Origin of the sequence: uncultured Aggregatibacter sp., from assembly GCF_901873365.1 — a bacterium.
Classification (GTDB): domain Bacteria; phylum Pseudomonadota; class Gammaproteobacteria; order Enterobacterales; family Pasteurellaceae; genus Aggregatibacter.
On record NZ_CABFLM010000049.1, the window covers coordinates 57,672 to 111,189 of the forward strand.

The following is a 53,518-nucleotide window of genomic DNA, read 5'->3' on the forward strand; positions in this document are numbered from 1 at the left end:
GTAACATTACAAATGTTACATATTCCATTCAATAAATGGGTGAAATTTGTAATGCCGATGATTGGTTGCTTATTGGTCATCGGGGCAATCTTACTGGTTGTTCAAGTCTCCTTATATAGCGTTTAACATCAATTTTAATAAAGGCCACCTATGTCACAGTTTTTCATAGGTGGCCTTGTTATAATGCGCTCGCTGTTTCTTTTCTAAAAAAGGATTTTTTTATGTTGAAGAAATTATTCGATAACATTGATACGCGCATTTTAAAAGCTTTACAACGCAACGGACGCTTACAAAATAATGAACTTGCCAATGAAATCGGGCTATCAAATTCAGCTTGTTTACGCCGAGTCAATCATCTTGAAGAAAATGGCGTAATTGATAGTTATGTGGCGTTATTAAACCCCAAGAAAGTCAATTGTCATTTAATCGTTTATGTTCAAGGCACTTTTTTTGAAGAAGATTCGGAACTCAAAGAGCGGTTCATTTTTGAGATAAAATTAATTCCGCAAGTTTTGGAATGCCACTTAATGGCAGGGAGTTACGATTTTTTACTCAAAATGTGCGTTGCCGATTTAGATCAATTCAATAGCATCAAAAATACCTATCTCACTAAAAATATTGGCATCAAAACCCTCAAATCTGAAGTCGCCTTAAAAACGGTAAAATCCACCACCGAGTTGCCATTATAAATATCAATTAATGCTCATAAAAAAACGGATTTCGATATCACACCGAAATCCGTTAATTTTTCCGTTTTACTTCATGCCATTATTTCTGACGCATTGCCGGGAATAAAATCACATCGCGGATGGATGGGGCGTTGGCGTAAAGCATGGCGAGACGGTCGATGCCTAAGCCTTCGCCGGCTGTTGGTGGTAAACCGTGTTCAAGGGCGACAACGAAATCTTCGTCTTTAAACATCGCTTCGTCATCACCGGCTTCTTTGGCCGCCACTTGCGCATCAAAGCGTTCATTTTGATCTTCCGCATCGTTTAGCTCGGAGAAACCGTTACCGATTTCGCGTCCGCCGATAAAGAGTTCAAAGCGATCGGTGACTTCCGGATTTTCATCATTACGACGTGCTAACGGAGAAATCTCTGCCGGGTGTGCCATTAAGAAAGTTGGTTGAATTAAATGATGCTCTGCCACTTCTTCAAAAATGGCGTTGACAATGCTGCCTAAGCCCCAAGATTTTTGTACTTCGATACCTAAACGTGCGGCAACTGCTTTCGCGCGATCAATATCGTATAAATCTTCTTTTACGATACCTTTGTCTGCACCATATTTAATGGTAGCGTCGTGTAAGGTAATACGCTCGAATGGTTTGCCGAAGTCGAATTCGTATTCGCCGTATTTCACGATGGTTGTGCCTAAAATGTCGATGGCAAGTTTGCGTAACAATTCTTCGGTGTTATCCATTAAATCGTGGTAGTCGGCATAGGCTTGGTAGTATTCAAGCATGGTGAATTCCGGATTGTGACGAACGGAAACGCCTTCGTTACGGAAGTTACGGTTTAATTCAAATACACGTTCAAAGCCACCGACGACCAAGCGTTTTAAGTAAAGCTCAGGGGCAATACGCAAGTACATATCTACGTCTAATGCATTATGGTGTGTTACGAAAGGACGTGCTGAAGCGCCGCCTGGGATGACTTGTAACATCGGAGTTTCTACTTCCATAAAGCCTTTGGAAATAAAGTAGTCACGAATGCCTGCAACCACTTTTGAACGAATGATAAAAGTGCGGCGGGATTCTTCGTTAGAAATTAAATCCAAGTAACGTTGACGATAACGTACTTCTTGGTCAGTTAAGCCATGGAATTTATCCGGTAACGGACGCAATGCTTTGGTCAGCAATTGTACTTCGGTAGCTTTAACGGTGAGTTCGTTGGTTTTGGTTTTGAATAATGATCCTTTTACGCCCACGATATCGCCTAAATCCCAGTGACCGACATCATCGGCATACACGCCCTCAGGTAGATTGTCGCGTGCGACATAAAGCTGGATTTTGCCGCTCATATCTTGGATGGTGATAAATGTGGCTTTCCCCATAGCACGACGGGTCATGATACGACCGGCAACCGCAACTTCAACGTGCTGTTCTTTTAATGCTTCGCCTTCTTCCGCATCATATTTATCATGTAAATCTTGAGCGAGTGCGTCACGACGGAATTGGTTTGGGAACGCATTACCTTTTGCGCGCAGGGCGGCTAATTTTTCACGACGTACTAACATTTCGCCGTTTAAATCTAATTCTTTGACTTCTTGTTCTGACATTTTTATTTACCTTTAATTTAAAAAACGTGTTTAAAAACGACCGCACTTTTAGAGTCCGGCCTTGAGACTGGCTTCAATAAACCGATCCAAATCACCGTCTAATACGGCTTGTGTATTGCGGTTTTCTACACCGGTACGTAAATCTTTAATACGAGAATCATCTAACACATAAGAACGAATTTGGCTGCCCCAGCCGATGTCGGATTTGTTGTCTTCCATGGCTTGTTTGTCGGCATTTTTCTTTTGTAATTCCAGCTCGTACAACTTCGCTTTCAGTTGCTTCATTGCCTGATCTTTGTTCTTGTGTTGGGAACGATCGTTCTGACATTGCACCACAATGCCGCTTGGCATATGCGTAATTCGCACCGCACTTTCGGTTTTGTTCACGTGCTGGCCACCTGCACCGGAGGCACGATACACATCGATACGCAAATCGGCAGGATTGATTTCGATATCAATATCATCGTCAATTTCAGGATAGACGAAAACTGCACTGAATGAGGTATGACGACGGTTATTGGAGTCAAACGGGCTTTTACGCACCAAACGGTGAATACCGGTTTCTGTGCGTAGCCAGCCGAAAGCATATTCGCCGCTAACACGAATGGTAGCAGATTTAACACCGGCCACATCGCCATCGGAGACTTCCATTAATTCGGTTTTGAATCCTTTGCTTTCCGCCCAGCGCAAATACATGCGAAGTAACATTTCTGTCCAGTCTTGCGCTTCGGTACCGCCGGAGCCGGCTTGTAAATCCACATAGCAATCACAGGCATCGTGTTCGCCGCTGAACATGCGGCGAAATTCCAGTTTGGCGAGTTGTTGTTCCAGTTCGTCTAATTCGGCAACGGCTTCGTTGAAAGTGTCTTCGTCTTCCGCTTCTACGGCCAGTTCCAACAAGCCGTCCACATCTTCCAAACCTTGCTCTAAGTTTTTAATGGTGTTGACCACCTGTTCTAAAGAAACGCGCTCCTTGCCGAGAGCTTGCGCTTTATCTGCGTCGTTCCATACATCAGGCTGTTCCAATTCGGCGTTGACTTCTTCTAAACGCTCGGTTTTGGCGTCGAAGTCAAAGATACCCCCGAAGCGCCGAAGTGCGGTCGGTTAAATCGGTGATTTTATTTTTGATCGGATTGATTTCAAACATGATGATTAACTGTGTTTAAAGACTAAATTAAGTGCAGGATTATAAGGGATTTTCCATAGATTTGGTAGGGCGAAAGGGGATTCATCATGAAAATTGAATCGGGCTTTTGCATAAGCTGCCAATTACTTTTATAATTTGCACTTCTTTTCACTATTTCACAATTTAGGAACAAAAAATGAAAAAAATAATAACCGCACTTTCCCTTTTGGCAATGTCTGCCGGCGCTATGGCGGATGATGCTGCGCTAAAAAATAAGCTAGAAAAATTGGGGGTAAAAGACATTGAAATTCAATCCTCTCCGATTAAAGGATTACGCACTGTGATTAGTGATCAAGGTGTTTTTTATGCTGAAGAAGGCGGAGATTATTTACTGCAAGGTAATATTTACAAGTTGAGTGATAAAGGCATTAGCAATATTTCCAACAATGTATTAATGGACAAATTAAATGCCTTAACAAGTGAAATGATTGTCTATCCGGCGAAAAATGAAAAACACGTTGTCACCGTTTTCATGGACATCACTTGCCATTACTGCCATTTATTGCATCAACAAATCAAAGAATATAACGATTTAGGCATTACCATTCGCTATCTTGCCTTCCCACGCGGTGGCACAGACAGCAAAACTGCCAGCCAAATGGAAGCGATTTTCACTGCGAAAGATCCGGCATTTGCGCTAAATGAAGCAGAAAACGGCAATTTACCAAAAGAATTGAAAACACCGAATATTGTCAAAAAACACTATAATCTTGGCATTCAATTTGGCGTGAATGGCACACCGACCATTGTTACCTCAAAAGGGGAAATTATCGGCGGCTATTTAAAACCACGTGAATTATTAGCCGAGTTAGAAGGTTAACTTAGGTTTCCTTGTGCAAAAACGTATCTTACGCCGCGATGTGCCGGCTGGCGATAAACTCTGTGACGATCCCTTGTTGGATCGTCTTTATCGTTCGCGCCACATTAAAAACGCCAACCAATTAGACCGCACTTTAAATGCCATGCACCATCCGAACCTTATGTCGGGCATGGATAGCGCGGTAACCTTTCTTCTTGAAGCTTATCAAAAACAACAGAAAATCGTTATTGTAGGCGATTTCGATGCCGATGGCGCAACCAGTACCGCATTGGCGGTGCTTGCGCTACGTCAGTTGGGCTTTGCCAATGTCACCTATTTAGTGCCGAACCGCTTCGAGCAAGGTTACGGATTAAGTGTTGCCGTGGCACAAGAGGCCTTGGCTTTAGGCGTTGAGTTGTTAATGACCGTAGATAACGGTGTTTCTTCTCATGAGGGCGTGGCATTTTTAAAGGCGCAGGGGGTGAAAGTGATCGTGACCGATCACCACTTGCCACCGGAAACGCTGCCGAATGCCGACGCCATTGTGAATCCGAATTTGGCGCATTGCGGTTTCCCGTCGAAAAATTTGGCCGGTGTGGGCGTTACTTTTTATCTTATGCTTGCCTTGCGGGCAAAATTCCGCGAAGTTGGTCTATTTGATGCCAAAAATCAGCCGAATTTTACGGAATTGTTAGATTTGGTGGCGTTAGGCACTGTATCCGATGTGGTGCCATTGGATCAAAATAACCGCATTTTAGTCTATCAAGGCATTGCCCGCATTCGCGCTGAACGTTGTCGTTGTGGCATTCGTGCCTTAGCGGAAGTGGCGAAGCGGGATGTGACCCGTTTTGTGGCGGCGGATTTAGGGTTTTCCATTGGCCCACGTTTAAATGCGGCGGGACGGCTGGATAATATGTCCGTGGGCGTAGAGCTTTTGTTAGCCGAAAACATGGAAACGGCTCGCGCGTTGGCATTAGAGCTGGATGGGTTAAATCAAGCGCGCAAAGAAATTGAGCAAGGTATGAAGTTAGAAGCTTTAACGATCTGCCAAAATTTGTTTGCAAATGCCACCGCACTTGAAACAGAAATCCCCTACGCTATCGTGTTATATCAATCGGATTGGCACCAAGGCGTGCTAGGGATTCTCGCCTCACGCATTAAAGAACAGTTTCATCGTCCGGTGATTGCGTTTGCTCAAGAGCAAGCAGGCATGTTGAAAGGGTCTGCACGTTCTATTCCTGGTTTGCATATTCGCGATGTGTTGGAGCGGGTTTATTCACAGCATCCGGATTTGATCCTGAAGTTTGGCGGGCATGCCATGGCGGCAGGATTGAGTATTCAAGAAAGCCGCTTTGACGATTTTCGTCAGATTTTTAATCAGACGGTCAGCGAATTATTGGCGGAAGACCAATTACAAGGCACCATTTGGACTGACGGCGAATTAAATGCGAACTTGTTAAACTTGGCGACGGCAGAAACCTTGCGTCAAGGCGGGCCTTGGGGACAGGCATTCCCCGAACCTTTGTTCGACGGCGAATTTAAAATTCTGCAACAACGCTTAGTGGGCGAAAAACACTTAAAAATGATGGTGGAACCCAAACTGGGCGGACCTTTGTTAGATGCTATCGCCTTTAACGTGGATACACGCTATTATCCTGATTTATCTGTAAAAAAGGCAAGATTCGTCTATAAACTTGACATTAATGAGTTTCGTGGCAATCGCGATGTTCAGCTGTTGGTGGATTATATTGAACCCTTGGAAAGTTAGGCTCATGATGTCAAGGCTTAGATTACTCATCGTTTTATTCTTTATCAGCGGATTTGCCGTTGCGCAAGAAAGCGTGTCTCATCTGCCTGCGCTAGATGAAGCCAGCCGCCTGTTTGAAGAAGGCAAAGACTATTTTTCTTACCAAGAACCGATCACGCTGCCACCTCGAAAAGATCATCGCATTCCGATTCAATTCTTTTTTGATTACGATTGTCGTGTTTGCTCTTCTGCCCAAGACATTCTTGAACTTTATAGTCAAATTAACCGCGATCGCGTGGTATTAACCGAATATCCAGTAGCAACCGCGAAAACGCGTTTTTCTGCAACGGTTTTTTATAGTTTGCAAGCGTTAAATGCCGATAACTTGTCTTCCGCCTTGCTGTTTGAAACCGCTGAAAAAAGCCAATATACGAAACTCTCTCAAATAGACAATCTGTTGGCGTGGCTTGGGCGACAAGGCATTGAGCGCAACCGTTTTTTACAAACCTATACTTCGGAACAGATTAAACAACAGGTAGATGAGGCAATACGTTTAACCGAAGATTACGGCGTGTTTACCTTTCCTTATGTCATTATTGACGGCAAATATGTGTTGACCGCGAGTACCTTATATAATGACGATTATGCCCTCGCGGTATTAGATTTTTTAATTAACAAAAAACAATAGCAAACCAGTACAAAGGATAGTTATGAAAATCGGGATTGTTGGCGCGATGGCGCAAGAAGTAGAAATTTTAGTCAATTTAATGACGGATAAGATCGTCACAAAATTAGCTTCCGGCACGATTTATGAAGGCAACATTCAAGGAAAACAGGTTGCCTTATTGCAATCCGGTATCGGCAAAGTTGCCGCCGCCATGGGAACAACGGCGTTATTGCAATTAGCCAAACCGGATCTTGTAATTAACACCGGTTCTGCCGGTGGCGTGGCGGAAGGTTTAAACATTGGTGATGTGATTGTTTCCACTGAAACGCAATATCACGATGCGGATGTGACGGCTTTCGGTTATGCCAAAGGGCAATTACCGGCGTGTCCGGTCACGTTTGTGTCTGATACGAAACTTGTTGAGCTGGCAGAGCGCGTTGCCACACGATTAGGACAACACGTGAAACGCGGGTTAATTTGTTCCGGCGACAGTTTTATTCAAGGCGGTGAACGCTTGGCACAAATTAAACAAGATTTCCCGAAGGTGATTGCCGTGGAAATGGAAGCCACCGCGATTGCGCAGGTGTGCCATGCGTTTAACGTACCTTTTGTGGTCGTTCGTGCGATTTCTGATGCGGGGGATGGCAAAGCGAATATGTCCTTTGAAGAATTCCTTCCGTTGGCGGCGAAACAATCTTCTGACATGATCGTTGCCATGTTGGCTGAATTGAATTAATCCCTTCTCTCCGCGTACGGTGTATCGTACGCGGACGACATCTTCTAACCTATCTCTCTCATTTTTCATCTATTTTTCTAAAAAAACGCTTGATTCTGGAGTTGCTCTATATTTTATCATGAGCCAAACTTAACGATAAAAGGAGACATCAAATGAAATTTCTAAAAACAAGCGTAATTTGTACCGCACTTTTCGCGGCATCACTTGCTAACGCGCATAACGTTTGGTTAGAGCCCGTTAAAGACGCCAATGCTACAGGGCAATATGTGGTGAAATTTGGTCACGAACAGACAGAAGCTTACCCTGAACAAAAATTGAAAGCGGTTAAGTTGCTGGATAATAAAGGCAATGTTACTAACGCAACCTATCAATTTAAAGAAGGTGAAGCTTATCTTAATGCGGAGAAAGCCTCACAAGTGTTTATTCGTTTTGATAACGGTGTTTGGTCTAAATTGCCAAGTGGCAAATATGTAGAGAAAACCAAACAACAAGAACCGACAGCCGAACTTTCTGTGAATCCGGTGAAATTCGGTAAAGCCGTATTACAGTGGGACGAACAAGCGATGAAAGCGCACGGTATGGAATATGAATTGGTGCCTCAAGCACAACCCAAAGCCGGAAAACCATTGTCGATTTTAGTGTTACACAAAGGCAAACCGGTGAAAGACATTAAAGTGGGACTAGGCGAAGATGCGCCGTTCAATTTAACCAACGACAAAGGTATCGCTGAATTTACCCCACAAGCCGGTTACAACAAAGTTTGGGCTGAATTTGAGGAAAACGTCAAAGGTAATCCGGATTACGATAGCCGTTCTATTGAATACATGTTGACCTTTGATGCTGAGTAATCGCATGAAAAAAACGTTGCGTATTCTGACCGCACTTTTTCCCTTGTTGTTTACCCCTCATGCTTTCGCGCACGCGCTTTATGTGTTCGCCCAGTATGATGGGCAAACCGTGACGGGAAAATCCTATTATTCCGATATGACCCCTGCTGCGGAAACCTATGTGGAAGTTTTACGTCATGGGGAAAATCAGCCATTGATGACGGGGAAAACCGATAAGCGTGGTTATTTTCACTTTCCGTTAGTGGTTGAACCGAAAGTCGCCTTAAAAGTGGTGGTTGAAGGGGAAGAAGGACATCGGGCGGCGGTAGTGGCAGATCGCATCACCGCAACGCCAAATACGCCAACGCAAGCGAGCGATGAAAGCTTGTTGTTACTGCGTGGTGATATTGCGCAGTTACGCGACAAAATTTACCTGCACGATATTTTAGGTGGCATTGGCTACATCATTGGCATTGCGGGCATTGCCGCTTGGTTAAGTGCCCGCAAATTAAGAAAAGGGCGTTAATAATGCATTTGTCAGAAGGCGTATTACATACGCCGGTATTGTTAGCGGGCGTTGCTTTAGCGGTAGTTGGTGTTGCTGTCGGATTACGTCATTTAGAAAGTGAACGTTTGCCTTTAACGGCGTTGTTTGCGGCGGCATTTTTTGTTGCCGGCACCATTCACGTGCCTGTGGGCATCGGTAGCGTTCACTTGATTTTAAATGGTATGGCAGGTTTATTTCTTGGCTGGGCAGTCTTCCCGGCTTTTCTTATTGCCTTATTGTTACAAGTGCTGTTCTTCTCTTTTGGCGGTTTTGCTGTATTAGGCGTGAATTTATGTGTCATGGCGTTGCCGGCGGTCGCGGCGCATTATGTGTTGCGTGGTTATTTAAAGCCGGACATGAGACCTATGGCAAAACTGTTTGCCGGCTTGGGCGCAGGCATTATTGGTGTCGGTGGCGCTGGTGCATTAGCCTCTCTTGTTTTAGCGTTAGACGGCGGCAAACATTATCAGGATCTAATTGCCTTATTGCTGTTGTCACATTTACCGGTATTCGTATTAGACGGCATTATCAGCTACGGCGTGATTTCTCTCCTCAGCAAAATGTACCCGAGTGCATTACAGTCTATTGGCACGTCACTGAACGTTGACGATACCAAACGGTGCGTACAATGAGCCCCGTTTTTCAGTGTTTTTTTCCACCGCACTTTTTTGCACCTCACTTGCGCCTGATTTACCTATTCCTTTGGGGCTTGGTGATCAGTGCCTTATCTCAACCTTCTTTGTTGCTATGGTTAAACGGCATCGCCTTAATTTTATTGGTGATCTTGATTTATCGTTGTCGTGATCCTTATTTTCCTTATCTAAAACGCTGGCTGGTCTTCAATGGCTTTACTTTATTACTTTGGGCAACCTTAAGTTGGCGTATCGGCACGGGAGGTATTGAACTTAATCCCGACGGCATGGAAACAGCCTTGTTAATTAGCTTACGCATGAACCTCTTGCTGTTTTCTTTATGGCTACTGTTATGGAAAATGAATGATGCAGTGTTGGTACAAGCCATTGGTAAATTACCCTTGCCACCCAAATTAATTTGGCTGTTTGTATTGACGGTGCGCTATATTGCCCTGTTAGGCGAATTACGACAGAAAATGGATTTGGCGATGCGTGCGCGAGGGTATCATGCCGGTTTGAATCGCCGAACGTTGTATGTCACCGCACAACGGATTGCGCTTTTACTGGTGCATGCGTTACTCAAAGCCGAGACTGCGCAAATTGCGCTCAAATGTCGCGGCTTTCGCTTCGGTGAAAAGACAAATTTAAGTGGGGAAAAATGACGGTTTTACAAGTCAACGGATTGCAAATTAAACGAGGTGAACGGCAGATTATCGACAATCTGTCTTTTCAAATTGAAGAAGGCCAACGCTTTTTTGTGCAGGGCGAAATCGGTACAGGGAAAACCACCTTATTGCTGGCTTTGTTAGGCTTTGTGCCTGTTGCTCGCGGCGAGATTCGTCTATTCGGGCAATTGTGTCGAGAAGAAAAAGATTTTGCGCCTTTTCGTGGCGCCGTAGGGTTTTGTTTTCAACACGCTGATGATCAACTGTTTGGCCCCACCGTGCTGGACGATGTTGCCTTCGGACCGTTAAATCAAGGCTTGTCACGCCAGCAAGCGTATGCTGTTGCTTGGCAGCAACTGGAACGCTTAGGTATTGCCCATTTACAGGATCGCACCGTGCATACCTTGTCCGGCGGGGAAAAGAATTTTACTGCGTTGGCAGGCGTGTTAGCGATGCAACCGAAAATTTTATTGTTAGACGAGCCGACTAACGGATTGGATCGCAAAAATACTGAAAAACTGGCCGCACTTTTGCGTGAGCTCTCACTGCCTATGTTGGTGGCGTCTCATCATCAAGGATTTACGGCTGAATTGGCTGACGATGTTCTGACTTTATGATCTCAATCAACCCGTAAAATCAAAGGTTGTGCTACCCTAGCGGGGTTTTTTGTAACCAGATCGTTAAGGGGCAATATTATGTGTACAACTTGTGGTTGTGGACATCCGGAACAAGTCAGAATCGGTGAGGTAGCACATTCTCATCATGAGCATGACGGCACACAAAGTGCGGTCAAAAATCCGAACTTTTCTCATTTCAAATTTCACTCGGTAGAATCGGCTTCTGAAGCCAGTGAAACGCAAAAACGCCTGTTGAAAGTGGAACAGGACGTATTAGGTAAAAATAATCAAATCGCGGCGCACAACCGCTTTCTTTTCCAACAACAGCATATTCTTGCACTGAATCTGGTGTCCAGCCCGGGTTCCGGTAAAACTACCTTACTCACCACGACGTTAAATGCGCTGAAAAATGACCGCACTTGTTATGTGATCGAAGGGGATCAACAAACGGAAAATGATGCAGATCGTATTCGTGCCACCGGTGTCTCTGCGATTCAAGTGAATACCGGCAAAGGTTGCCATTTAGATGCACAAATGATCAATAATGCGTTGTTCAAACTTGAACCGAAACAAAACAGTCTGCTGTTTATTGAAAACGTAGGTAACTTGGTTTGCCCGTCTGAATTTGATTTGGGTGAAAAAGCCAAAGTGGTGATTTTGTCCGTCACTGAAGGTGAAGACAAACCGTTGAAATACCCGCACATGTTTGCGGCGTCTAAGCTAATGATTTTAAATAAAGTCGATCTATTGCCATACCTTAATTTTGATGTGGAAAAATGTATCGCTTATGCCAAACAAGTAAACCCGCAAATTGAAGTGATTCAACTTTCTGCGACTACCGGCGAAGGCTTACATGCTTGGTTGGATTGGTTACAGGCACAATAAGGATGTAGAAACAAAATGCAGTTTATTGATGAGTTTCGTGATCCGAAATTAGCCAAAAGTTTAGTCAATCGCCTGAATGAATTAATGGCGAAATTGCCGCAATATACGGCGGAAAATCCGCTCTATTTAATGGAAGTCTGCGGCGGGCATACGCATACCATTTTTAAATTCGGTTTAGATCGTTTGTTGCCGAAGAGCATTGAATTTATCCATGGACCAGGTTGTCCCGTGTGCGTCTTGCCAATGGGGCGCATTGACGTGTGCATTGAAATTGCGCAAAAGCCTGGCGTGATTTTCTGTACTTTTGGCGATGCCATGCGGGTGAAGGGGCGCTGTGGTTCCTTGTTGGAAGCCAAAGCGAAAGGTGCCGACGTGCGAATCGTGTATTCACCGTTGGATGCGATGAATATCGCAGTGAACAATCCTGACAAAAAAGTGGTGTTCTTTTCTCTTGGTTTTGAAACCACCATGCCGAGTGCCGCGGTGACTTTGCAACAGGCGAATAAATTAAATATTCAGAATTTTTGGGTGGTTTCCCAAAACATTACCATCATTCCAACGCTACATAGTTTGCTTTCACAAGATTATGTAAAAATTGACGGCTTCCTTGCGCCGGGGCATGTGAGCATGGTGATCGGCACCTCGCCTTATCAATCCATTGTGGATAAATATCACAAACCTTTTGTCATCACAGGTTTTGAGCCGTTAGATATTTTGCAAGCCATCGTGATGTTGGTGCAGCAATTTGTGGACGGGCGTTGCGAAATTGAAAATCAATATAAACGTATCGTGCATTCCGAAGGTAACCTGCTGGCGCAACAAGCCATGCGTGAAGTGTTCCAGCTGAAAAAATCCAGCGAATGGCGTGGCTTAGGTGAAATTGAAGAGTCAGGTGTCGAACTGACCGACGCTTATAAACGCTTTGATGCGGAAGTGTATTTCCACAGCCAGCCACAACAAGTGGCGGATGATCCGAATTCTCGTTGCGGCGACGTGCTCACCGGCAAATGTAAACCTTCAGATTGCCCGTTATTTGGCACGCAATGTAACCCGGACAATGCCTATGGCGCTTTAATGGTGTCCTCAGAAGGGGCGTGCGCCGCCTACTATCAATATCGGAGAGAATAATGACAGATTTCATCACCATGGCGCACGGTAACGGCGGCGGTGCTATGCAAAAACTTATTCAGGACTATTTCGTCGAAGCCTTTGATAATCCCATTCTTGCACAAGGGGAAGACCAAGCCCGCTTGCCCTTAGCCGAACTCATGGCGCAAGGGGAACAGCTTTCTTTTAGTACCGACAGTTTCGTTATCGACCCGATTTTCTTTCCCGGTGGCAATATTGGTAAGCTTGCCGTGTGTGGCACATTAAACGATGTGGCAGTGTGTGGTGCTGTGCCGAAATATCTCTCTTGCGGTTTTATTTTAGAAGAAGGCTTGTCACTAGCCGAACTCAAAGACATCATTCAAGCCATGGCAAAAGCTTGCCACACTGCCGGTGTTCAAGTGGTGACGGGCGACACCAAAGTGGTGCAAAAAGGCGCGGTGGATAAAATCTTCATTAATACCAGTGGCATCGGTGTCATTCCGCAAGGCATCGATTGGGGCATGCACCGTATTGAAGCAGGCGACAAGATTATCGTCAGTGGCACTATCGGCGAACACGGCGCGACGATTCTCAACTTGCGCGAAAGCCTAGGGATTCAAACGGATCTCAGAAGCGACTGCGCGGTTCTTGCACCACTCATCGATTTATTGCGCCCCATTGAGGGCGTAAAAGCCGTACGCGATGCCACCCGTGGCGGCGTGAATGCGGTGCTACACGAATTTGCTGCCGCCCAGCAATTAGGCATGCAGATCAATGAAGACGATTTACCTATCCGCCCTGAAGTACGCGGCATTTGCGAATTACTTGGGCTAGAAGCTTTAAACTTTGCCAATGAAGGCAAATTGGTGATTATTGCTTCCCCCGAAAAAACACCTGAAATTCTGACCGCACTTCATTCCCATGAATTAGGCAAAAATGCCACCGTGATTGGCGAAGTGACGACGGATAAAAAAGTCAGATTATTAGGTAGTTTCGGTCAGTCACGGTTGTTGGATTTACCGATGAATGAGCCGTTGCCGAGGATTTGTTAGGTTGTTCTACTTTCTTGCTTGTGCAAGAAAGTAGCAAAGAACACACCTTATCGATAGCGCGCGTCTCCCGACGCGTGCTAAAAACAAAAGATAAGGCGATCTTACTTTCTTTTGCTTGCACAAAAGAAAGTAAGCAAAGAAAAGTGCACCCCAGCTTCACCGCGATTCCTCGCTCACTTGCAATTTTCTTAACGAAAATTTTCGAACTCGCTACGCTCAAACAGACGAAAATTTCCTAAAAATTGCAAATCGCTCAGGCGGTTCAGATGGGGCCCGTTTTTTGAGCGTTATTGGATAAAAGTGCGGTGTGATTTTGGATTGTTTTTTGCGGTGAAAAACGTTTGGGATTTCAACCGCACTTCTAGATTTTTATTTGGTAGGGACAGACTTTATGTCTGTCCTTATTTATATCATCAGATTATCGAACAGGCATAAAGCCTGTCCCTACGAAAATCCCATGATAGCGCACGCATCCCGGCGTATGCTGTAACTTCATGATGGTTCAAACGTCCACGCTTGGACCCAAAGAAGCACCAGCGTGGACGCTGGCGCTATCAAAAGAGGGATTCCTTTTCATTCATCAAATTATATTGATCTTAGATTATTAGGAATAGATAAAGGTTTCATACCTACGCTCATTAAAATAGCTTCCTGATCTTCTGCCCTTGTTACAATAAGCTTAATTCCTCTTGGGATTTCTTTTTTCACAGAAATATGGCAAGGCGTCCCACTAACTAACGCCCAAAAAGAGTATTCATTAGGACGTAGTGGTTCATTATTTGCATCAAATCCTCTTAATGCTTCATGCGCTTCTTCAAGAGAAATTGAAGGATGAATATTTGCAGGCGCACCGATACCAATAGCACATTGTTGACGAATCTCTTTTACTAAAGATGATTTAATTCCTACTCCGGATTTTCCGGTTAAAAATATAAAAATAAATACAATAACTAAAATAATTAGAATAATTTCCATAAAATCCTCTATTGGTGAACCACTTCAATTTTTTGAATTTCAAAAGCGACATTATTTCTACCAAAACGAATCCTCAATAATTCTTCGATATATTCCTCTGCCATCACTCTGGCAACTCTTTCACTTTTAGCATGAACAAAATGCCAAGAGGCATCTGCAGTTTGTCCATCGTGAACATATTGAATTGAATAGATTTTAAACATGATTATATTCCTTAATAAAATTTACAAAGAGGTTATGACTGTTAAGTCAATAACAGTCATAAAGGAATATATTCCTTTGAAAAACCTATAAAAAAGCCCTTAGAACTTTCACGCTCCGATAGCGCCCCCTTACCAGTGTGTGCTGTAACTTCATGATGGTTCAAGCGTCCACGTTTGAACCTAAAGAAGCACCAGCGTGGGCGCTGGCGCTATCAACGGCGACGCGCGCTATCGATAAAGTCTAAATGATAAAACACGCTCAAAACCCACCGCACTTTAAGCATTTTTTCTCGCATAATCTGCCGCTTCGGCGATGAGTGCTTCGCTTGGTCTTTTGCCGGTGTAGAGTTCGAATTGTTCAACGGCTTGTAACACAATCACTTCCGCGCCGGAGATGGTTTGTTTACCGAGGGCTTGGGCGGTTTTGATTAATGGCGTGTCGGCAGGTTGGGCAACCACATCAAACGCGGTTGTGGCTTGACGGATCATGGCTTCAGGGAACGAAAGATCGAAAGCTTCTTTTCCGCCTTTCATGCCGATTGGCGTGACGTTAACGAGAATCTCGGCAGTTTGGTTTTCGAGGGAAGCGATATAATCGTAGCCATAAAGTGCGGCTAAATAGTTGCCTGTTTTTTCGTTGCGGGCGAAGACGTTGAGCTTTTCAAAGCCGGAATGTTTAAATGCCGCCACGACGGCTTTTGCCATGCCGCCGCTGCCATGCACGATCACGCGATCGTTTTTGCTTAATTGGTATTTTTCGATCAGTTTAACAATGGCAATGTAGTCGGTGTTGTAGGCACGTAAAACGCCGTTGTCATTGACGATAGTATTCACCGATTCAATGGCTTGTGCGGAAGGGGAGATCTCATCTAAAAACGGCATGCAACTTTCTTTGAAAGGCATAGACACGGCACTTCCACGAATACCCAATGCGCGAATGCCTTTGACGGCGTGTTCGATATCATCGGTGGTGAAGGCTTTGTAAATGAAATTCAAACCGAGTTTTTGATAAAGATAATTATGAAATGTGGTACCGAAATTACCGGGACGACCGGAGAGGGACATACAGAGTTGGGTATCTTTGTTAAGCATAGGAATCCTCCCGTTGGTATAGATAAAAAAGATGCGTTCAGTATAGCAAATGATAATCCATAAAACGTTTGGAAAACCGACCGCATTTTCACGAATCATGCAAAAATAAGACGATTGGGCCCCATTTGAGCCGCCTGAGCGATTTGCAATTTTTAGGAAATTTTCGCTTGTTTGAGCGTAGCGAGTTCGAAAATTTTCGTTAAAAAAATTGCAAGTGAGCGAGGAACAGCGGCGAAGCTGGGGTCGCTTTTCTTTTGGTGACTTTTCTTTGGCGAAGCAAAGAAAAGTTACTCGCCCATCGGGTGAAATCCCGATAGTTGAGCCGCGATGACTGCCTGCCCCAAACTCAATCCGCCATCTCCCATCGGAAACTGATGCGCACTCAATACCTTAAATTCAGCTAATTGTTCTTTTATCAATCGCCGTAATAATTGGTTGTGCCATACGCCACCGGAAAGCACGATGGTTTCGCACTGGTGGCGTTGAGCCTGTTGGCGAGCCAACTGAGCGAAGCCTTCAGCCAACGCATAGTGAAAAATAAAGGCTTTGTCGGCGTTGGAAGAATCGAGCGTAATCCAGGCTTGCCAGAAATGGGCAAGATCCAATTTATTTTCAGTGTTAAGTGGCATTAAGATTGGAATCTCTCTTTTATTGAATGGCAAACTGGCGAGCACTGATTGCGAGGCGATCACTTCCAATTGGCAGGCGGCTTCGCCTTCCCAGCTCAGTTGTGGCGGCGTGATGCCCAAGCCAAAGGCTACTGCGTCAAATAAGCGACCAGCAGAGGAAATTCGTGGGCTATTGAGATTGCGCTCAATGGCCTTAGCGAGCAGTTGCCAGTCATAGTTGGCACAGGTTTGGGCAGAGATTTCTTGCCAATTTGGCACGAATTGATGCAAATGCGCTAACCAGTTGCGCCACGGTTGTTTGGCGGCAAGATCGCCCCCCGGCAACGCCACCGCAGGTAAACCGCCTAAATAATGGCAGTGTTTTTCATCGACCAACAAACATTCTCCGCCCCAAAGTTGTCCGTTTTCCCCCATGCCGATACCGTCCAACGCAAGCCCGATAACCTGTTCATGGCAATGGTGTTCTGCCATCACGCTGACAATATGGGCATGGTGGTGGAGCACTTCTACATAAGGAATTTGATGTTGTGCAGCCAAGCGTTTACCCACTTCATGGGTGAAATAACCTGCGTGAGTGTCAATGGCGATAAGCTCCGGTTTGAATTGGTAGATTTGGCAGAACAGGGCGATGTTCGCTTCTAATTGTAACCGCACTTTTTCGTTCGAGGTGTCACCAATGTGTTGGCTGACGATGGCTTTATTTTGGCGCAACAAACAGAAGGTGTTTTTTAAATCAGCCCCCAGAGCCAGCACATTGCGCGGGCTGTACTGATCCAACAGGGTTTCGTCCGGCACATAACCTCGCGCTCGGCGCAAAGTTTCCACGCCATCGAAAGCGGCACGCACTAAGGAATCGTCGGCGCGTTGCAAAATATCGCGGTTGTGGCAGAGAAAATAATCCGCCAAGTTACTTAAACATTTATTCATAAGCTCACTCGTTCGCTTATTCACCCCTTCGGGGCCGTTGGCATAGCCAACGTTCAAAAAACGTTGTTTTTTGTCAACCGCACTTGGGTTTTCCAATACCGGCGGTTGTCCGCTTGGGTTGGCAGAGGTCATCACTAATGGGCGATTCACTTCTCTCAATAATAAATGCTGTAACGGGTTGCTTGGCAACATCACGCCAATTTCATTGAGTTTTGGTGCAATCTGTTCGGCTAATGCGGGCACTTTGTGTTTTGCCAATAGCACAATGGGCGCAGCCGTGCTGGCGAGTAATCTGATTTCTGTTTCGGTGAGATCGTTTAAAAAAGACACATCAGGCACCATCACCGCCAAGGGTTTACTTGGGCGGCGTTTGCGGTCCCGCAGTAATTGCACGGCATCAGCATGAGTTGCATCACAGGCAAGATGAAAACCGCCGATACCTTTCACTGCAACAATCTTGCCTTGACGCAAAAAAAGTGCGGTGGTTTTTATCGGTGTTTTTTGATCGATAAGCGCGCCTTCTTGATTGCTTAACCAAACATGAGGGCCGCACACGGCACAGGCGTTCGGTTGCGCATGAAAACGACGGTCGGCAGGATTTTTATATTCTTCTACGCAATCAGGACAGAGGGAAAAATCGGCCATGGACGTGTTTTTGCGATCGTAGGGAATGGCTTTAATGATGGTAAAGCGCGGGCCGCAGTGAGTACAGTTCGTAAAAGGATAATGATAGCGCCGATTGGTCGGATCAAATAAATCCTTCAAACAGGCAGGGCAAGTGGCGGCATCGGGTACGATTTGGGTATCCATGGCGTTGTTTTCGCTTTCACGGATTTCAAAGCCTTCAAAGTGCGGTGGATTTTCCCACTGTTTTTCCTGCTGCTGAATGTCGGTAATCAGCGCAAGCGGAGGCAATTGCGTTTGCAGATCATGCAAGAATTGTTGCAGGTGTTGCGCTGTTGGTTCAAACAGGCGGATGAGTACGCCTTGCCCGTCGTTGTTGACATCGCCGCGTAATCCGTGTTGATTCGCCAATAACCAGACGAAGGGACGAAATCCCACGCCTTGTACTTTGCCTTTTATGCGTAATTCAATGCCTTGCATATATTTCCTGTTACTACATCATCGCCACATGATGAAAAGTGGCTATTTAAAGTGGCGCTATTTTAGCGTGCTTATTGCTTTATGATGAGGAGCATTTCTAAAAAATGTAAAAACGATGATCTTCATCAAGAATCTTATGTCGTGATACGATGATAGTGAGAGTCTAGACAGGTTTGCGCCAGTTTCCCCTTGAGATTCTCCCCGATTCGCACTAGACTACCGCCCTCTTTTTCAAACCAGATTTTCCATTATGCGTGTTGCCGATTTTTATTTTGATTTACCAGATGAGTTGATTGCCCGTTACCCTAAAACAGAGCGAACTGCTAGCCGTTTATTACAGTTGAATGGCGAAAATGGGGAAATTTTCCACCGCACTTTTGCCGATGTGTTGGAGTTGATTCATCCGGGCGATTTGATGATCTTCAATAATACCCGCGTCATTCCTGCGCGGATGTTCGGGCGCAAAATCAGTGGCGGAAAAATAGAAGTGTTGGTAGAACGCGTATTAAGCGAATCCCGTTTTCTTGCTCATGTTCGCGCCTCTAAAGCGCCGAAAGAAGGGGCTGAACTGATTTTAGGTGAAGATAAATTAGGCGAAGGCAACGGTGTAAAAGCCTTGATGGTTGGTCGCCAAGGCAGTTTATTTGAAATTGAAATCGCTGAAAAACAGACCGCACTTTTTGACGTTTTACAACAAATCGGGCATATGCCTTTACCGCCTTATATTGATCGTCCTGACGAAGAAGCGGATCAAGAGCGTTATCAAACCGTTTATAACAAAGTGCCGGGGGCGGTTGCCGCACCGACAGCCGGTTTGCATTTTGATGATGAACTTCTAGCCAAACTCAAAGAGAAAGGCGTCAATTTCGCTTTTGTAACCTTGCATGTGGGCGCGGGAACCTTCCAACCGGTGCGTGTTGAAAACATTGAAGATCATGTCATGCACGCTGAATATGTGGAAGTGCCGCAAGAGGTTTGCGATGCCATTCTAGCCACCAAGGAAGCTGGCAAGCGCGTGATTGCCGTGGGAACAACCTCCGTGCGTTCCATTGAAAGTGCTGCATTAGCGGCGGAAGAAAAACAACGTGATGTGTTAATTGAGCCGTATTTTTCCGATACCTCTATTTTCATTTATCCGGGCAAAAAATTCCGCGTGGTGGATTGTTTAATTACTAACTTCCATTTGCCGGAAAGCACGTTGATTATGCTGGTTTCTGCGTTTGCCGGATTTCGCCATACGATGAATGCGTATAAAAGTGCGGTGGAAAATCGCTATCGTTTTTTCAGTTATGGCGATGCTATGTTTATCAGCAAAAATCCGAATGTGAAGGGAATGGAATAGAAATTGACTTATTTTAAGTCAACGCCTACAATAAAAAACAAGGAATGGCGGGAACCATTCCTTGCGGCATCAACTACTATGAGCCAGTGCTACTTTTCAATAACAGGCAAAGTAGAATAATGATGACCAACTTAATGATAAATGTAGTCATATTTTTATCCTTATGATTACAAACAAGGATCTACTAATCTAGCCCGACAGCGGCAACTGGCGGACTATCATTAGTAGAGTCCGCCTCTGTTCCTAAGAACATTGCAAAAATTATAGCATGAAGCCTGTATATTTAAACAGGCTTTTTTATTGACTAAAAACCTTCGAACTGTTTATTCGTTGAGGAAATAAAATGAAGTATGAATTAGATAAAACCAGTGGTAATGCCCGTCGTGGTCGCTTGGTATTTGAACGTCCACAAGGCACCTTTACCGTTGAAACCCCGGCGTTTATGCCGGTGGGCACTTATGGTACGGTAAAAGGCATGACACCGGAAGAAGTACGTGCCACCGGCGCAGAAATTCTCCTTGGTAATACCTTCCATTTATGGCTTCGCCCAGGGCAAGAAGTGATGCGCAAGCACGGCGATTTGCACGATTTTATGCAATGGCATCGTCCTATCCTCACCGACTCCGGTGGCTTCCAAGTGTTCAGCTTGGGCAAATTGCGCAAAATTACCGAAGAAGGCGTGAAATTCCAAAATCCGATCAATGGCGAACGCATTTTCTTATCACCGGAAAAATCCATGGAAATCCAATATGATTTGGGTTCCGACATCGTGATGATTTTCGATGAATGCACGCCCTACCCTGCAACGTTTGACTACGCCAAAAAATCCATGGAAATGTCTTTACGTTGGGCACAACGCAGCCGCAACCGTTTTGATGAGTTAGGCAACAAAAATGCCTTATTCGGCATTATCCAGGGTGGTACCTTTGAAGAATTACGCAAAGTGTCCTTGGAAGGTTTGGTGAACATCGGCTTCGACGGTTATGCCGTGGGCGGTTTGGCCGTGGGTGAACCGAAAGAAGATATGCACCGCATTTTGGAATACATTTGCCCGCAAATCCCTGCTGACAAACCACGCTATTTAATGGGCGTGGGCAAACCTGAAGACTTAGTGGAAGGCGTACGCCGCGGCATCGATATGTTCGACTGTGTCATGCCAACCCGTAATGCACGTAACGGCCATTTATTCGTCACCGACGGCATTGTGAAAATACGCAACGCTAAATACAAAGACGATACCAGCCCGTTAGATCCACACTGTGATTGCTACACCTGTAAGCATTACACAAAAGCTTATTTGTATCATTTGGATAAATGCGGCGAAATTCTCGGCGCACGCCTAAACACCATCCATAACTTGCGTTATTACCAACGTTTAATGGCGGAAATCCGCCAAGCCATTGAAGAAGATCGCTTCGATGATTTCGTGGTGGAATTTTATGCGAGAATCGGCAAGCCTGTTCCGCCGTTACAACTTGCAGAAACAGAAAAATAATCAGCTAAAAATCATCCGTAAAAAGTGCGGTGAAAAATTTACGTGTTTTTTCCACCGCACTTTTATCTCTCACAGGAGTTCCTATGCAAATCCTTGAACCTCAAAAATTCGCCAGTTGGAATGAACCCATTGAAATGTTGTATGCCTGCCATGGCAAAGTGAAACGTTTTTGTCGTCAGCTAACTATTTTGCCTGATTATTTGGCAAAAAACGGTTGTAATCAGGCGGTGAAAAATGACGTTCAGCAAATTCTCAACTATTTCAATCAGTCAGCCCCATTGCACCATGATGATGAGGAAAAAGATTTTTTCCCACTATTGGTGAAATATGTGCCGGAAGCGCAAAAAAACATTGATGAATTAGAAAGACAGCACGTCACGCTACATGGCAGCTGGACAAAATTATCTGAACAGTTGCAAGCCTTGTTGACTGGCGATCGAGAGAATGTCGATGTGGCATTGATCAATCATTTTGTGTCAGGTTACGACAAACATATCGCCTTGGAAGAACCGTTATTTGAGCTGGGCAAACAACATTTGTCGGAATCGGAATTACGCGAAATCGGTGACATCATGAGTGCTCGTCGTCGCGTACAAGCCTAAACCATCGTTTATTTAAATCATGGAATATCAACTTGATACGCGTGAATATCGTTGTCCTCTGCCGTTATTAATGACGAAAAATGCCGTCAAAACATTAACCCCAAATGATGTCTTGACGGTGTGGCTTGCTGCGGAAAGTGATATAGAAGATTTTCGTTTATTTTGCGAAGCACAGCAGTTGTTTATTGATGTTGTAGATCAGGCGCAACGCATATTGAAAATTAAGAAGAAATGTGAATAACTGATTAAAAGGCCGCGAAAGTGCGGCCATTTTTTTACTTAATTTTAAACAAGGGAAAGAAAAAAGCCCTTTCAAAGGGGGGAAGTAAGGGCTTAATAAGTTTGGAGTCATTTTGTTAGGACGTGTTTATACTACAACATGCAATTAACAATATCAACAAATAATTAACAAAATATTAACTTTTCTTTTCGTGCGGGTTGCGCGTGTTGGTATCAACCAAATTTCGCATGAGCAACGCATAGTCTAAATGAATGTCTTGCGGCACGTCTAAGAAGACAAAATGCCCGTCGCCCAAAGCGGCATCGACTTCCGCATTTTTGCGGTTGAGCATTTTGTTGATTTTAAACACGATGTTGCCTTGCGGTGTCATCATTTCCACTTCATCACCAAGCAAGAATTTATTCTTCACTGCCACTTCCGCCATGCCCTGCTCATTACGTTTGCCAGTGAATTCGCCGACAAATTGTTGACGGTCAGAAATGGAGTAACCGTAGTCGTAATTTTGGTATTCATCATGAGTGTGGCGACGTAGAAAACCTTCCGTATAACCACGGTGGGCAAGGGATTCTAAGGTGTCCATCAAGCTTTCATCAAACGGTTTACCGGCTGCCGCATCGTCAATGGCTTTGCGATATACCTGAGCAGTGCGGGCGCAGTAATAGAAGGATTTAGTACGTCCTTCGATTTTTAAAGAATGCACGCCAAGTGCGGTGAGTTTTTCCACATGTTGCACTGCGCGTAAATCTTTTGAGTTCATGAAGTAAGTGCCGTGTTCATCTTCAAAAGCGGTCATTTGCTCATTAGGATTTTGCGCTTCGGTGTAAAGGAAAACTTTATCGGTCACGGCGCCTTCGCCCAAGGTTGGGGCGACGTTTTTTACCTCAATCTGTTGGCTCGGGTCGAATTTCGGCACAATATTGCCCACGTCATCCACTTTGCCTTCTTCCATTTTGTATTCCCAGCGGCAGGCATTCGTGCAGGTGCCTTGGTTTGGGTCGCGTTTGTTGATATAGCCGGAAAGGAGGCAGCGGCCGGAATACGCCATGCAAAGTGCGCCATGTACGAAAATTTCCAGTTCAATATCTGGCACTTTTTGGCGGATTTCGGCGATTTCATCAAGAGAAAGCTCACGCGATAAAATCACGCGGGTTAACCCCATCTGTTTCCAGAATTTCACAGTTGCCCAGTTCACCGCATTGGCTTGCACGGAAAGGTGAATATCAATGTCAGGGAAGTGTTCACGTACCAGCATAATCAAACCGGGATCGGACATGATCAGCGCATCCGGCCCCATGTCGATAACCGGTTGTAAATCCTTAATAAACGTTTTGAGCTTGGAATTGTGCGGCGCAATGTTCACCACGACATAGAACTTTTTGCCTAGCGCATGGGCTTCATCAATACCGATTTTTAAATTGGCGTGATTAAATTCATTATTGCGTACACGCAAGCTGTAACGCGGTTGGCCGGCATACACAGCGTCTGCGCCATAAGCAAAGGCATAACGCATATTTTTTAAGGAGCCGGCAGGAGAAAGTAATTCAGGTTTAAATGGGGTTGTCATAAATGTCTCTTCTTATCTGATTTCAAGTCAGGAATTTGCACAAGGCAAATCGTAAAAGCGGGTATTGTAGGCAGATTTTGAGGTTTGTAAAGCATAAGTGCGGTGGAAAAATTTACCGTTTATACGCAACAAACCCATGTTTTTTAAATGACGCGATTTTCTTACTGAAATTTCCTGACGGCTACGCTAAAATCATCCTCTTTCTCGTTAATCGCAATCAGTCAGCCATGGAAAAAAAACTCACAAAAGCATTTGATGCCATCGATATCAAAATCCTAAATGAATTACAGCGCAATGGAAAAATCTCTAATATTGATTTGTCCAAAAAGGTGGGATTATCACCAACACCTTGCTTAGAGCGTGTAAAACGTTTAGAAAAACAAGGTGTTATTATGGGTTACCGTGCGCTGCTGAATCCGGAACTACTGGATTCGCCTTTACTGGTGATCGTTGAAATTACCTTAGTTCGCGGCAAGCCGGATGTGTTTGAAGAGTTTAATTTAGCCGTTCAACAACTGGAAGAAATTCAAGAATGCCACTTAGTTTCCGGAGATTTTGATTATTTGTTAAAAACGCGCGTGGCAGATATGGCGGCTTACCGCAAATTGCTGGGAACAACGTTGCTGCGCTTACCGGGCGTGAACGATACCCGTACTTATGTGGTCATGGAAGAAGTCAAACAGACGAATTTTTTACAATTAAAACAAAAGTAAAACCCTCACTTATGATAAAAAAACACACATTAGCGCATTTTTCTTTGAAAACCTACTTAGGCAATTTACTGCTCGGATTGACCGCACTTTTCGGGCTTTATTTAATTATTGCTTGGTCAGGCTATACCCCATTAGACAACTCATGGGCGACCTCCAGTTTTTCATCAGAAACTATCAACAAAGCCGGCGCACTGGGTGCATGGTTTGTGGATTTATTTTTCGTTTTTTTCGGCTATATCGGCAATCTTATTCCGTTTAGCTTATGTTTTATTCCCCTGTATTTACTTCGCACCCAATGCCTCAATCACCTAACCGGAACGAAAGTGGCATTGCGCTCTTTCGGTTTTATTTTACTCTTATGTGGCTTAACAGTGATTTGCACGTTATCGCTCAGCAATACCGCCAGTTACCTTGCCGGTGGCGTGTTGGGCGGAAGCTTAACGTTAAACTTATATCCGAGTTTGGGTAAATTCGGCTTGCTTTGCCTTGCGGTGGTATTTGCCGTGATAGGGTTTATCTTCTGTTCAGGCGCCTCTTTTATTCGCCTGATCGTACGTTTTTATCAGTGGCTTACCATGCAAAATTCACCGGAAACGCCCCCGACTATGCACGAACACGTGATGCCACAAACCGAGGTTACAGCGGAAATGCCGGCTGCAGCATCTTCTTCAGAAATCCCGCAGACGCCGCTCGCCAAAGAAAATCAAACAACGTCTCAACCATCGTCTTCCTTAACAACGGCACCGATTACTATTCATGGATTACAAACGGTTGCCCAATCTGCGGATAACAACACGACGCCACTAACAACAGCGCCGCCACAAACAGAAGCAAAAACCTTTATTGTCACGGATTTTGAGCCAACCGAACCGTTGCCTCATGTGAGTATTGCGCAACAACAAAACAATGTGCCGCCTCAGGCAACACCGGTTTCTACGCGCTCAATGACCGAGACAAATCGTCAACCAGAGACACAAAGTGCGGTCGATTTTGCATCAGATTTTTACACGCCTAATTTTAGCGAAGATAATGTGATTCCGTCAGTTTCGTTAGTTTATCCTAGAGAAGAGTCACCTTCACATGGAGAACAGGCGCCTGAAAATCCATTAGCTCACCAACTTATTGCGCAGGAACAACAACGCTCACAAGAAATGGAACAGCGTACACAAACCATGAGTACGCAAGAGGCCTCTCCGCAAATGGTGCAAGAACCTGAATTACCGACCACGACGCCGGAAAGCACAGCCTATAAACCTTATGGCAATTCATTGGTGCATCCTGCCTTCCAACAACACAGTAGTCGTTTAGAAAAACCCACTACCCCATTACCTAGCTTGGATTTATTAGAACATCATCATTCACAAGCACAAAATATAACCCAAGAAGAAATTGTGGAAACTTCACAACGCATTGAGCAGCAATTACGTAATTTTAACGTTAAGGCTAAAGTAAAGGATGTGTTAATCGGCCCGGTGGTAACACGTTATGAACTGGAGTTAGATCCCGGAGTGAAAGCCTCCAAAGTGACCGGTTTGGATACGGATTTGGCGCGCGCATTGATGTTTCGTTCCATTCGTGTGGCTGAAGTGATTCCCGGCAAACCGTATATCGGCATTGAAACGCCAAATGATCACCGCCAAATGGTGCCATTGCGAGATGTCTTAGACAGCGATGAATTCCGCCATTCTAAAGCCTTGCTTTCGATGGCGTTAGGGAAAGACATTAGCGGCAAACCGGTCGTTGTGGATTTAGCCAAAATGCCACATTTACTCGTGGCAGGGACAACCGGTTCCGGGAAGTCTGTCGGGGTTAACACCATGATTTTAAGCTTGCTGTACCGTGTGAAACCGGAAGAGGTGAAATTCATCATGATCGACCCGAAAGTGGTGGAGCTTTCTATTTACAACGATATTCCACACCTATTGACCCCGGTAGTCACGGACATGAAAAAAGCCGCGAATGCTTTACGCTGGTGCGTAGATGAAATGGAACGCCGTTATCAATTATTGTCGGCTTTGCGCGTGCGCAATATCGAAGGATTCAATGAAAAAATCGATGAATATAATGCCTTAAATATGCCGATCCCGAATCCGTTATGGCGTCCGGGGGATTCCATGGATTCACTCGCACCGCCGTTAGAAAAACTCAGTTATATCGTCGTGATTGTGGATGAATTTGCTGATTTAATGATGGTTGCCGGCAAACAGGTGGAAGAACTCATCGCCCGTTTAGCCCAAAAGGCGCGTGCCATCGGTATTCACCTGATTCTAGCCACTCAACGTCCATCTGTTGATGTGATTACTGGCTTAATCAAAGCAAACGTACCAAGCCGTATTGCGTTTACTGTGGCAACGAAAATCGACTCTCGTACGATTTTAGATGCGGTTGGTGCTGAATCCTTGTTAGGCAAAGGCGATATGCTCTATTCTCCACAAGGTTCTACTGAATTAATCCGAATTCACGGTGCCTTCATGAGTGATGATGAGGTCGTGCGTGTCGTGGACGATTGGAAAGCGCGCGGCAAACCCAATTACATTGATGGTATTTTAGATGGTAACGATGAAAATGAAAGCGACAGTGAGCGTAATCTCGATCGTTCCGATGAAATTGATGAGCTCTTTGACGAAGTGGTAGATTTTGTTGTCAGCACCGGTACGACCTCAATTTCCGCTATTCAGCGCCGTTTCCGTGTAGGTTTCAACCGTGCCGCCAATATTATGGATCAGCTGGAAGAGCAAGGCATTGTTTCCGCCGCGCAAAATGGAAAACGTGAGGTTTTAGCACGTAGTTCGGAATACTAACGACACTTACATATTAAACCGCACTTGATTTTATCTCCCTCGTAGCGTGCAACTTGTTGCACGAAATCAAGAATCGTTGATGTGAAGAATGACGTTCGGAGCGTATTTGTGCGAGAGGTGGCATTCGATGAATCTGTAGAACGGCATGGCGTTTGATCAATCCATGGGTAACATGATGTGCGGTGGGGAATTCATCATGCATCAAGATGCACGCTACCATGCCTTAATATATTAAATACTAAAAGTGCGGTGGATTTCAACAACGTTTAAAACGTTAGAAAAATCCACCGCACTTGATTTTATCTCCCTTGTAGCGTGCAACTTGTTGCACGAAATGATGAATCGTTGATGTGAAGAATGACGTTCGGAGTTACATTGGGTCAATCCGCGAATGGCAGGATATTCGATAAATCTGTGGGCGACATTGTGTGCTGTGGGGAATTCATCGTGCATCAAGATGCACGCTACCATGTCTTACTATATTAAACCTCCAAAAGTGCGGTGGCTTTTTCCAATGTTTAAAATGTCAGAAAAATCCACCGCACTTGATTTTATCTCCCTTGTAGCGTGCAACTTGTTGCACGAAATTGATCGTCGTTATTATGACGGCACGGTATTCGATAAATCCGTGGGCAACATCGTGTGCGGCGTAGAATCTGTCGTGCATCAAGATGCACGCTACTATGTCTTAATATATTAAACACCGCACTTTATTTCATGCATCCCCGTAGCGTGCAACTTGTTGCACGAAATTAAAAATCCTCGACATAAGGGAAATGGCGTTCGGTGTGAAATCTGTCGTGCATCAAGATGCACGCTACAAAAAATGCCGATCGGTGTTCACTGATCGGCATTGTGTTTGAAAGGTATTATCGCATTATTTGCGTTTTATTTTTTGTGAAGAAGATGTCCCCAATTCTTCTTGAAGACCTAAAATTTCACTAAAGGCATCAAGTAATTGTTGTTTGCTTTTAACTACGTAGTAGTAATCATCAACACATTTTTTCCATGCATTATAGTTCGGCATATTATCATTTGTGGTAGAATTTGCAGATCCTTTTCTTGGGTCATAAGAAATGGCAATAAACCCGATTCTTGCATCTTCTTTATGATATTTTGGATTTTGTAAAGAGTTTAATTTATCCTTAATTTTTTGACACATTCCATTATCTTGGAACTCTATAAAGGAGCCCGCATATGGAAAGTTGTCTATCCCATCAGATACAACAACCATTATTTTCTTTGAATTTTTCCCAATCTTATTTAATTTAGCTCGATAAGCAGGATCTTCAGCTACCATAGTATTGGTTGCCATCAGCATACCAGAGGAAGCATTTGTTTGATTATGTGGCTTCATTGCATTTAATTCATTCATTAATGCCTTTTGTCCACTTTCTCCTTCAAACCAAGCTTGAGTAGATACCCCTTCAGTTTTATCTTTTTTATTTGGGCACATATAAAGAGCGGTATCTGCAGTAGCCTTATCAAGGATAAGATCGTATTTTCTTGGTTTTCCATCAAATAGGTCAATTTGATTAACCGTTTTTTGTATATCGATATACTCTTTCAACATCGCCCGTGCAGCGTCTGAATTCCATTCTTGAATTAAGATTTTTATCGCTTCTTCTTTCTTATCCTCGGCTTTACATTTATATACTGGTACTTTCTTTTTTACTGAAGTGCCATCTGCTGCTGTAAAGTCTCTCTCTACCTCACCATCTACACAATCATGAAAGTATCCATCTGAACGACCATACTTTTGAGCCATCTTTTTTAGAAAAGCCGCTTTATCAGATAACTTATAGTAGTTTATCAAACTAACTTCATAAGAAATTTTTTTATCTGCCTCACCAGTTTTTGGCAAAAAAGGCATTTGACAACGCTTGTCATTCCACTGACGAGATGCGTCATTAAAAAGTGTAAACCCCATGCGACTATTCTGTCCACTTAATACCGCTGCACTCACTTCATTAATTACTTGTTTTAATACTTCTTCCTTCGAGGGTTTATTTGATCCATTATTTAAATCTTCCTCCATGGATCCCGAAAAGTCAGCAACCAACATCACTTCCATCGGTACACCACCACTTTGCTTCACGGCATAAGACGCACCTGAATTGACTGGTAGGCGACCATCCGGGCTTTTTACCCATTCATCAATAACGCCGAAACCATTTCTACGGCGGACGTCCCCTTGCACCGTGCAAGTTACGCCGTCTTCACCTTTACCGGACTGACTGAGCGGTTCACAAAAGGCAGTAAAATCTTTTGTAATGGTAATTGGTGCGTTTGCGCCTTCACCATAAGAACGCAAATACAACTTCACCGTATCTTGTACTAATTCTTGATTACGTTTTGTCACTCTTGTACTAAATTGTTTGTCTGCCGGCAGTGCTTTTTCTTGCGCTGTTAAATTTTGGCGCATGAGATCACTGTGATCCTTTTTGGCACGAAATTCGTTATTCTCCGCTGTCAACAATAAGGCGGCTTGGTCGGTAGCTTGTGATAAACGAGTTTTATCAAGCAAAATACCGGTGGTTTCTACGGTAAATGCCACGAGGATGATCAACGGCAGTAACAACAATGCCGTCATGACACCATATACCCCTTGTTGATCGAGGTAAAATGCTTTTATTTTTTGTGATAAACGTGAAAGAAAGCTTTCTGTTACGCTCATAACATGAACTCCAAAGTTAATTTAAATACTGAATTAGCACACCTATTCATTGAAACTTTTCTCATTAAAGATCAGAATCCATACAGACTTGTACAGATTCTACACTATTTGGAACTCAGAGGGGAAGATTTACACAAATTTTACATTGTTTTTTGCTTTATATTCTATCGGTAGCCATTAGCTCCGTTTACGTGCCAGTAGCCACCATGTAATCGCTAAGAATAACATACTCGGCATCAGCGCACCGATTAACGGAGTTGTGTTGTAAACCAAGCTGAATTTGCCGAACAGTTCATTCACTACATAAAACAAGAAACCAAAACAAATCCCGATGAGAATCCGTGCACCGGCAGTGACACTACGCAATGGGCCGAAAATAAAGGACAGCGCTAACATCATCATCACGCCTACAGAAATGGGTTGGAACAACTTGCGCCAATAGGTGAGCTCGAAGTTTTTCGAATCCTGCCCCGTTTCTTTTAAGAAGGTGATGTAATTAGATAATCCCGAAATGGACAACGATGTTGGTCTTAAGGATGCCACGCCCAGTTTGTCTGGGGTTAAATTGGTTTGCCATTCTTCATTTAAACGGTTGACCGTGTTGACTCCCTCTGGTTGAATGATGGATTCATTGACTTGTTGTAACATCCACTTGCCGTCATTAAATGTGGCCTGATTAGCGTGCTTGAGTTTTTCCAAGCGGCGTTGTTCATTAAAGGTGTAAATATAAATATCGTGTAATTCTATGTCATCGGAGATGCTGCGAACATACACGAAATTGTTGCCATCTTTCGCCCAAATGCCGTTTTTTACCGATAACATCGACCCGCCGGAAATGGCTTTGGAACGCATATCACGGGCAAATTGTTCGGTTTGCGGAATACCCCATTCGCCAATCATCATGGTCAATAACACTAACGGAATGGTGGTTTTCATCACCGCAAGACCGATTCGCATACGGGAAAAACCGGAAGACTGCATGACGACCAATTCACTTCGGCTGGCAAGGTTGCCTAAGGCGATTAATGCGCCCAATAAGGCTGCCATGGGGAAAAACGTTTCCACATCTTTTGGCATCGTCAATACGGTATAAGCAATCGCTTGCCAAATATCGTAAGTGCCTTTACCGACGCTACGAAATTGCTCCACAAATTTAATGATCGCAGACAAGCCTACCAACATGAATAACGTGGCAAAAATCGTGCCTAAAATGCTTTTACCGATATAGCGTTCTAATGTATTCATCATGTTTATCCTTGTTTTGCCGTCTTGCCGAAGGAATAACGAATGCGATACATAAACGCACTATGCCAACTATTCAAGAAAATCGCAAAAGCGAAAAAGGCGATATTCACTAACGGCATGAACAACGAGGCATCTAATTTGCCTGCGCTGCCGGCAGACTTCAGCGAGCTTTGTAATAGGAAGTAAATCAAATATAACAACAACGCCGGCAATACTTTGGCAAAGCGGCCTTGACGTGGATTCACACGGCTTAACGGCACTGCCAGCAATGCCATAATCGGCACCGCGAGAATCAAGGTTAAACGCCAATGAAACTCGGTTTTCATCGCCGGCGTATTGGCATTCCACAATTGCATAATATCCATTTCACCGGCTTCATCGGCATCCTCTGCCACGGTTTTATGGCCTAAATAAGCTTGATATTCGTCAAAATGCGTAATGCGAAAATCAGGCAAAATTGCCGTACCTTCAAAACGATCACTATTTTGCAAATTTAAGATCTGATCGCCGTTTGGCAAGGCTTTTAATTCGCCTTTTTCCGCCACAATCACGGAAGGCTTGCTCTGCCCTTTTGGCTGGGTTTGGAAGACATAAACGTTATTGATTTGGTTATCTTGAATGTTATCAATAAACAACACGAAATCGCTGCTATTTGCCGTCATAAATTGACCGGCAGACAATGCCCCCATATTCGGATTGGCTTTCGCTTCTTCTACAATTTCCGTTTGCTTATGAATCGCCCACGGCGTCAACCATAAGGCATTGTAAGCCGCCACCGCAGCAGTAAACAAAGACAGGATCAAGACGACTTTAATCAAAATGCCTTGACCAATACCGCAAGCGCGCATGACGGTAATTTCACTTTCGGCATAGAGCCGCCCAAGGGTCAACAAAATCGCGATGAATAAACAAAGCGGCAACATTAATTGCGCCATGGTTGGCATCCCTAGCCCGAGCAAGGAAAACACCAAATCGGCAGGCACTTGTCCATTTGCCGCAGAACCCAACACGCGCACCAACTGTTGACAGAAAAAAATCAACAGCAAAATGAACAAAATCGCTATTTGGCTTTTAAAAACTTCTTTCGTTAAATATCTGGTTAAAATCACTTTTTTTGCCTATTTTCTCTTGCTATTTCAGCAAAAGAGATTAAATTCGTTGCATTTGACACGGGCAAATTAAGTGCAAGCCCGAAATAATGAGTGGCGTATAATACCTTAAATTTGACATTGAAAACAGAAAAATAAGCGAGGAAAACATGAACTACAGCGCGCAACAAGCCGCCATAAACCCATCTGCCGATTGCCTGATTGTCGGCGTTTTTGAAGAGAAAACCCTATCACCAAGTGCGGTTAAAATTAACGACATTTCACAAAATTACCTCAGCCGACTTGTCGAAAGCGGCGAAGTTAGCGGTAAATTAGGCGAAACGACATTATTACGCCATCTTCCCAATATTGCCGCCGAACGTGTGTTACTGGTGGGTTGTGGCAAAGCAGGCGAACTACTAAATGAACGCCAATATAAACAGCTTATCCAAAAAACCGTACAGGCTCTAAAAACCACCCAAACCCAAAGTGCGGTCAGTTTTTTAACTGAAATTCCACTTAATCAACGGGCGCTTTACTGGAACATCCGCTTTGCTATTGAAACCATCGAACAGGATTTATATCAATTCACTCAATTCAAGAGTCAAAAAATAGCAGAAAAATCCACCGCACTTTCAGGAGTGATTTTTAACGTTGCCGCAGATGAGCTGGCATCCGCCGAACAAGCGATCCAACAGGGTTGCGCCGTTGCTTTGGGCGTACGCCATGCTAAAGATGTGGCGAACTGCCCGCCGAATGTGTGCAACCCGACTTATCTAGCGAACAAAGCCTTGCACTTAGCCGAAACCTCACCACTGATTAAAACCACTATTGTAGGTGAAGCGGAGATGGAAAAAATGGGTATGGGTGCCTATCTTGCCGTATCACGCGGCGCGCACAACGAGGCAAAATTAGCCATTATGGAATACCGTAATGCCCCGAACCCGAACGCAAAACCGATCGTGTTAGTGGGCAAAGGGTTAACCTTTGATGCCGGCGGTATTTCCCTCAAACCGGCTGCCGACATGGATGAAATGAAATACGACATGTGCGGCGCGGCTTCCGTTTATGGCGTGATGAATGCCTTAGCACAACTACAGTTGCCATTAAACGTGATCGGTGTGATGGCAGGCTGTGAAAATCTCCCAGACGGCAACGCTTATCGCCCGGGCGATATTCTCACCACCATGAATGGCTTAACCGTGGAAGTCTTAAACACCGATGCGGAAGGTCGCTTGGTGCTGTGTGATACGCTCACTTATGTAGAACGTTTCGATCCTGAACTGGTCATTGACATTGCCACCTTAACAGGTGCTTGCGTCGTCGCATTAGGGCAACACAACAGTGGTTTAGTTTCTACCCATGACGACATTGCAGCCGCGCTTGAACAAGCGGCACAACAAAGTGCCGACAAGGCATGGCGTTTACCGTTAAGCGAAGAATACCAAGAACAGTTAAAATCCAACTTTGCCGATTTAGCCAATATTGGCGGACGTTGGGGCGGTGCGATCACAGCAGGGGCGTTCCTCGCCAATTTCACCAAGAAATACCCATGGGCGCACCTCGACATTGCCGGGACCGCATGGCTACAAGGCGCAAACAAAGGGGCTACCGGCAGACCGGTTTCCTTGCTCGTACAATTCCTGTTAAATCAAGTGAAATAAAAATACGACCCAAAACGACCGCACTTAGAATGCCTGAGGATGACTTATGACAATCGACGACATAGATTTTAATGCGCTTTATAAGCAACATCTTATCGCCTGTAATCATTATCATTTGCCGCCGGACAAATGGGATAAAAAAGCGCCCAAAATGGCTGAAAATTTGGTGGGTAAGCCAAGTTGCTATAACGCGCAGTTAATGGCGGCAATGCAAATGCAGCCGGATGAAACCCTCTTGGATATCGGCTGCGGTCCGGGTACATTTGCCGTACCTTTGGCGCAACATTGTCGTCAGGTTTACGCATTGGATTACAGCACGGGCATGTTAGCGGCACTGGCTGAGTTCAAACACGCCCAACAACTGGATAATTTACACTTACTCCATAAATCTTGGGCGGATAACTGGGATGATGTGCCGGCGGCAGATGTGGTACTTGCCTCCCGCTCTACCTTGGTCGATGACTTAGATGATATGATCGCGAAGATCTGTGCCAAAGCCCAAAAACGGGTGTATCTCACTTCGGTGACGCAACGCCATTTTTTAGATGAAGGCGTGTTTTCTGCGATTGGGCGTAATGATATTGGTTTCCCAACCTATATTTACCTGCTCAATCGGCTTTATCAAAAAGGCATTCAAGCGAATCTGAATTTCATTGAAACGGAATCCGGTCGCTTTATGGGCGAAACCTACGAAGACTTACTGGCTTCCGTAGAATTTTCCCTTGGTGCGTTAAATGAACAAGAAAAACAACGTCTTGCGGAGTTTTATTGTCAAAAACAACATCACAATGAACCGATTAAACACGGACAGCCCAAATGGGCGTTAATTTGGTGGGATGTCGCTTAAATGCAGCGAAAATCCCCTGCTTTTATCACGCATTTCATTCATCATAGACGGAGTAACAGACAATGGATTTCGGTTTAACAGAAACAATTATTAAAAAAATCGGTTGGCATTTACGCCATTTCCCCAATGTTGAAACAGCGATTTTGTTTGGCTCGCGCGGGAAAGGGAATTTTCGTGAAGACTCGGATATTGATTTAGCCTTAAAAGGCGATGGCATTACCGATGACATATTGCACGACATTCAGCAAACTCTGTCGCAAACTACCCTTCCGTATAAATTCGATGTAGTCATTTATGACAAGATTACCGATCCGGTTTTACTGGAACATATTCAAGAGGTGGGCAAAATTTTCTATGAAAAGAAAAATTGCGCCATTCAACATCGTCGCTATCAACTTTTCCGTTATTCCATTCCGGTCGATTCGCAACTGATTTTGCGTAATCGCTTTTTGAAAAAGCGCGAAGGCCTTTTGGTGAAAGTGTGCTGTGGGCAAAATGAAGGTTGGGGCGAAATTGCGCCGTTACCGGAGTTTAGCCATGAAACCTTAGACCAAGCCCAAGCTCAAGCCATCGAATGGCTGGAAAAATGGGATCAATCCCGCAGTTGCAATGTGAAATTGGATTTAACGGCGGATTTATATCCTTCTGTGGCGTTCGGACTCAGTTGTGCCTTGATGGAAATGAAAGGTCGCTTGGACGATGAAGGCAATTATCAAACGGCACCTTTATGTTATGGCGATCCGGATGAGCTTTATGAACCGCTGGATCAAATGCAGGGTGAAAAAGTGGCGAAAGTGAAAGTGGGCATGTATGAAGCCAATCGTGATGGCCTGATTGCCGATATGCTGTTAGAAGCGATTCCGGATTTGCAATTACGGCTAGATGCTAATCGCAGTTGGACACCGGCTAAAGCGCAAATGTTTGCTAAATATGTAAAACCTGAGCATCGTGCGCGCATTCAATTTATTGAAGAACCTTGCAAAACCCGTGAGGAAAGTCGCCAATTTGCGGCAAAAACCGGCATTAACATTGCCTGGGATGAAAGCGTACGTGAACCTGATTTTCGTGTGGAAAAAGAACCGCACTTGGCGGCGATTGTAATTAAACCGACCTTGGTGGGTTCTATTGAGCGTTGTGCTGAGTTGATTGCTCAGGCGCACGCGTTAGGTATTAAAGCGGTTATCAGTTCCAGCATTGAAAGTAGCTTTGGTTTAACCCAACTGGCGCGTATGGCAAAACAATATACGCCAAATGTCACGCCGGGCTTAGACACACTGGATTTAATGGATTATCAAGTCGTCAGATCTTGGCCGGGGTCGGAATTACCTGTCGTTGGCTTGGATTCAGAATTCATTACCGAAGTCATTTTAGATTAAAAGTGCGGTCGTTTTTTCGGTTATTTTTTTATAGTGCGGTTTTTACAGATTAGACCAGCCGAAAGCGAAAAATCATTATAATGCGCACAATAAAAAGGAATGTGATATGTTATCAAAATACAACATTTTGCTGTTAAATGGCCCGAATTTGAATATGTTGGGTGTGCGTGAACCGGGTCATTACGGGCATTTATCCTTAGCGGAAATTGAACGGCATTTGCAACAACAAGCGGTAAAACAGCAAGTGGCACTGGATTGTTTTCAAGCCAATAGCGAAGAAAAATTGATTGAGAAAATTCACCAAAGCTTTCAAAAAGTAGATTTTATTATCATCAATCCCGCGGCCTATACCCACACCAGTGTAGCCTTGCGTGATGCGTTACTTGCCGTTGGCATTCCTTTCGTTGAAGTGCATTTATCCAATATTCATAAACGAGAACCGTTTCGTCATCATTCCTATTTTAGCGATGTGGCGGAAAGTGTGATTTGTGGCTGCGGTGCGCAAGGGTATGATTTTGCGCTGCAGTTTGCGGTAAATTATCTTTCAAAAAAGTAAAATTTGACGAAATTTAACGAAAATCACAGAATTTTATCGCCAAAATGATGATTTTGCGGTAATCTCTCGACCGAAAATTTATCTTAATCCACACCGCGCTTTTTTTCTAAAAAGTGCGGTTTAAATTTAATATGTTTTAGGGAAAACTATGGACATTCGTAAAATTAAAAAACTGATTGAATTAGTAGAAGAATCCGGCATCACGGAACTTGAAGTTTCAGAAGAAGAGGGCTCTGTACGTATTAGTCGTGCTACAGTTGCTGCACCGGCAAATGTTCAATATTCCATTCCGGCAGCGGTACCAACACCGGTTGCGGCACCTGCTGCACCTGCCGCAGCACCAGCAGCACCTGCTGCCGCACCTGAGGAAATTGCCGGTCATAAGATCCGCTCTCCGATGGTCGGCACATTCTATCGTAGCCCAAGCCCAGAAGCGAAAGCGTTTGTTGAAGTGGGTCAAACTGTAAAAATGGGTGACGCACTTTGCATCGTTGAAGCGATGAAAATGATGAACCGTATTGAAGCGGATAAAGCAGGTGTAGTAAAAGCTATTTTGGTAAATGATGGTGAGCCTGTCGAATTTGATGAGCCGTTGATTATTATCGAATAATTAACATAGCACACCATAATTTAAACAAGAATGGATTTATTATGTTAGAAAAAGTTGTTATCGCAAATCGCGGCGAAATTGCTCTGCGAATTTTGCGCGCCTGTAAAGAATTGGGTATTAAAACCGTTGCGGTACATTCCACTGCCGACCGTGAATTGAAACACGTTCTGCTTGCGGATGAAACCGTGTGTATTGGTCCGGCTCAATCGGCAAAAAGCTATTTAAATATTCCGGCGATTATTGCCGCAGCCGAAGTGACCGGCGCAGACGCAATTCACCCGGGCTATGGTTTTCTTTCTGAAAATGCGGATTTTGCTGAACAAGTAGAAAGTTCCGGTTTTATCTTCATCGGCCCAACCGCTGACGTAATTCGTTTAATGGGCGATAAAGTGTCCGCCATTAACGCGATGAAAAAAGCGGGCGTACCTTGCGTACCGGGATCTGATGGTCCATTAACCTCTGACATCGCAAAAAATAAAGAAATTGCGAAACGTATCGGCTACCCGATCATTATCAAAGCCTCCGGCGGCGGTGGCGGTCGTGGTATGCGTGTCGTTCGTAGCGAAGAGGCGTTGGAAGAATCTATCGCCATGACGAAAGCAGAAGCCAAAGCGGCTTTCAACAACGACATGGTTTACATGGAAAAATATTTGGAAAACCCACGTCACGTGGAAATTCAAGTATTAGCAGACACCCACGGCAATGCCGTTTACTTGGCAGAGCGTGATTGTTCTATGCAACGTCGCCACCAAAAAGTGGTGGAAGAAGCACCTGCGCCGGGCATTAGCGAAGAAGTACGTCGCGATATTGGTTCCCGTTGTGCGAAGGCTTGTGTGGAAATTGGCTATCGCGGTGCGGGTACGTTTGAATTCTTATATGAAAACGGTGAGTTCTATTTCATTGAAATGAATACCCGTATTCAAGTAGAGCATCCTGTTACCGAAATGATTACCGGTGTGGACTTGGTGAAAGAGCAATTGCGCATTGCTTCCGGCTTGCCGATTTCTTTCAAACAAGAAGACATTAAAGTCAAAGGCCATGCGATAGAATGTCGTATTAATGCAGAAGATCCAAAAACCTTCTTGCCATCACCGGGCAAAGTTGATCATTTACATTCTCCGGGCGGTTTAGGTGTGCGTTGGGATTCGCACATTTACGCAGGTTACACGGTTCCTCCGCATTATGATTCCATGATTGCGAAATTGATTACTTACGGCGATACCCGTGAAGTGGCGATCCGTCGTATGCAAAATGCGTTATCAGAAACCATCATTGACGGCATTAAAACCAATATTCCGTTGCATGAACTGATTCTTGAAGATAAAAACTTCCAAAAAGGTGGCACCAATATCCACTATTTGGAGAAAAAATTAGGCATGCACGAATAATAAAACTGCCAATAATAGATTCGGCTCGGTAAGTGCGGTAAAAATTTAACACGTTTTTACCGCCTTTTTATTGTATCAATCCATAATCACTCGGGATGTGCCAAATCATCTACAAAAAAAAGCTTAAGTTCTCACACTTAAGCTTTTTTCTTTTTTACACACGAAATTAGCGCGTAGAAAGTTGGAAAATCATGGATTCCGCTTGGCAGCAAAATTCAAAGGTAGCTTTCAATTTAACGCCATTTTCCACCGCACTTATTTCGCTGCGAATGGTGCAAGGATCACTTTCTGCTGCGCGTGCTTTTTCAGTCAAATATTCTAATGCTTCTTTTGCCTGCGCTTCCGTGGCATACACCTGTTCAAAATCAATGGTACAATCAGAACCATCAATGACGGTGCCAACATCAACACAGCAACATACTTTCGCTTCTTCAGCTTGGCATTTTAACGAGCTCATGTTCTCTCCTTTATAAAATCAGTTGATACTTTCAACTAGTTTAGCAATTATTAAAATACAACACAAAATTTAACCGCACTTTTCCTGCCTGACTGGTCTGAACACTTTATAAAAATCGAAAAGAACATTGCTCCCTCTCCCTGCCTTTCTTAGAATGACCAACTTTTAAAATAACAACCAAAAACTTTGACCAGACGCCACCTTCGGGCAGGCACAAAAAGGGAATAAAATGACAACAAGCAAATTGACAAAAACACTCCTCTCTACACTTCTTCTTGGTGCTACAACCGGCGCATCCGCTGCCGCATTCCAATTAGCAGAAGTTTCCACCTCCGGTTTAGGTCGTGCTTATGCCGGTGAAGCGGCGATGGCAGATAACGCCTCTGTAGTCGCCACCAACCCAGCGTTAATGAACCTCTTCAAACAAAATGCCTTTTCTGCCGGCGGTGTTTACGTGGATTCTCGTATTCACATGAGAGGCCCGGTGCGTGCCAACGTACTCGGTGTTGAGGTCGCACAAGGTTCAGCCAATCACAAAAGCGTTGTACCCGGTTCGTTTATTCCGAATATGTATTTTGTTTCACCGGTTAACGATAAATTCGCTATCGGCGCCGGCATGAACGTGAACTTCGGCTTAAAAAGTGAATACGAAGATGGCTATGACGCCGGGCTTTTTGGTGGGAAAACCGATTTAACAGCCATTAATTTAAATCTCAGTGGTGCTTATCGCATGACTGAAAACTGGAGCGCCGGTTTAGGTTTAAACGCGATTTACGCTAAAGCCAAAGTGGAACGCACCGCCGGTATTTTAGACACCGCCATCGATAATGTACGCACCAGCCCGGCATTACAACGACAACTTGCCGCAAGAGCCGCAGCTGCAGGTTTGCCACCAACAGGTTTAATGGCTCGTCTTGGCGGATTAGGCGCACAAATTAATAAAGACACCTTGCTCACGCATTTACAAGACAAAGCCGCTTGGGCATTCGGTTGGAACGCCGGTTTACTCTATCAATTCGATGAAAAAAATCGCATTGGTCTCGCTTATCACGCCAAAGTAGATATTGATTTTAAAGATAACAATGCCATCAGTTACGCACCACGTGGCACTTCTGCTTATGTCGGCGAAGGCGAACTGACGTTACACTTGCCAAGCTATTGGGAACTGTCCGGCTTCCACCAACTGACCAATAAATTAGCGTTGCATTATAGTTACAAATACACACAATGGCATCGCTTAAAAGATCTTCATGCGACCTATAACAACGGTCAAGTGGCGTTCCACAAAGACGAAGGCTATCGTAATAACTCACGTTTCGCGTTGGGAACAACCTATGATTTAACCGAGCAGTTAACCCTACGCGCAGGGGTAGCTTATGATAAAAGTGCCGCCGGAGAACATCATTCAGCCTCCATTCCGGATACCGACCGCACTTGGTATAGCGTGGGTGCGACCTATAAATTCACGCCGAATTTTGACGTAGATTTCGGTTATGCTTACCTATACGGGAAAAAACTTAACTTTAAAGAAACACAAAGCTTAGCTAATGGCTTGGTTGTGGTTGAGGCTGATTATCGTTCAAAAGCGTCTGCCAACCTTTACGGTTTAAACCTCAATTACCGTTTCTAATCGGCATAAAAATTCCGCATAATATAAGCGTACTTCGGTACGCTTTTATTTTTTGAAACAGAGGAAAATATGACCGCACTTTTTTACCGCTATTACGCCTCGCCCATCGGCAAATTGCTGATGCTATCTGATGGCACGTATTTGACCCATTTGGATTTTGAGCAGGAACAATTTGCGCCCAATCCCAAATGGCAGGAAAACAACGATTTAGCCCTGTTTACGCAAGTTTGTTCGGCACTTGATCGGTATTTCAATGGCGAACCGGAACGTTTTGATGACATTCCGTTGGCACCGCAAGGCACGCCATTTCAGCAACGCATTTGGCAGGCTCTACGCCAAATCGGCCATGGCGAAACCACAAGTTATGGCGAGTTGGCCAAACGCATTGAGAACCCCAATGCGGTGCGTGCGGTGGGTGGCGCAGTCGGGAGCAACCCGATTAGTATTATCATTCCTTGCCACCGCATTTTAGGCAAAGACGGAACACTGACCGGATTCGGTGGCGGCTTAGTCGCTAAACGTTTTCTGCTCCAGCTGGAAAATATCCCTTATATTGATAAAGGCAAAGAAACGGTTAAACCTCGTTTTTTCAAGAAATATCACTCATGATCCCAAAAACGACTGAAGAACTTCTTTCCCGTGCGCAGGCCATTGCCGGACTGAGTTTTGGCGACTTAGCGACACAACTCGGCATTCCCGTGCCACCGGATTTAAAACGTGATAAAGGCTGGGTGGGTATGCTGCTTGAAACAGCACTGGGGGCAACGGCAGGCAGCAAAGCAGAACAGGACTTCCGCCATTTAGGTATTGAGTTAAAAACGATCCCCATTAACGCGCAAGGCTATCCTTTGGAAACCACGTTCGTAAGTCTTGCCCCTCTCATCCAAAATAGCGGCGTAAATTGGCAAAATTCTCATGTACGCCATAAGTTGTCTCGCGTTCTTTGGATTCCTATTGAGGGAAGCCGTTCTATTCCCTTGGCAGAAAGACGCATCGGTATCCCTATCCTTTGGCAACCTACCGAACAGCAAGAACACTTACTGCAACGCGATTGGGAAGAACTCATGGACTACATCGTGCTAGGTCAACTGGATAAAATCAATGCACGATTAGGGGAAGTCTTACAGCTTCGCCCGAAAGGCGCGAATAGCAAGTCCTTAACCAAAGGTATCGGCAAAAATGGCAAAATTATCGATACACTTCCTCTTGGTTTTTACTTGCGTAAAGCATTTACCCACGAAATTCTGCAACAATTTGTGCAGCAGAGCATTTAGCCTCTTTTCATTTCATCGTCAAAGCTATATGATCGCGCACCCATTTGTACTTTAAGGAAACATTATGTTTGAATGGCTATTCAGCCCTGAGGCGTTAGTCGCCTTATTTACCCTTGCGGCATTAGAAATCGTATTGGGTATCGACAATATTATTTTAATCAGCATTCTTGTTGCCAAATTACCGGAAAAACAACGTCAACCGGGGCGTATTATCGGGTTAGGTCTGGCAATGGGAACACGTATCCTACTTTTATTAACACTTTCTTGGATGATGCGACTTACTGAGCCGCTCTTTGAGATTCTGGGCAAAGGCGTCTCCGGCCGTGATTTGATTCTCTTCTTTGGTGGTTTATTCTTGATCGTCAAAAGTATGAATGAAATTCGCGAAGCGATGGTGCCACATAAGGAAGAGGCACATCACGAAAACCATAAGAAAGTGAGTTTTATCGGCGTATTGATTCAAATTGCCTTGCTGGACATCGTCTTCTCACTCGACTCCGTGATTACGGCGGTGGGGATGGTCAATCAAATTGGCATTATGGTCAGCGCCATTATTATCGCCGTGGGCATGATGATGTTTGCCGCGAAACCCATCGGTGATTTTGTGGAAAGCCACCCAACCTTCAAAATTTTAGCGTTGACCTTTTTGATCCTCATTGGGGTAACCTTAATCATTGAAAGTGCCGGTATTCATGTTCCTAAAGCGTATATTTATTTTGCTATGGGCTTTTCTGTGCTGGTGGAATCACTGAACACAAAAATGCGAAAAAATTTTGCGAAACAAAAATCAAATTCATCCTCTATAGAGTAAAAATACGATGAAAAAAGTGCGGTAAAAAAATCACCGCACTTTCTCTTAAATCAACGCCTTTAACACCTTTGGCTCCTATTCAATTACGCAATGTAACATGCCACATGGAATACGCCACATCAAGTACATCATATAGGGCATAACGACATAAAACACTATCAAATATCTAGAAAGTGCGGTCAACATTTATTGCACTTTACAACACAATCATATCATCACGATGTACTGCAACGGCGCCATATTCATAGCCTAAAATGTTTTCGATATCTTGCGAATGTTTACCTTTGATAAGCTCTAACGCATCGCTATTATAACGCGGCATACCCAGTGCAATATCCTTGCCTGAACGCGTGCAAATACGCACCACTTCGCCACGGGAGAAACGTCCGCTGACTTCGACGATACCTGCCGGCAATAAGGATTTATGCTGAATTAACACCGCACTTTCGGCACCGTCATCCACCACCAACACCCCGGCCGAGGGTGCCGCGAATAACCACTGTTTACGACTTTCCAAACGATCCGCCTGCATGGTGAATTTCGTACCAATCGCCTGATCATAGGCCAAATCGACAATCACATTGGCTTGGTTGCCCGGTGCAATGATGGTTTCAATGCCGGAGCGGGTAGCAACATCTGCAGCCATAATTTTGGTGGACATCCCGCCTGTGCCTAAATTCGTCCCGCTACCACCGGCAATAGAACGAATATGATCGGTGATTTTATCCACCACAGGAATTAATTTCGCTTGCGGGTTTTTACGCGGGTCGCTGTCAAATAACCCTTGCTGATCCGTAAGCAAATAAAGCTGCTCTGCTTGCACTAAAATCGCCACCAATGCCGATAAATTATCGTTATCCCCGACTTTAATTTCCGCCGTTGCCACCGCGTCATTTTCATTGATGACCGGGATAATCTGATTGTCTAACAATGCCTGTAACGTGTCGCGGGCATTCAAAAAACGTTCGCGATCTTCAATATCGGCGCGGGTTAGCAACATCTGTCCAATGTGAATGTCATAAATCGCAAATAATTTTTCCCAGGTTTGGATTAGCTGGCTCTGTCCCACTGCCGCCAATAATTGCTTAGAGGCCACTGTTGGTGGCAATTGCGGATGATTCAAATAATGACGCCCCGCCGCAATAGCGCCGGAGGTGACGATCACAAAGCGAAAACCGGCTTGATGTAATTGCGCAAGTTGACGCACAATTTCCATCATATAAGCCAAATTCAATTTTGGGGAACCTTGGGTTAAAGTGCTGGTACCAAATTTCACGACAATCGTTTTATGATGATGTTGCATACTGACTCCTCATTGAAAATACGTTTAAGTTAGCATAAATCCTAAAATTTATCTAAAAATCACACCGCACTTTTGCGCCTGTTTCGAGAGGATTTCATTAAGCGTTTTTTGTTTTATGAGAAAGGTCTATAATGCTATGCGTTTATTTTAGGTCGATTCATTATGACAAAAGAAAATATCACGCACGAAGATCAACGGGAAATCACGCGGTTATGCGTGCAAACGGCGCTGTTATTGCTACAACATGGTGCAGAAAGCACCGTCGTGGCGCAAATGGCGCAACGCCTTGGCTTGGCATTAGGGGTTGAAAGTGTCGAATGCGCCCTCACGGCTAATGCCGTCATTATTACTACCTTGGCGAATGATCACTGTATTACCACCACCCGCAAAAACAGCGACAAAGGCATTAATATGCAAATGGTGACGGACGTTCAACGCATCGTAATTTCTGCCGAACATAAAATATACAACCTGCACATGGTCAGGAAGAAGCTCGAACAACTCAAGCCATTAAAATATAACCGTTATTTCGTACTCTTGATGATTGGCTTATCCTGCGCCTCTTTTGCTCATTTATCGGGCGGTGATGCACTGATTTCGCTCATCACCTTCATCGCTGCCTCGGTTGCCATGTTTGTGCGACAAGAATTATCCAAACGGCATTACAATCCGATCATCGTCTTTGCCGTGACCTCTTTCGTTGCTTCACTTCTTGCCGGTATCAGCTTGAAATATCAACTCGGTAACGATCCGCAAATTGCCTTAGCGTCCAGTGTGTTATTGCTGGTACCCGGCTTTCCGCTCATCAATTCTTTGGCAGATATTTTAAAAGGGTATGTGAATATGGGGATCGGGCGTTGGGCAATCGCCACTATTCTCACTTTCGGCGCTTGTCTCGGCATTGTGTTTGCCTTAAGCGTACTCAACATCACCACTTGGGGACATTAAGATGAATTGGTTACTGCTATTATTGGATGATATGTTTTTTGCCGCGATTCCGGCGGTGGGGTTTGCCTTGGTGTTTAATGTGCCACCGAAAGCGTTAAAATATTGCGCACTCCTCGGTGCGCTTGGACATGTTACACGCACGATTCTCATGTATAACGATGTGCCTATCGTCTTTGCCACCTTAGTGGGCGCGGCATTAATCGGTTTTATCGGCGTGCATTTGTCTCATCGTTATCTGGCACATCCGAAAGTGTTTACTGTCGCTGCCATTATTCCCATGATTCCCGGCGTACAAGCATACAAAGCAATGATTGCCATCGTACAAATTCACCACTACGGCTTTTCCAACGCTTTATTTGAACAAATGATCGCTTCTTTTATTAACACGACCTTTATTCTCGGCGCGTTAGTTTTCGGCTTAGCCTTACCGGGTTTACTGTTCTATCGGGAAAAACCCGTAGTATAAAAAAATCGTGGTATAAAAACTGTAGTATAAAAAACCGTGGTATAAAAACTTGAGAAATAACAACCGCACTTTCATTGTTACATCACGCAGGAAAAACGCTTTAAAAGTGCGGTTGGTTTAATGGCTGTTTACATCCAATCAATGCCGAGGTAACACCGTGGCATTATTGAATTTTTCGAATTTGATACACATCGATCGTGGTGGGCATGATAAAACCTTTATCAATAGCCCCTTCAATGCGGACACGATCGTTTGGCGTAATATTGATACCGTTCCAAGCATAATCACCCACACCTACCTTAATTTCCCCCGTAGCATCGCGAAAAATAAATTCGTCATCATCAATTTGGCGAACCAATCGTCCCTCTAGCGCTACAACAGAATGCGCCTCCATGGACTTGACGGCCTGCACCGTCACCAAACAACTATCCAACTCATTCACATTCCGAAAACCGGCAAACAGGTCTGAGGAGACCATCAGCAAGGTTGTGAGTGTGATTGCATGTTTCATAAGTACTCCAGAAATAAAAATAAAGAAAAATAAAATAAAAAAAGAAAACCTCTTAGCTAATTCCTAGCTAAGAGGTCGGACATTATAAAAAGAAAATTGGGAAAAATCTTCCGATTTTCTTACCTTTTACTTAATTTACACAACCTAACAAAAAGCTGATATTTCTACACATTATTGAGCCGGTAAGGCACCTTGATTCCACTTTTGTGCATCCGTCGGACGTTTTACTTGCAACAAGAAATGCTGATTCGCCTTCGCTTGTGCCTGCACAACAGTGCCTGATGGCGTAGAGAAAGAGATTCCGCCTTTCAGCAGTTGTTGTACGCTGCCGGTATTGAATTGTGCGCCGCCGGTAAGACTCAAGCTAAAGTCATAGCCGGAGGCGATCCAAAACTCAGAATTTTGACGAACTAAATGCTGATATTTCGGTGCAATAAGCACATGGATCAAGACCCGATCACCCAACGTATTCAATTCGAGGTTTTTAATCGTCCCCACTTCTACCCCACGATACATAATAGGCGATCCTGCTGTGATATTCAGTGCATCATTGGTTTCTAGCACAAGCGGTAAACCGTTGGTATATTTGATGTTATTGTTAACCGCTTGGCTGAGAGCAAATTGGGTTTTGGTTTTACCGGCGCCCACTTCCACATCAATATAAGGTTGCAACAGGCTATCGATATTCTCAATGCCGCCGGCAGAAATCTTCGGTGAAATCACGTTAAAACGGGATCCTTCCTTAGCAATCAACCCCATGTAATTTGGATGAATCAACGCTTTAGCAATAATTTTGTGACTCTTTTGATCAAGTTGAACACTCTCAATTTCCCCAATATTCAGCCCAAGATAGCGCAATGCCATGCCTTTGCTGAGGTTGGTGGCATCCTCTGCCGTTAATATGATTTGTTGACCGGCTGATTTCGCACGCAATTCATTTGGATAAAGGGTGTGATTATTTTTACCGCCACTATTATCAAAACTGATTGCGCCTTTGAGTGAGCGTGCCACCGGTGCAGCCTGAATACTAATGCCTTTTGGCGTGATATCAATTTGCGCCGCACTTTCCACCCAGAATACGCTTTTCTCTGTTAACAAATGCTGATATTTCGGATAAATAAACACATCCACCGCAAAGTTTTGGGTTTGTGGACGGATGTCTAAAATTTTTCCGACTTCATACTGACGATAAAGCACTAAAGAGCCCTTATTAATACTCGGCAAATTCGTGGTATTTAAGGTAACGGTCGGTTTAGGTTGCGAATCGGTAATACCGGCTTCCGCATTACTTAAATCGCGATAAAGCGCATAGGTATCTTTTGGCGCGTTTTTAGCTTTTCCGGCCACGACACGAATACCGCCTTGTAACCATTTTTCCGGTGTTGCAGCCTCAAAGCGTAAACCGTCAATGCCGATACTAACATCGAAATTCGAGGCAGCAACAAAGAGTGTATCGCTATGAATTAAATGACGATATTCGCCGGCGATAGCCACTTTAAATTTCACGTCATCCGTATCAATATGCTGCGCCACAATTTCACCGATTTGGATATTGTTATACATCAACGGCTGCCCTTCGCTCACGCCATAAGTTTCCGGTGCGGTGAGCGTGAGTACCAAGGTGTTAGGCTGTTTTAGCAACAGTTCGCTTTCTTTAGTAACATCAAACGCCATTTTACTGTCACCGTTCCCCGGCAAGACTTCAAAATATTTTCCACGCAGTAGCTTTTGGATATTCGTTAAATCAGCCAGCCCCGGCTTTTTCTCGCGTAGCACAATATTAGAACCGGTCTTAAATAAATCCGCCAAGTTCGGCTCAATGAGCAATGAACCACTGAGCATTTCATCGTTATCTTCCACCGTACTTAATTTCGACAAGACACCGATTTCCATGTTTTGGTAATACACGCGGGTTTTACCCTCTTCCAATCCGGCGGTATTGGGAATATTGACATCAATATTGATACCACGTTTCGCCGCTTGTAAATTAGAATAAAGCGTATATTTTTCATTCATATCCGCCTTCGCGCTTTCATTTGGCGAATCAAAAGCAACCGCGCCTTGAACCACGGAATTTAAACTGTCCATGTTTACATTTAAACCTGAAACACCGAGGCTCGCACTAATGCCGCTAATATTCCAAAAACGGCTGTCTTTTTTCACAAATTTGGCATAAGGCTTATCAATGACCACATCAATTTCCACTTTTTTTCCGTCTTCAGAGAAATGATAGTCATAGATTTTACCGACCGGCATTTTTTTATAATAAATAGATGCGCCAATAGAAATGGAACCCAAATCTTCCGAAACCAAATGAATCAACAAATCACCGGGATTGAGTTGGGCAATCGGTCCTTCCGTTTCCGCAACAAATTTATGTTCCGAATCCCCATCACCGGGTTGCAACGTAATGTAGTTACCGGAGACTAACGCATCCAAACCGGAAATACCGGCCAAAGAAGCACTTGGCTTCACCAACCAAAATTTGGTGTTTTTACGGAGAACGCTTTTGGCTTCGGGATAAATATTGGCGACCACATCCACTTTCTGCAAGTCATTGGTGAAATTCACTTTCTTCACCACGCCGATCTGCAATCCTTGATAACGAATCTGCGTTTTCCCCGCAACAATGCCATCACCACTGGAAAAGGTGATTCGAATACTAATGCCTTGCTCTTGCACAATCTGGAAGAACAAAACGGCGCCGATACATAAAGCGATAAAAGGAAGTAACCAGAAAGGTGAAATTCGTTTACTTTGACGAACTTTTGCCACAACTTCAGTTTCCGGCATGGAGGTGTTTTGCTTGTTGTTTGTCATAGATTTCCCAAATTAAGCGGCTGTCAAATTGTTCCGCTGCAACCATTGTTAAAAATACAGCAGCACCGAAATAAAAGGCGGCCGTACCTACAGAAAAATCAATAATTTGTCCGCGCGTAACCAAGGACATCATTAATGCTAATACGAATAAATCCAACATAGACCAACGGCCGACAAAATGCACAAGATGTAATAAACGCATTTGCCAACGAATGGAATGTTTGAGCTTAAAATGCACGCAAATCAGCAAATATAACATAATCAAGACTTTGCTAATCGGCACAAAAATACTGGCGATAAAGACGATAAAGGCGATGAAATAGCTTCCTATTTCCATAAAACTCATCACACCTGACATCAGCGTATCTGCACTAGGCGCACCGTTTAAATAAACCACCGACATTGGCAATAAATTAGCGGGGAATAGCATGATAATACCGGCAAGTAATAATGCCCACGTGCGTTGCAATCGAATAGAAGGGGGAATGTCGATTTGTGACAAACAGCGAGGACAGATATCTCGCCCCTTACGATCAGATAACGGATCAATAAAGCTATACTGACAAGCATGACAATAGCGCAAATCCTCTGCCTTCGTGAGTTCATTCACGCCTTTGCTTTGAGGATAGAAATCGTTCCACACTTCGGTCGGGTTAATTTTAATAAACAGTAATGTGGTTAAAAGTGCGGTGAAAACAAAGGCAATTAAATAGATATCCAATTGTAACGTGGCATATTCGCGCACTTTAAAAATACTCACACCTAAAGCCACCAAATACACGTCAAACATTACCCAAGGTTTGATATAGCCAAGAGAAATTAACAAATTGCGTGGCTGAATTTTCATCATTTTGGATAACTGCAATAAAATGACCAACAATGCAAAAACAATGGGCATAAAAACGGCACAAATAAAAATTAAAAACGCCGTATATGAAAATCCTTGGGTCGCCATTTTCCACACGCCCAACCAAACCGAGGCATCGATTTTTTCTCCAAGCAAATCAATGCTAAGTAATGGATACGTTAATGCAAAAGGCATGAGAATTAATATTGAAATGGCAATGATCGCGCAGCGCTTTAAACTCCAACCTCCACTGGTGTACAAAACATGGTGACAGCGTGGGCACACCGCACTTTGCCCCTGTTGCAAGGTGGAAATTTTAACCACAGCATTACAACCACCACAACGGACGATGCGGTAGAAATTCGCATTGGCAAAATTCACAGAAGAAGTTGCTGTCATGAGTAAGATGATCCAAGGGCCAAAAGAGAACGTATTCTACACTGTATTTCCATGCTTTTGTATGTATTCCTACATTTTCTAAATAAGTGCGGTCATTTTTAACCATGTTTTTTTATTTATCAAGCCGGAAATCGATTATTAATTGTCATTTTTTCTGAAAGTGAGCTAAACTATGGCGAGTTTCTCTACTTAAAAATCGATGCAGGATTTCATTATGACCGAAGTACAAAAGTTAACGAATAACAAAGAAATTATTGCTTATTTAGCGGAAAAATTTCCGCGTTGTTTTTCAATCGAAGGCGAAGCAAAACCATTAAAAATCGGCTTGTTTCAAGATCTCAGCGAAGCATTAAAAGACGATGAGCGCGTCAGCAAAACCCAACTACGCCAAGCCTTACGCCAATACACGTCAAATTGGCGTTATTTACACGGCTGTCGCGCCGGCACTGTACGCGTAGATTTAAACGGAAATCCTGCCGGCGAATTGGAGCAAGAACACGCTGAACACGCCGCAAAACAATTGGCCGAAGCCAAAGCAGCTGTTGCACAAAAACGTGCGGCAGAAAGAGCAGAGAAAGGCGAAGTTGAGAAAAAAGACGCACCACGCCGCCATAAACGTACCACCAAACCAAGCGAAAAACCTGCCCGTAAACCTAAAATGACATTAAATAATGTGGATATGACCTCACTCCAAAAAGGTCAACACGTGAAAGTAAAAGTCGGTGAACGTGCGCAACGTGCTGTGGTGTTAGCATTTTCTAATGAAACCGCCCGTGTAGAATTAGATAATGGTGTCGTCATCAACATCACCGCTGATCGTTTGTTTGCCTAGTTTAGATTTCAATAGAGTTATCTTGCCGGATAACTTTTTTTATTGCGTATTTATTAGGAAAGCCTGAATGGAATTAACTAAAACGAAAAATTATTTGACCGCACTTGTGTTAGGGGTGCTTTTTCTTAATATCAGTGTTGCAGATGCCGTGCAACCAAAACTCAAAGCCAGCGATCTCGTGACATTGCAGCCTTCAGAGGCGAATATGTTCGCCACCAAGCGTGCCACTACTCGCCTAACACAATCTCATTATCGTAAATTTCAACTTGATGACGAATTTTCGGAAAAGATTTTTGATCGTTATCTTAAGGCGCTCGATTTTAATCGTACGACTTTTTTGCAATCCGATATCGATGAAATGCGTGAAAAATACGGCAAGAAAATTGATGACGAATTAAATGCCGGTACATTAACCATTGCTTTTGATATGTATGATTTAATGATGAAACGCCGTTATGAGCGTTATCGTTATGCGTTGTCATTGTTAGATAAAGAACCGGATTTAACCGGTGATGATCAAATTGAAATTGATCGTGAAAAAGCGCCTTGGCCAAAAACCGAAGCAGACGCTGAAAAATTGTGGGAAGCCCGTGTTAAAAACGACATTATCAATTTGAAATTAAAAGATAAAAAATGGCCGGAAATTAAAGAAAAACTCGTTAAGCGTTACAATTTAGCCATTCGTCGTCTCACACAAACCAAAGCAGATGATGTGGTGCAAACCTATCTGAATGCCTTTGCGCGTGAAATTGATCCGCACACCAGCTATTTAGCACCACGCACAGCAAAAAGCTTTAATGAAAGCATGAACCTGTCTCTAGAGGGGATTGGTGCAACATTGCAATCTGAAGATGATGAAACCAGTATCAAATCTTTAGTGCCGGGCGCGCCGGCGGCTCGCAGCAAAAAACTCAAAGCTGGAGATAAAATCGTTGGTGTTGGCCAAGAAAAAGGCGAAATCGAAGATGTTGTCGGCTGGCGTTTAGAAGACATTGTTGACAAAATTAAAGGCAAAAAAGGTTCTAAAGTTCGCTTAGAAGTCGAACCGGCGAAAGGCGGAAAATCGCGCATCGTCACACTGGTTCGAGACAAAATCCGCATTGAAGATCAAGCCGCCAAATTAACCATTGAAAAAGTTGATGGTATCAATGTCGCCGTGATTAAAATCCCAAGTTTTTATCTTGGCTTAACGGAAGATGTGAAGAAACTGCTGACTGAAATGCAAAGCAAAAATGCCTCTGCATTAATTGTTGATTTGCGTGAAAACGGCGGTGGTGCCTTAACAGAAGCCGTTGGATTAAGCGGTTTGTTTATTAGCGATGGTCCTGTCGTACAAGTGCGTGATGCATATCAACGTATTCGTGTGCATGAAGATCCGGATAATGCGCAACAATATTCCGGACCGCTATTGGTGATGATTAACCGCTTTAGTGCCTCCGCATCCGAGATTTTTGCTGCGGCAATGCAAGACTACAACCGCGGTATCATTATCGGTCAAAACACTTATGGTAAAGGCACCGTACAACAAAGCCGCTCATTGAATTTTGTGTATGATTTAGATCAAACGCCATTAGGTTTATTGCAATACACTATCCAAAAATTCTATCGAATTAATGGCGGAAGCACGCAGCTAAAAGGTGTCGCACCGGATATTACCTTCCCTGATGTCATTGATATGAAAGAATATGGTGAAGAGAAAGAAGACAATGCGTTACCTTGGGATAAAATGCCGTCGGTAAATTATGCCGAAGTGGCAAACGCACGACATTCCATCGCTGAATTAGCACAAAAACATCGTGATAGAATGGCGAAAGATCCGGAATTTATCGCCTTAAACGAGGATTTAAACGTGCGTGATGAACGCCGTGATCGTAAATTCTTATCCCTGAATTATGAAAAACGTAAAGCAGAAAATGATAAAGACGATGACAAACGTTTGAAAGACTTAAATGCCCGCTTTAAGCGTGAAGGCAAGAAACCATTGAAAGACATTAACGATTTACCGAAAGATTACGAAGCGCCGGATTTCTTCTTGAAAGAAGCGGAAGCCATTGCGGTAGATGTGGTTAAATTCAATGGTGAAAAGGCTGCAATTAAGGCCGCTGACAACAAACCGGCAAATCCCTAAACGTTTTCGTTTTTGACCGCACTTTCACGCTTTCCGCTGATAATTAGCAGGAAAGCGTGCCAAAACAAAATAGGACAGGCAACACCTGTCCTATCGCATACTCAAGTCCATCTAGAATTGTAGCGTGCAACTTGTTGCACGAAATCATGAATGCCCGAAAAAGTTAAATAACGTTCCGTGCGTAATTTGGTCGTGCATCAAGATGCACGCTACGAACTGAAAATTTG

At 44.1% G+C, this 53,518-nt stretch carries 50 protein-coding genes and 1 pseudogene (1 of these 51 running past the window's edge); 36 read left to right on the top strand and 15 right to left on the bottom strand.

Going from position 1 to position 53,518, the window contains the following annotated elements; all coding sequences use genetic code 11:
• Positions 1-126: the 3' end of a YfcC family protein gene (locus QZ106_RS02975; protein ID WP_295974037.1), read on the top strand. 1,404 nt of this gene lie to the left of the window's left edge; the window shows 126 of its 1,530 coding nt (coding positions 1,405-1,530); its start codon lies off the left edge, out of view; the stop codon is at positions 124-126.
• Positions 127-221: 95 nt separating this feature from the next.
• Positions 222-689, top strand: a complete 468-nt coding sequence (locus QZ106_RS02980; protein ID WP_295974040.1) for an Lrp/AsnC family transcriptional regulator — start codon at positions 222-224, stop codon at positions 687-689.
• Positions 690-768: 79 nt separating this feature from the next.
• On the opposite strand, the gene lysS is transcribed toward QZ106_RS02980, so the two are convergent.
• Together lysS and prfB are read right to left on the bottom strand one after the other, a co-directional pair.
• Positions 769-2,277: a lysine--tRNA ligase gene (gene lysS, locus QZ106_RS02985; protein WP_295974042.1), complete on the bottom strand. Its 1,509-nt coding sequence runs from the start codon at positions 2,275-2,277 to the stop codon at positions 769-771.
• A 48-nt stretch (positions 2,278-2,325) separates the two neighbouring features.
• Positions 2,326-3,424, bottom strand: a protein-coding gene (gene prfB / locus QZ106_RS02990) for a peptide chain release factor 2 (RefSeq protein ID WP_295974045.1) whose coding sequence is annotated in 2 segments (ribosomal slippage) — positions 2,326-3,348 and positions 3,350-3,424 — 1,098 coding nt in all. Because the reading frame shifts where the segments join, the coding sequence is not laid out codon by codon here.
• A gap of 175 nt (positions 3,425-3,599) precedes the next feature.
• Here prfB and dsbC point away from each other — a divergent pair.
• From dsbC to hypE, 12 genes are all read left to right on the top strand, one after another.
• Positions 3,600-4,283, top strand: a complete 684-nt coding sequence (dsbC, locus tag QZ106_RS02995) for a bifunctional protein-disulfide isomerase/oxidoreductase DsbC (protein WP_295974049.1) — start codon at positions 3,600-3,602, stop codon at positions 4,281-4,283.
• 13 nt (positions 4,284-4,296) lie between these two features.
• Complete coding sequence (recJ, locus tag QZ106_RS03000) at positions 4,297-6,030, top strand: single-stranded-DNA-specific exonuclease RecJ (RefSeq protein ID WP_295974050.1); 1,734 nt, start codon at positions 4,297-4,299, stop codon at positions 6,028-6,030.
• A gap of 7 nt (positions 6,031-6,037) precedes the next feature.
• The gene (locus tag QZ106_RS03005; RefSeq protein ID WP_295974052.1) at positions 6,038-6,697 is read left to right on the top strand and encodes a thiol:disulfide interchange protein DsbA/DsbL; all 660 of its coding nucleotides are present in this window, start codon (positions 6,038-6,040) and stop codon (positions 6,695-6,697) included.
• 22 nt (positions 6,698-6,719) lie between these two features.
• Entirely contained in the window at positions 6,720-7,412 is a 693-nt protein-coding gene (locus tag QZ106_RS03010; protein WP_295974054.1) for a 5'-methylthioadenosine/adenosylhomocysteine nucleosidase, read from the top strand.
• Positions 7,413-7,564: 152 nt separating this feature from the next.
• Entirely contained in the window at positions 7,565-8,260 is a 696-nt protein-coding gene (locus QZ106_RS03015; protein ID WP_295974057.1) for a DUF4198 domain-containing protein, read from the top strand.
• A gap of 4 nt (positions 8,261-8,264) precedes the next feature.
• Positions 8,265-8,765: a carboxypeptidase regulatory-like domain-containing protein gene (locus QZ106_RS03020; RefSeq protein ID WP_295974060.1), complete on the top strand. Its 501-nt coding sequence runs from the start codon at positions 8,265-8,267 to the stop codon at positions 8,763-8,765.
• A gap of 2 nt (positions 8,766-8,767) precedes the next feature.
• On the top strand, positions 8,768-9,418 hold the full coding sequence (cbiM, locus tag QZ106_RS03025; protein WP_295974062.1) for a cobalt transporter CbiM: 651 nt from the start codon (positions 8,768-8,770) through the stop codon (positions 9,416-9,418).
• A complete protein-coding gene (locus QZ106_RS03030) occupies positions 9,415-10,080 on the top strand; it encodes an energy-coupling factor transporter transmembrane protein EcfT (RefSeq protein WP_295974064.1) in 666 nt (221 codons plus the stop codon). Before cbiM ends, QZ106_RS03030 begins: the two co-directional genes overlap by 4 nt.
• Positions 10,077-10,700 carry an energy-coupling factor ABC transporter ATP-binding protein gene (locus tag QZ106_RS03035; RefSeq protein ID WP_295974066.1) on the top strand — a complete coding sequence of 208 codons (624 nt, stop codon included), beginning with the start codon at positions 10,077-10,079 and terminating at the stop codon, positions 10,698-10,700. The genes QZ106_RS03030 and QZ106_RS03035 overlap by 4 nt, the downstream gene beginning before the upstream one ends.
• A 78-nt stretch (positions 10,701-10,778) precedes the next feature.
• On the top strand, positions 10,779-11,585 hold the full coding sequence (hypB, locus tag QZ106_RS03040) for a hydrogenase nickel incorporation protein HypB (protein WP_295974069.1): 807 nt from the start codon (positions 10,779-10,781) through the stop codon (positions 11,583-11,585).
• Between the two features lie 15 nt (positions 11,586-11,600).
• Positions 11,601-12,713 (top strand): hydrogenase formation protein HypD, encoded by a 1,113-nt coding sequence (hypD, locus tag QZ106_RS03045; RefSeq protein WP_295974071.1) that lies wholly within the window; start codon positions 11,601-11,603, stop codon positions 12,711-12,713.
• Entirely contained in the window at positions 12,713-13,726 is a 1,014-nt protein-coding gene (gene hypE / locus QZ106_RS03050; protein WP_295974074.1) for a hydrogenase expression/formation protein HypE, read from the top strand. Before hypD ends, hypE begins: the two co-directional genes overlap by 1 nt.
• 585 nt (positions 13,727-14,311) lie before the next feature.
• Here the strand turns inward: hypE and QZ106_RS03055 are convergent.
• The 4 genes from QZ106_RS03055 to QZ106_RS03070 form a co-directional block, all read right to left on the bottom strand.
• Positions 14,312-14,701 carry a hypothetical protein gene (locus QZ106_RS03055; protein ID WP_295974077.1) on the bottom strand — a complete coding sequence of 130 codons (390 nt, stop codon included), beginning with the start codon at positions 14,699-14,701 and terminating at the stop codon, positions 14,312-14,314.
• An 8-nt stretch (positions 14,702-14,709) separates the two neighbouring features.
• Positions 14,710-14,904: a hypothetical protein gene (locus QZ106_RS03060; protein ID WP_295974079.1), complete on the bottom strand. Its 195-nt coding sequence runs from the start codon at positions 14,902-14,904 to the stop codon at positions 14,710-14,712.
• Between the two features lie 276 nt (positions 14,905-15,180).
• A complete protein-coding gene (locus tag QZ106_RS03065; RefSeq protein WP_295974082.1) occupies positions 15,181-15,996 on the bottom strand; it encodes a shikimate 5-dehydrogenase in 816 nt (271 codons plus the stop codon).
• 287 nt (positions 15,997-16,283) lie between these two features.
• The gene (locus QZ106_RS03070) at positions 16,284-18,656 is read right to left on the bottom strand and encodes a carbamoyltransferase HypF (protein WP_295974085.1); all 2,373 of its coding nucleotides are present in this window, start codon (positions 18,654-18,656) and stop codon (positions 16,284-16,286) included.
• 250 nt (positions 18,657-18,906) lie between these two features.
• On the opposite strand from QZ106_RS03070, the gene queA reads away from it, so the two are divergent.
• From queA to QZ106_RS03090, 4 genes are all read left to right on the top strand, one after another.
• Positions 18,907-19,998, top strand: a complete 1,092-nt coding sequence (gene queA / locus QZ106_RS03075) for a tRNA preQ1(34) S-adenosylmethionine ribosyltransferase-isomerase QueA (protein ID WP_295974088.1) — start codon at positions 18,907-18,909, stop codon at positions 19,996-19,998.
• 343 nt (positions 19,999-20,341) lie between these two features.
• On the top strand, positions 20,342-21,493 hold the full coding sequence (tgt, locus tag QZ106_RS03080; RefSeq protein ID WP_083014874.1) for a tRNA guanosine(34) transglycosylase Tgt: 1,152 nt from the start codon (positions 20,342-20,344) through the stop codon (positions 21,491-21,493).
• A gap of 83 nt (positions 21,494-21,576) precedes the next feature.
• Positions 21,577-22,095, top strand: a complete 519-nt coding sequence (locus tag QZ106_RS03085) for a hemerythrin domain-containing protein (RefSeq protein ID WP_295974096.1) — start codon at positions 21,577-21,579, stop codon at positions 22,093-22,095.
• Positions 22,096-22,114: 19 nt separating this feature from the next.
• Entirely contained in the window at positions 22,115-22,336 is a 222-nt protein-coding gene (locus QZ106_RS03090) for a sulfurtransferase TusA family protein (protein WP_295974099.1), read from the top strand.
• Positions 22,337-22,511: 175 nt separating this feature from the next.
• On the opposite strand, the gene yegQ is transcribed toward QZ106_RS03090, so the two are convergent.
• The gene (yegQ, locus tag QZ106_RS03095) at positions 22,512-23,900 is read right to left on the bottom strand and encodes a tRNA 5-hydroxyuridine modification protein YegQ (protein WP_295974101.1); all 1,389 of its coding nucleotides are present in this window, start codon (positions 23,898-23,900) and stop codon (positions 22,512-22,514) included.
• A gap of 227 nt (positions 23,901-24,127) precedes the next feature.
• Here yegQ and lrp point away from each other — a divergent pair, with 227 nt between their 5' ends.
• From lrp to QZ106_RS03110, 3 genes are all read left to right on the top strand, one after another.
• Complete coding sequence (lrp, locus tag QZ106_RS03100; RefSeq protein ID WP_033002642.1) at positions 24,128-24,613, top strand: leucine-responsive transcriptional regulator Lrp; 486 nt, start codon at positions 24,128-24,130, stop codon at positions 24,611-24,613.
• A gap of 11 nt (positions 24,614-24,624) precedes the next feature.
• On the top strand, positions 24,625-27,414 hold the full coding sequence (locus QZ106_RS03105) for a DNA translocase FtsK (protein ID WP_295974106.1): 2,790 nt from the start codon (positions 24,625-24,627) through the stop codon (positions 27,412-27,414).
• Positions 27,415-27,928: 514 nt separating this feature from the next.
• The gene (locus QZ106_RS03110; protein WP_295974108.1) at positions 27,929-28,114 is read left to right on the top strand and encodes a hypothetical protein; all 186 of its coding nucleotides are present in this window, start codon (positions 27,929-27,931) and stop codon (positions 28,112-28,114) included.
• A 177-nt stretch (positions 28,115-28,291) separates the two neighbouring features.
• Here the strand turns inward: QZ106_RS03110 and QZ106_RS03115 are convergent, their stop codons facing one another.
• The 3 genes from QZ106_RS03115 to lptF form a co-directional block, all read right to left on the bottom strand.
• Positions 28,292-30,091, bottom strand: coding sequence for a pilus assembly protein TadG-related protein (locus QZ106_RS03115; RefSeq protein ID WP_295974110.1), 1,800 nt, complete (start codon positions 30,089-30,091; stop codon positions 28,292-28,294).
• 177 nt (positions 30,092-30,268) lie between these two features.
• A complete protein-coding gene (gene lptG / locus QZ106_RS03120; protein WP_198009770.1) occupies positions 30,269-31,336 on the bottom strand; it encodes an LPS export ABC transporter permease LptG in 1,068 nt (355 codons plus the stop codon).
• Between the two features lie 5 nt (positions 31,337-31,341).
• The gene (lptF, locus tag QZ106_RS03125) at positions 31,342-32,445 is read right to left on the bottom strand and encodes an LPS export ABC transporter permease LptF (protein WP_290521458.1); all 1,104 of its coding nucleotides are present in this window, start codon (positions 32,443-32,445) and stop codon (positions 31,342-31,344) included.
• A gap of 149 nt (positions 32,446-32,594) precedes the next feature.
• On the opposite strand from lptF, the gene QZ106_RS03130 reads away from it, so the two are divergent.
• The 7 genes and pseudogenes from QZ106_RS03130 to accC all read left to right on the top strand — a co-directional run bounded on the left by QZ106_RS03130 (position 32,595) and on the right by accC (position 38,865).
• On the top strand, positions 32,595-34,088 hold the full coding sequence (locus tag QZ106_RS03130) for a leucyl aminopeptidase (protein ID WP_295974113.1): 1,494 nt from the start codon (positions 32,595-32,597) through the stop codon (positions 34,086-34,088).
• Between the two features lie 46 nt (positions 34,089-34,134).
• On the top strand, positions 34,135-34,935 hold the full coding sequence (locus QZ106_RS03135) for a class I SAM-dependent methyltransferase (protein ID WP_295974116.1): 801 nt from the start codon (positions 34,135-34,137) through the stop codon (positions 34,933-34,935).
• A gap of 62 nt (positions 34,936-34,997) precedes the next feature.
• A pseudogene (locus tag QZ106_RS03140) lies at positions 34,998-35,288 on the top strand (nucleotidyltransferase domain-containing protein); the annotation flags it as partial.
• A 21-nt stretch (positions 35,289-35,309) separates the two neighbouring features.
• On the top strand, positions 35,310-36,311 hold the full coding sequence (gene menC, locus QZ106_RS03145) for an o-succinylbenzoate synthase (protein ID WP_295974164.1): 1,002 nt from the start codon (positions 35,310-35,312) through the stop codon (positions 36,309-36,311).
• Between the two features lie 106 nt (positions 36,312-36,417).
• Positions 36,418-36,867, top strand: coding sequence for a type II 3-dehydroquinate dehydratase (aroQ, locus tag QZ106_RS03150; RefSeq protein ID WP_295974118.1), 450 nt, complete (start codon positions 36,418-36,420; stop codon positions 36,865-36,867).
• A 148-nt stretch (positions 36,868-37,015) separates the two neighbouring features.
• Positions 37,016-37,477, top strand: coding sequence for an acetyl-CoA carboxylase biotin carboxyl carrier protein (gene accB, locus QZ106_RS03155; protein WP_295974121.1), 462 nt, complete (start codon positions 37,016-37,018; stop codon positions 37,475-37,477).
• 41 nt (positions 37,478-37,518) lie between these two features.
• Positions 37,519-38,865: an acetyl-CoA carboxylase biotin carboxylase subunit gene (accC, locus tag QZ106_RS03160; protein ID WP_209364472.1), complete on the top strand. Its 1,347-nt coding sequence runs from the start codon at positions 37,519-37,521 to the stop codon at positions 38,863-38,865.
• A gap of 166 nt (positions 38,866-39,031) precedes the next feature.
• Here the strand turns inward: accC and QZ106_RS03165 are convergent, their stop codons facing one another.
• The gene (locus QZ106_RS03165) at positions 39,032-39,322 is read right to left on the bottom strand and encodes a YfcZ/YiiS family protein (RefSeq protein ID WP_295974124.1); all 291 of its coding nucleotides are present in this window, start codon (positions 39,320-39,322) and stop codon (positions 39,032-39,034) included.
• Positions 39,323-39,551: 229 nt separating this feature from the next.
• Between QZ106_RS03165 and QZ106_RS03170 the strand changes: the two genes are divergently transcribed.
• The 4 genes from QZ106_RS03170 (at position 39,552) to QZ106_RS03185 (ending at position 43,037) form a co-directional block, all read left to right on the top strand.
• A complete protein-coding gene (locus QZ106_RS03170) occupies positions 39,552-40,952 on the top strand; it encodes an outer membrane protein transport protein (protein ID WP_295974126.1) in 1,401 nt (466 codons plus the stop codon).
• A gap of 69 nt (positions 40,953-41,021) precedes the next feature.
• Complete coding sequence (locus QZ106_RS03175) at positions 41,022-41,561, top strand: methylated-DNA--[protein]-cysteine S-methyltransferase (protein ID WP_295974127.1); 540 nt, start codon at positions 41,022-41,024, stop codon at positions 41,559-41,561.
• Positions 41,558-42,226 carry a DNA mismatch repair endonuclease MutH gene (mutH, locus tag QZ106_RS03180; RefSeq protein ID WP_295974130.1) on the top strand — a complete coding sequence of 223 codons (669 nt, stop codon included), beginning with the start codon at positions 41,558-41,560 and terminating at the stop codon, positions 42,224-42,226. The genes QZ106_RS03175 and mutH overlap by 4 nt, the downstream gene beginning before the upstream one ends.
• Positions 42,227-42,290: 64 nt before the next feature.
• Positions 42,291-43,037 carry a TerC family protein gene (locus QZ106_RS03185; RefSeq protein ID WP_295974132.1) on the top strand — a complete coding sequence of 249 codons (747 nt, stop codon included), beginning with the start codon at positions 42,291-42,293 and terminating at the stop codon, positions 43,035-43,037.
• A gap of 196 nt (positions 43,038-43,233) precedes the next feature.
• On the opposite strand, the gene proB is transcribed toward QZ106_RS03185, so the two are convergent.
• Positions 43,234-44,340, bottom strand: a complete 1,107-nt coding sequence (proB, locus tag QZ106_RS03190) for a glutamate 5-kinase (protein ID WP_295974135.1) — start codon at positions 44,338-44,340, stop codon at positions 43,234-43,236.
• A gap of 162 nt (positions 44,341-44,502) precedes the next feature.
• Here proB and QZ106_RS03195 point away from each other — a divergent pair, with 162 nt between their 5' ends.
• Complete coding sequence (locus tag QZ106_RS03195; protein ID WP_295974137.1) at positions 44,503-45,288, top strand: threonine/serine exporter ThrE family protein; 786 nt, start codon at positions 44,503-44,505, stop codon at positions 45,286-45,288.
• 1 nt (position 45,289) lies between these two features.
• Positions 45,290-45,754: a threonine/serine exporter family protein gene (locus tag QZ106_RS03200; RefSeq protein WP_295974139.1), complete on the top strand. Its 465-nt coding sequence runs from the start codon at positions 45,290-45,292 to the stop codon at positions 45,752-45,754.
• A 163-nt stretch (positions 45,755-45,917) separates the two neighbouring features.
• On the opposite strand, the gene QZ106_RS03205 is transcribed toward QZ106_RS03200, so the two are convergent.
• From QZ106_RS03205 to QZ106_RS03215, 3 genes are all read right to left on the bottom strand, one after another.
• Positions 45,918-46,265 (bottom strand): YgiW/YdeI family stress tolerance OB fold protein, encoded by a 348-nt coding sequence (locus QZ106_RS03205; RefSeq protein WP_295974142.1) that lies wholly within the window; start codon positions 46,263-46,265, stop codon positions 45,918-45,920.
• 171 nt (positions 46,266-46,436) lie between these two features.
• A complete protein-coding gene (locus QZ106_RS03210; protein ID WP_295974146.1) occupies positions 46,437-49,085 on the bottom strand; it encodes a PqiB family protein in 2,649 nt (882 codons plus the stop codon).
• Positions 49,045-50,331 carry a paraquat-inducible protein A gene (locus QZ106_RS03215; RefSeq protein WP_295974148.1) on the bottom strand — a complete coding sequence of 429 codons (1,287 nt, stop codon included), beginning with the start codon at positions 50,329-50,331 and terminating at the stop codon, positions 49,045-49,047. The genes QZ106_RS03210 and QZ106_RS03215 overlap by 41 nt, the downstream gene beginning before the upstream one ends.
• A gap of 214 nt (positions 50,332-50,545) precedes the next feature.
• On the opposite strand from QZ106_RS03215, the gene proQ reads away from it, so the two are divergent.
• Together proQ and prc are read left to right on the top strand one after the other, a co-directional pair.
• On the top strand, positions 50,546-51,163 hold the full coding sequence (gene proQ, locus QZ106_RS03220) for an RNA chaperone ProQ (RefSeq protein WP_295974151.1): 618 nt from the start codon (positions 50,546-50,548) through the stop codon (positions 51,161-51,163).
• Positions 51,164-51,230: 67 nt separating this feature from the next.
• A complete protein-coding gene (prc, locus tag QZ106_RS03225; protein ID WP_295974154.1) occupies positions 51,231-53,291 on the top strand; it encodes a carboxy terminal-processing peptidase in 2,061 nt (686 codons plus the stop codon).
• The last annotated feature ends 227 nt before the right edge of the window (positions 53,292-53,518 follow it).

What these genes read in the sequence shown, in the direction of transcription:
- yegQ (WP_295974101.1), bottom strand. Translation starts at nt 23,900, where the DNA reads ATGACAACCCCATTTAAACCTGAATTACTTTCTCCTGCCGGCTCCTTA.
- QZ106_RS03205 (WP_295974142.1), bottom strand. Translation starts at nt 46,265, where the DNA reads ATGAAACATGCAATCACACTCACAACCTTGCTGATGGTCTCCTCAGAC.
- QZ106_RS03015 (WP_295974057.1), top strand. Translation starts at nt 7,565, where the DNA reads ATGAAATTTCTAAAAACAAGCGTAATTTGTACCGCACTTTTCGCGGCA.
- QZ106_RS03035 (WP_295974066.1), top strand. Translation starts at nt 10,077, where the DNA reads ATGACGGTTTTACAAGTCAACGGATTGCAAATTAAACGAGGTGAACGG.
- prc (WP_295974154.1), top strand. Translation starts at nt 51,231, where the DNA reads ATGGAATTAACTAAAACGAAAAATTATTTGACCGCACTTGTGTTAGGG.
- QZ106_RS03010 (WP_295974054.1), top strand. Translation starts at nt 6,720, where the DNA reads ATGAAAATCGGGATTGTTGGCGCGATGGCGCAAGAAGTAGAAATTTTA.
- aroQ (WP_295974118.1), top strand. Translation starts at nt 36,418, where the DNA reads ATGTTATCAAAATACAACATTTTGCTGTTAAATGGCCCGAATTTGAAT.
- QZ106_RS03055 (WP_295974077.1), bottom strand. Translation starts at nt 14,701, where the DNA reads ATGGAAATTATTCTAATTATTTTAGTTATTGTATTTATTTTTATATTT.
- queA (WP_295974088.1), top strand. Translation starts at nt 18,907, where the DNA reads ATGCGTGTTGCCGATTTTTATTTTGATTTACCAGATGAGTTGATTGCC.
- lysS (WP_295974042.1), bottom strand. Translation starts at nt 2,277, where the DNA reads ATGTCAGAACAAGAAGTCAAAGAATTAGATTTAAACGGCGAAATGTTA.
- QZ106_RS03065 (WP_295974082.1), bottom strand. Translation starts at nt 15,996, where the DNA reads ATGCTTAACAAAGATACCCAACTCTGTATGTCCCTCTCCGGTCGTCCC.
- hypD (WP_295974071.1), top strand. Translation starts at nt 11,601, where the DNA reads ATGCAGTTTATTGATGAGTTTCGTGATCCGAAATTAGCCAAAAGTTTA.
- hypB (WP_295974069.1), top strand. Translation starts at nt 10,779, where the DNA reads ATGTGTACAACTTGTGGTTGTGGACATCCGGAACAAGTCAGAATCGGT.
- QZ106_RS03130 (WP_295974113.1), top strand. Translation starts at nt 32,595, where the DNA reads ATGAACTACAGCGCGCAACAAGCCGCCATAAACCCATCTGCCGATTGC.
- lptG (WP_198009770.1), bottom strand. Translation starts at nt 31,336, where the DNA reads ATGAATACATTAGAACGCTATATCGGTAAAAGCATTTTAGGCACGATT.
- QZ106_RS03195 (WP_295974137.1), top strand. Translation starts at nt 44,503, where the DNA reads ATGACAAAAGAAAATATCACGCACGAAGATCAACGGGAAATCACGCGG.
- QZ106_RS02980 (WP_295974040.1), top strand. Translation starts at nt 222, where the DNA reads ATGTTGAAGAAATTATTCGATAACATTGATACGCGCATTTTAAAAGCT.
- proB (WP_295974135.1), bottom strand. Translation starts at nt 44,340, where the DNA reads ATGCAACATCATCATAAAACGATTGTCGTGAAATTTGGTACCAGCACT.
- accC (WP_209364472.1), top strand. Translation starts at nt 37,519, where the DNA reads ATGTTAGAAAAAGTTGTTATCGCAAATCGCGGCGAAATTGCTCTGCGA.
- QZ106_RS03185 (WP_295974132.1), top strand. Translation starts at nt 42,291, where the DNA reads ATGTTTGAATGGCTATTCAGCCCTGAGGCGTTAGTCGCCTTATTTACC.
- dsbC (WP_295974049.1), top strand. Translation starts at nt 3,600, where the DNA reads ATGAAAAAAATAATAACCGCACTTTCCCTTTTGGCAATGTCTGCCGGC.
- proQ (WP_295974151.1), top strand. Translation starts at nt 50,546, where the DNA reads ATGACCGAAGTACAAAAGTTAACGAATAACAAAGAAATTATTGCTTAT.
- QZ106_RS03200 (WP_295974139.1), top strand. Translation starts at nt 45,290, where the DNA reads ATGAATTGGTTACTGCTATTATTGGATGATATGTTTTTTGCCGCGATT.
- QZ106_RS03170 (WP_295974126.1), top strand. Translation starts at nt 39,552, where the DNA reads ATGACAACAAGCAAATTGACAAAAACACTCCTCTCTACACTTCTTCTT.
- QZ106_RS03210 (WP_295974146.1), bottom strand. Translation starts at nt 49,085, where the DNA reads ATGACAAACAACAAGCAAAACACCTCCATGCCGGAAACTGAAGTTGTG.
- QZ106_RS03165 (WP_295974124.1), bottom strand. Translation starts at nt 39,322, where the DNA reads ATGAGCTCGTTAAAATGCCAAGCTGAAGAAGCGAAAGTATGTTGCTGT.
- hypE (WP_295974074.1), top strand. Translation starts at nt 12,713, where the DNA reads ATGACAGATTTCATCACCATGGCGCACGGTAACGGCGGCGGTGCTATG.
- QZ106_RS03110 (WP_295974108.1), top strand. Translation starts at nt 27,929, where the DNA reads ATGTTTAAAATGTCAGAAAAATCCACCGCACTTGATTTTATCTCCCTT.
- QZ106_RS03090 (WP_295974099.1), top strand. Translation starts at nt 22,115, where the DNA reads ATGGAATATCAACTTGATACGCGTGAATATCGTTGTCCTCTGCCGTTA.
- lrp (WP_033002642.1), top strand. Translation starts at nt 24,128, where the DNA reads ATGGAAAAAAAACTCACAAAAGCATTTGATGCCATCGATATCAAAATC.
- QZ106_RS03115 (WP_295974110.1), bottom strand. Translation starts at nt 30,091, where the DNA reads ATGAGCGTAACAGAAAGCTTTCTTTCACGTTTATCACAAAAAATAAAA.
- QZ106_RS03105 (WP_295974106.1), top strand. Translation starts at nt 24,625, where the DNA reads ATGATAAAAAAACACACATTAGCGCATTTTTCTTTGAAAACCTACTTA.
- tgt (WP_083014874.1), top strand. Translation starts at nt 20,342, where the DNA reads ATGAAGTATGAATTAGATAAAACCAGTGGTAATGCCCGTCGTGGTCGC.
- QZ106_RS03020 (WP_295974060.1), top strand. Translation starts at nt 8,265, where the DNA reads ATGAAAAAAACGTTGCGTATTCTGACCGCACTTTTTCCCTTGTTGTTT.
- cbiM (WP_295974062.1), top strand. Translation starts at nt 8,768, where the DNA reads ATGCATTTGTCAGAAGGCGTATTACATACGCCGGTATTGTTAGCGGGC.
- mutH (WP_295974130.1), top strand. Translation starts at nt 41,558, where the DNA reads ATGATCCCAAAAACGACTGAAGAACTTCTTTCCCGTGCGCAGGCCATT.
- accB (WP_295974121.1), top strand. Translation starts at nt 37,016, where the DNA reads ATGGACATTCGTAAAATTAAAAAACTGATTGAATTAGTAGAAGAATCC.
- QZ106_RS03070 (WP_295974085.1), bottom strand. Translation starts at nt 18,656, where the DNA reads ATGCAAGGCATTGAATTACGCATAAAAGGCAAAGTACAAGGCGTGGGA.
- QZ106_RS03215 (WP_295974148.1), bottom strand. Translation starts at nt 50,331, where the DNA reads ATGACAGCAACTTCTTCTGTGAATTTTGCCAATGCGAATTTCTACCGC.
- QZ106_RS03175 (WP_295974127.1), top strand. Translation starts at nt 41,022, where the DNA reads ATGACCGCACTTTTTTACCGCTATTACGCCTCGCCCATCGGCAAATTG.
- QZ106_RS03135 (WP_295974116.1), top strand. Translation starts at nt 34,135, where the DNA reads ATGACAATCGACGACATAGATTTTAATGCGCTTTATAAGCAACATCTT.
- QZ106_RS03005 (WP_295974052.1), top strand. Translation starts at nt 6,038, where the DNA reads ATGTCAAGGCTTAGATTACTCATCGTTTTATTCTTTATCAGCGGATTT.
- QZ106_RS03030 (WP_295974064.1), top strand. Translation starts at nt 9,415, where the DNA reads ATGAGCCCCGTTTTTCAGTGTTTTTTTCCACCGCACTTTTTTGCACCT.
- QZ106_RS03060 (WP_295974079.1), bottom strand. Translation starts at nt 14,904, where the DNA reads ATGTTTAAAATCTATTCAATTCAATATGTTCACGATGGACAAACTGCA.
- QZ106_RS03085 (WP_295974096.1), top strand. Translation starts at nt 21,577, where the DNA reads ATGCAAATCCTTGAACCTCAAAAATTCGCCAGTTGGAATGAACCCATT.